The 57671-nt window shown below is 69.5% G+C and carries 45 protein-coding genes, 1 tRNA gene and 3 pseudogenes; 14 read left to right on the top strand and 35 right to left on the bottom strand.

Annotated elements, in window-relative coordinates; all coding sequences use genetic code 11:
• Positions 1-253 precede the first annotated feature (253 nt).
• Positions 254-1045 (bottom strand): XRE family transcriptional regulator, encoded by a 792-nt coding sequence (locus ACH4UM_RS38300; protein ID WP_398190186.1) that lies wholly within the window; start codon positions 1043-1045, stop codon positions 254-256.
• A 31-nt stretch (positions 1046-1076) separates the two neighbouring features.
• On the opposite strand from ACH4UM_RS38300, the gene ACH4UM_RS38295 reads away from it, so the two are divergent.
• The gene (locus tag ACH4UM_RS38295; RefSeq protein WP_398190183.1) at positions 1077-1361 is read left to right on the top strand and encodes a hypothetical protein; all 285 of its coding nucleotides are present in this window, start codon (positions 1077-1079) and stop codon (positions 1359-1361) included.
• Here the strand turns inward: ACH4UM_RS38295 and ACH4UM_RS38290 are convergent.
• Positions 1354-1869, bottom strand: a complete 516-nt coding sequence (locus tag ACH4UM_RS38290; RefSeq protein WP_398190181.1) for a hypothetical protein — start codon at positions 1867-1869, stop codon at positions 1354-1356. The genes ACH4UM_RS38295 and ACH4UM_RS38290 overlap by 8 nt on opposite strands.
• Before the next feature lie 368 nt (positions 1870-2237).
• Between ACH4UM_RS38290 and ACH4UM_RS38285 the strand changes: the two genes are divergently transcribed.
• Entirely contained in the window at positions 2238-2567 is a 330-nt protein-coding gene (locus ACH4UM_RS38285; RefSeq protein ID WP_398190224.1) for a hypothetical protein, read from the top strand.
• 195 nt (positions 2568-2762) lie between these two features.
• Here the strand turns inward: ACH4UM_RS38285 and ACH4UM_RS38280 are convergent.
• The 4 genes and pseudogenes from ACH4UM_RS38280 to ACH4UM_RS38265 all read right to left on the bottom strand — a co-directional run.
• Positions 2763-2882, bottom strand: a pseudogene (locus ACH4UM_RS38280) (XRE family transcriptional regulator); the annotation flags it as partial.
• A 276-nt stretch (positions 2883-3158) separates the two neighbouring features.
• Positions 3159-4097: an Ig-like domain-containing protein gene (locus tag ACH4UM_RS38275; RefSeq protein WP_398190218.1), complete on the bottom strand. Its 939-nt coding sequence runs from the start codon at positions 4095-4097 to the stop codon at positions 3159-3161.
• A 1034-nt stretch (positions 4098-5131) separates the two neighbouring features.
• A complete protein-coding gene (locus tag ACH4UM_RS38270) occupies positions 5132-5359 on the bottom strand; it encodes a hypothetical protein (protein ID WP_398190178.1) in 228 nt (75 codons plus the stop codon).
• Entirely contained in the window at positions 5356-5991 is a 636-nt protein-coding gene (locus ACH4UM_RS38265; RefSeq protein ID WP_398190175.1) for an AAA family ATPase, read from the bottom strand. The genes ACH4UM_RS38270 and ACH4UM_RS38265 overlap by 4 nt, the downstream gene beginning before the upstream one ends.
• A gap of 320 nt (positions 5992-6311) precedes the next feature.
• Between ACH4UM_RS38265 and ACH4UM_RS38260 the strand changes: the two genes are divergently transcribed.
• Positions 6312-6644, top strand: a complete 333-nt coding sequence (locus ACH4UM_RS38260) for a TetR/AcrR family transcriptional regulator C-terminal ligand-binding domain-containing protein (protein ID WP_398190172.1) — start codon at positions 6312-6314, stop codon at positions 6642-6644.
• A 250-nt stretch (positions 6645-6894) separates the two neighbouring features.
• Here ACH4UM_RS38260 and ACH4UM_RS38255 read toward each other — a convergent pair whose 3' ends face one another.
• Positions 6895-7953 (bottom strand): nitrous oxide reductase family maturation protein NosD, encoded by a 1059-nt coding sequence (locus tag ACH4UM_RS38255; protein ID WP_398190169.1) that lies wholly within the window; start codon positions 7951-7953, stop codon positions 6895-6897.
• A 1014-nt stretch (positions 7954-8967) separates the two neighbouring features.
• Between ACH4UM_RS38255 and ACH4UM_RS38250 the strand changes: the two genes are divergently transcribed.
• Both ACH4UM_RS38250 and ACH4UM_RS38245 read left to right on the top strand, forming a co-directional pair.
• The gene (locus ACH4UM_RS38250; protein ID WP_398190166.1) at positions 8968-9468 is read left to right on the top strand and encodes a hypothetical protein; all 501 of its coding nucleotides are present in this window, start codon (positions 8968-8970) and stop codon (positions 9466-9468) included.
• A 73-nt stretch (positions 9469-9541) separates the two neighbouring features.
• On the top strand, positions 9542-10411 hold the full coding sequence (locus tag ACH4UM_RS38245) for a nucleotidyltransferase domain-containing protein (protein WP_398190164.1): 870 nt from the start codon (positions 9542-9544) through the stop codon (positions 10409-10411).
• 71 nt (positions 10412-10482) lie between these two features.
• On the opposite strand, the gene ACH4UM_RS38240 is transcribed toward ACH4UM_RS38245, so the two are convergent.
• From ACH4UM_RS38240 to ACH4UM_RS38230, 3 genes are all read right to left on the bottom strand, one after another.
• Positions 10483-10641 carry a hypothetical protein gene (locus ACH4UM_RS38240; protein WP_398190161.1) on the bottom strand — a complete coding sequence of 53 codons (159 nt, stop codon included), beginning with the start codon at positions 10639-10641 and terminating at the stop codon, positions 10483-10485.
• 108 nt (positions 10642-10749) lie between these two features.
• Positions 10750-10911, bottom strand: a complete 162-nt coding sequence (locus tag ACH4UM_RS38235; protein ID WP_398190158.1) for an ATP-binding protein — start codon at positions 10909-10911, stop codon at positions 10750-10752.
• A 9-nt stretch (positions 10912-10920) separates the two neighbouring features.
• The gene (locus tag ACH4UM_RS38230; protein ID WP_398190155.1) at positions 10921-11163 is read right to left on the bottom strand and encodes a hypothetical protein; all 243 of its coding nucleotides are present in this window, start codon (positions 11161-11163) and stop codon (positions 10921-10923) included.
• Between the two features lie 153 nt (positions 11164-11316).
• Between ACH4UM_RS38230 and ACH4UM_RS38225 the strand changes: the two genes are divergently transcribed.
• The gene (locus ACH4UM_RS38225; RefSeq protein WP_398190153.1) at positions 11317-13512 is read left to right on the top strand and encodes a helix-turn-helix domain-containing protein; all 2196 of its coding nucleotides are present in this window, start codon (positions 11317-11319) and stop codon (positions 13510-13512) included.
• 312 nt (positions 13513-13824) lie between these two features.
• Here the strand turns inward: ACH4UM_RS38225 and ACH4UM_RS38220 are convergent, their stop codons facing one another.
• From ACH4UM_RS38220 to ACH4UM_RS38205, 4 genes and pseudogenes are all read right to left on the bottom strand, one after another.
• Positions 13825-14523, bottom strand: a complete 699-nt coding sequence (locus tag ACH4UM_RS38220) for a DUF4097 family beta strand repeat-containing protein (protein ID WP_398190150.1) — start codon at positions 14521-14523, stop codon at positions 13825-13827.
• Between the two features lie 980 nt (positions 14524-15503).
• Positions 15504-16610, bottom strand: a complete 1107-nt coding sequence (locus ACH4UM_RS38215; RefSeq protein WP_398190148.1) for a glycosyltransferase — start codon at positions 16608-16610, stop codon at positions 15504-15506.
• A 972-nt stretch (positions 16611-17582) separates the two neighbouring features.
• Positions 17583-17927, bottom strand: a pseudogene (locus tag ACH4UM_RS38210) (transposase); the annotation flags it as partial.
• Positions 17903-18314, bottom strand: a pseudogene (locus ACH4UM_RS38205) (IS3 family transposase); the annotation flags it as partial. The pseudogenes ACH4UM_RS38205 and ACH4UM_RS38210, both read right to left, overlap by 25 nt.
• 45 nt (positions 18315-18359) lie before the next feature.
• On the opposite strand from ACH4UM_RS38205, the gene ACH4UM_RS38200 reads away from it, so the two are divergent.
• Entirely contained in the window at positions 18360-18617 is a 258-nt protein-coding gene (locus ACH4UM_RS38200; protein WP_398190221.1) for a hypothetical protein, read from the top strand.
• 47 nt (positions 18618-18664) lie between these two features.
• Here ACH4UM_RS38200 and ACH4UM_RS38195 read toward each other — a convergent pair whose 3' ends face one another.
• Positions 18665-19627, bottom strand: a complete 963-nt coding sequence (locus ACH4UM_RS38195; RefSeq protein ID WP_398190145.1) for an SDR family NAD(P)-dependent oxidoreductase — start codon at positions 19625-19627, stop codon at positions 18665-18667.
• Positions 19628-20220: 593 nt separating this feature from the next.
• Between ACH4UM_RS38195 and ACH4UM_RS38190 the strand changes: the two genes are divergently transcribed.
• The 3 genes from ACH4UM_RS38190 to ACH4UM_RS38180 all read left to right on the top strand — a co-directional run bounded on the left by ACH4UM_RS38190 (position 20221) and on the right by ACH4UM_RS38180 (position 23415).
• Positions 20221-21429, top strand: a complete 1209-nt coding sequence (locus tag ACH4UM_RS38190; protein ID WP_398190142.1) for a PP2C family protein-serine/threonine phosphatase — start codon at positions 20221-20223, stop codon at positions 21427-21429.
• Positions 21430-21718: 289 nt separating this feature from the next.
• Positions 21719-22924, top strand: coding sequence for a polysaccharide deacetylase family protein (locus tag ACH4UM_RS38185; protein WP_398190139.1), 1206 nt, complete (start codon positions 21719-21721; stop codon positions 22922-22924).
• Positions 22925-22962: 38 nt separating this feature from the next.
• Complete coding sequence (locus ACH4UM_RS38180; RefSeq protein ID WP_398190215.1) at positions 22963-23415, top strand: DUF6003 family protein; 453 nt, start codon at positions 22963-22965, stop codon at positions 23413-23415.
• Positions 23416-23481: 66 nt separating this feature from the next.
• Here the strand turns inward: ACH4UM_RS38180 and ACH4UM_RS38175 are convergent, their stop codons facing one another.
• The 3 genes from ACH4UM_RS38175 to ACH4UM_RS38165 all read right to left on the bottom strand — a co-directional run bounded on the left by ACH4UM_RS38175 (position 23482) and on the right by ACH4UM_RS38165 (position 26401).
• Complete coding sequence (locus ACH4UM_RS38175) at positions 23482-23874, bottom strand: DUF2267 domain-containing protein (protein ID WP_398190136.1); 393 nt, start codon at positions 23872-23874, stop codon at positions 23482-23484.
• A gap of 80 nt (positions 23875-23954) precedes the next feature.
• On the bottom strand, positions 23955-24119 hold the full coding sequence (locus ACH4UM_RS38170; protein ID WP_398190134.1) for a hypothetical protein: 165 nt from the start codon (positions 24117-24119) through the stop codon (positions 23955-23957).
• 680 nt (positions 24120-24799) lie between these two features.
• Positions 24800-26401, bottom strand: coding sequence for an FAD-binding oxidoreductase (locus tag ACH4UM_RS38165; protein WP_398190131.1), 1602 nt, complete (start codon positions 26399-26401; stop codon positions 24800-24802).
• 63 nt (positions 26402-26464) lie between these two features.
• Between ACH4UM_RS38165 and ACH4UM_RS38160 the strand changes: the two genes are divergently transcribed.
• Positions 26465-27163, top strand: a complete 699-nt coding sequence (locus ACH4UM_RS38160) for a TetR family transcriptional regulator (RefSeq protein ID WP_398190128.1) — start codon at positions 26465-26467, stop codon at positions 27161-27163.
• Positions 27164-27178: 15 nt separating this feature from the next.
• Positions 27179-27319, top strand: coding sequence for a hypothetical protein (locus tag ACH4UM_RS38155; RefSeq protein WP_398190126.1), 141 nt, complete (start codon positions 27179-27181; stop codon positions 27317-27319).
• Between the two features lie 86 nt (positions 27320-27405).
• Here ACH4UM_RS38155 and ACH4UM_RS38150 read toward each other — a convergent pair.
• The 3 genes from ACH4UM_RS38150 to ACH4UM_RS38140 all read right to left on the bottom strand — a co-directional run bounded on the left by ACH4UM_RS38150 (position 27406) and on the right by ACH4UM_RS38140 (position 30748).
• Positions 27406-27482 (bottom strand) — tRNA-Met (locus ACH4UM_RS38150).
• Between the two features lie 442 nt (positions 27483-27924).
• Positions 27925-29577 carry an MFS transporter gene (locus ACH4UM_RS38145; protein ID WP_398190123.1) on the bottom strand — a complete coding sequence of 551 codons (1653 nt, stop codon included), beginning with the start codon at positions 29575-29577 and terminating at the stop codon, positions 27925-27927.
• A gap of 298 nt (positions 29578-29875) precedes the next feature.
• Entirely contained in the window at positions 29876-30748 is an 873-nt protein-coding gene (locus ACH4UM_RS38140; protein WP_398190121.1) for a hypothetical protein, read from the bottom strand.
• Positions 30749-30917: 169 nt separating this feature from the next.
• Between ACH4UM_RS38140 and ACH4UM_RS38135 the strand changes: the two genes are divergently transcribed.
• Positions 30918-31097, top strand: a complete 180-nt coding sequence (locus ACH4UM_RS38135) for a DUF5958 family protein (RefSeq protein WP_398190118.1) — start codon at positions 30918-30920, stop codon at positions 31095-31097.
• Positions 31098-31332: 235 nt separating this feature from the next.
• Here ACH4UM_RS38135 and ACH4UM_RS38130 read toward each other — a convergent pair whose 3' ends face one another.
• The 9 genes from ACH4UM_RS38130 to ACH4UM_RS38090 all read right to left on the bottom strand — a co-directional run bounded on the left by ACH4UM_RS38130 (position 31333) and on the right by ACH4UM_RS38090 (position 41113).
• On the bottom strand, positions 31333-31896 hold the full coding sequence (locus ACH4UM_RS38130; protein ID WP_398190116.1) for a dihydrofolate reductase family protein: 564 nt from the start codon (positions 31894-31896) through the stop codon (positions 31333-31335).
• Positions 31897-32170: 274 nt separating this feature from the next.
• On the bottom strand, positions 32171-32542 hold the full coding sequence (locus tag ACH4UM_RS38125) for an alcohol dehydrogenase catalytic domain-containing protein (protein WP_398190114.1): 372 nt from the start codon (positions 32540-32542) through the stop codon (positions 32171-32173).
• Positions 32543-32832: 290 nt separating this feature from the next.
• Complete coding sequence (locus ACH4UM_RS38120) at positions 32833-33528, bottom strand: chorismate mutase (protein WP_398190111.1); 696 nt, start codon at positions 33526-33528, stop codon at positions 32833-32835.
• A 217-nt stretch (positions 33529-33745) separates the two neighbouring features.
• Positions 33746-34525, bottom strand: a complete 780-nt coding sequence (locus tag ACH4UM_RS38115) for a S1 family peptidase (RefSeq protein WP_398190109.1) — start codon at positions 34523-34525, stop codon at positions 33746-33748.
• 435 nt (positions 34526-34960) lie between these two features.
• On the bottom strand, positions 34961-36685 hold the full coding sequence (locus ACH4UM_RS38110; protein ID WP_398190106.1) for an acyl-CoA dehydrogenase family protein: 1725 nt from the start codon (positions 36683-36685) through the stop codon (positions 34961-34963).
• A 97-nt stretch (positions 36686-36782) separates the two neighbouring features.
• Positions 36783-37352, bottom strand: a complete 570-nt coding sequence (locus tag ACH4UM_RS38105) for a PadR family transcriptional regulator (protein ID WP_398190104.1) — start codon at positions 37350-37352, stop codon at positions 36783-36785.
• A gap of 225 nt (positions 37353-37577) precedes the next feature.
• The gene (locus ACH4UM_RS38100) at positions 37578-38345 is read right to left on the bottom strand and encodes a thioesterase II family protein (RefSeq protein ID WP_398190102.1); all 768 of its coding nucleotides are present in this window, start codon (positions 38343-38345) and stop codon (positions 37578-37580) included.
• 101 nt (positions 38346-38446) lie between these two features.
• A complete protein-coding gene (locus tag ACH4UM_RS38095) occupies positions 38447-40057 on the bottom strand; it encodes a GMC oxidoreductase (RefSeq protein ID WP_398190213.1) in 1611 nt (536 codons plus the stop codon).
• A 498-nt stretch (positions 40058-40555) separates the two neighbouring features.
• On the bottom strand, positions 40556-41113 hold the full coding sequence (locus ACH4UM_RS38090) for a LuxR C-terminal-related transcriptional regulator (RefSeq protein WP_398190099.1): 558 nt from the start codon (positions 41111-41113) through the stop codon (positions 40556-40558).
• 506 nt (positions 41114-41619) lie between these two features.
• Between ACH4UM_RS38090 and ACH4UM_RS38085 the strand changes: the two genes are divergently transcribed.
• The gene (locus ACH4UM_RS38085) at positions 41620-45126 is read left to right on the top strand and encodes a BTAD domain-containing putative transcriptional regulator (RefSeq protein ID WP_398190096.1); all 3507 of its coding nucleotides are present in this window, start codon (positions 41620-41622) and stop codon (positions 45124-45126) included.
• 161 nt (positions 45127-45287) lie between these two features.
• On the opposite strand, the gene ACH4UM_RS38080 is transcribed toward ACH4UM_RS38085, so the two are convergent.
• The 5 genes from ACH4UM_RS38080 to ACH4UM_RS38060 form a co-directional block, all read right to left on the bottom strand.
• Positions 45288-45482, bottom strand: coding sequence for a ferredoxin (locus tag ACH4UM_RS38080; RefSeq protein ID WP_398190093.1), 195 nt, complete (start codon positions 45480-45482; stop codon positions 45288-45290).
• A gap of 53 nt (positions 45483-45535) precedes the next feature.
• A complete protein-coding gene (locus tag ACH4UM_RS38075) occupies positions 45536-46750 on the bottom strand; it encodes a cytochrome P450 (RefSeq protein ID WP_398190090.1) in 1215 nt (404 codons plus the stop codon).
• 592 nt (positions 46751-47342) lie between these two features.
• A complete protein-coding gene (locus ACH4UM_RS38070) occupies positions 47343-48542 on the bottom strand; it encodes a cytochrome P450 (protein ID WP_398190088.1) in 1200 nt (399 codons plus the stop codon).
• Between the two features lie 49 nt (positions 48543-48591).
• On the bottom strand, positions 48592-49848 hold the full coding sequence (gene ccrA, locus ACH4UM_RS38065; RefSeq protein WP_398190085.1) for a crotonyl-CoA carboxylase/reductase: 1257 nt from the start codon (positions 49846-49848) through the stop codon (positions 48592-48594).
• 78 nt (positions 49849-49926) lie between these two features.
• A partial coding sequence (locus tag ACH4UM_RS38060; RefSeq protein ID WP_398190082.1) for a type I polyketide synthase occupies positions 49927-57671 on the bottom strand: 7745 nt, incomplete at its 5' end.

Raw genomic sequence — 57671 nt, 5'->3', positions numbered from 1 at the left:
GGGTAGTCCCGTAACTGCTGGTCGTCACCGAGGAGTGTCGCGTAGGTCCCGGATGTACCAGTCGAACCGTGTACCGTCCTTGCTGTGGGTCTGCTTGCTGGGGGGAAATCCTGCCCGCCGCGCGACTCAGACGGATGCGGGATTCTCTGGCACCACTTGGATCACCGCCTCCAGACGGAAAGTAGTCCGGGCGAACTGCGCTGAGTCCGTGGATGAGCAAGGTCGTGGCTTCCAGACGGGACCTCGCTGTGGCTCAGGCAGTCAGCGCGCCGGTGCGTGCCGCGAACTCACTGACGCCCTCGACCCGGGTCGGCCCGTACAGCAGACCGGCTGTCAGTATGCGAAGCGCGGGCCGGCAAACCTCCTGTGGGGCCTTCTGTTCGACCCGCTGCAGCGCCGCGCGTGTCTGTGGCGCGTCGCCGAGCGCGTTCCACATGCGGGCGATGTCGGTCCACGCCCGCGCGCGCAGCTCTGGTGTCGGCATGTGGTCGATGTCCAGCCGGGCCGCGACGTCGACGCCCTCGTCGGGGGTGCCGAGGGCGTTGAGGAGACTGATCTTGTAGGCGTCGACTGGGCTCGGGTGGCTTCGATGGTGAACAGGCCTGGCACGGCGGACCTGCGGTCCGTTTCCTGCCCGGCCTCCCCGATCAGGGACAGGACCGTCGTCCTGTCCCTGCCGGTGGCCGCCGAGTACGCGCCGGTCAGCAGCAGCGTGGTACGGACGGCCGTGGTTTGGTCGGGTGTCGAGTCCAGGTCGGCGGCTTCCTTCGTCAGCAGGCTCACCACGGCGGTGGATCGCCCCGAGCGGTGCATGGTACGAGCTGGCCAGTGCCAGGTGCGCCTCGTCGCGAGTCCGGCCCTTCGACGCGTCCCGCGTGGCCTGCGCTGCCGCGATCAGCGCGGGCAGCACCTGCCCGAGACGGATGCACTGGGTGGCCCAGCAGTCCCAGCGCGCGGCAGCGCCCTGCCCGACCAGCCGGAGCAGCCGGAGCAGCCGCACCGGCGACACCTGCGGCAGCCGGAACAACGCCACTTCCAGATCCACGGACGCGGCAGCAGCCGGGCCAGTTCCCGCAATGGCCGTCGCCCCGCTGCCATCGCGCCTGTCAGCAGCTCCCGACGACGCACCGCTTCCTCCTCGTCCGACCGGCAATGCCAAGGCCGCCCAGCAGGCGGCCGACGCCGCCACCGCCACCGCGGCCGTGGCCGTGGCCGTGGCCGTGGCCGTGGCCGTGGCCAAGAAGATGCGTGCTCACGGGCTTCGGCTTGTCGGTGCTGCAGGCGGTGAGCGCGGCGGTGAGGATGGCGGCGCCGACCAGGGCGGTGAGAGTGCAGTCCATGCGGGCGTCCTTGTCAGCTGAGTCCGCCCGCAGCCGTCTTGTACTGCCTGGCTTGGTTTGGGGTCAGGTAGTGCGACACCCGTACGAGGACAGTGCCGTGGACGTAGTCGTACTCGGCGAACATCGGCATCGACTTGGTCACGGCCTGGATGTACTTCGCACGAGCCGCGGCGTCCGTGGGATTCGCAAAGACCTCGACTGCGCCACCGCGGTCGACGTCCCCCTTCTTGGTGCCTTCGACATCGCTCGCCTTGACCCGGCTGTCGGTGAAGGTGACCTTCGACGTGTACTCGTTTGGTCGGCCGAGGAGATGGTTCGGGTCGTTGTCCGCGGTGATGGTGCCGGACAGCTTCGCCGCAGGGACCTTCCCCGAGATCTGTGTGAACGCGCTGGCCGCGGTCGGCGGCTGGCTCTTGGCGGCGTCGTCTTTTCCGGCCGCGTCTGATCCGGGCGACGTGCTGTTGCCGCAGGCGGTCAGGGCTACAACGAGGGTGGCGGCGCCCAGGGTGGCGCTGAGAGGCTTGTGCATGCCGGGGATCGTCGCCGTCCAGCGGGGCGCGTGTGGGCAATGTGGTCGAGTCGTGACGCTGTGTTCGGCTGTTCGCACACGTGGTAGCGCCGCACAGGCCGCCAGGACACTCCCATCCCCATCGCGAGATGGATGGCCCGCTTCACCAGCGCTGCGGTAGCCGCTTCGACATCGCCGGAGTGCGCCGCGAAGGCCGCCGTGACTGCGGAGCCGAGCAGGTCTGGGGTGTCGGCGGTGGTCAGGCGGCGGCCGACCGGCACGACCTTGACCCCACGCGTCACCTGGCCGGACCCAGCGGCGGGCGCCGGCCGACGGGGCTCCCCCTATGGAGCAGCCCTCGCCGGCCGGGCGGGCTCGACCGTTCGCACGTGTTCGGCCGTGCCGCGGTCGGTGGGGTCCAGGTGCTGCGGGAATCCCGCGACCTGATGGTGGGCGGGCAGCCCGCACGGCACACAGGGCTGAGGCGCGGACAGGGCCGCAACGTCGTCAACGTCGTGACCGGTCTCCGGCTCAGCTTCCGCCGCGCCGACGTCCGCCGGTTCCTCAACGGGGCCTCCTCAGCCGCAGCGGCAGCCGACTTGGTCCGCGCTCCCTCGAGGAAGTACGCGCACTTCTCCCGTACTCCCCCACTGGGGTCGCGTCCGGACTTCCATCCCCCGACCGTGGACGGACTGAGGTTCAAGGCCTGCGCGAGCTGAGCACGCGAAACACCTCAGTCCTTCACGGAGCGAGCGCCGCTCCTCGGCGGGCGGAAGCAGCGCCTCCTTCTCGGACCCGGCGAGCGGGGCGGCGATCGCGTCGAAGTCCGTCATCGGGCTCCCCCGCTCCTGGACGACCGCGGCGCGTGCCATGGTGGCGTTGCAGCCGGGACCACGGCGGCGCTCCACGGGCGACGACTCCACCGCCCTTGTCGGTCCCGCCAGGAGTTCGAGAACGTCGATGCCGTAGTGCGCGGCGACAGCGTCGCAGTCGGACAGGCTCCATGCAGCGGTCCCGGACCGACGGCGGCTCACCTGGGCTTGACTCACGCCCAAGACAGCGGCGAGATCGGTCTGGTGCCATGTCGATCACGGGATGGCGAGTGCACTTCACTCGCCGGGAGCAGGCGTGGCCACGCGGGGCGACGGCGCTCATGCGGGAGTTCAGTGCCCTGCTCGCTCACCTCGACCAGCGGTCGGACGAGTGGGTGTGCCGGAGGGCCGGCCGTTTCTGCAGCGCGAAGGGTGAGTACGACGGTGGCCTCGCGGTCAACATCATCGAGTGCTGGCCGGCGCCGCCACCGCATCGCATCACAGTGTCGCGGTCGTCTCCTCCCCGGACGCGCTGCCCGCGAGCCACTGGTCCCATCCCAGGTTGAAGTCGGCGTAGCCGTTGTCGGCCGAGGCCTTGGCACGGGGCGAGCCGGTGACGGTGACGGGGTCGCCCTGCTTGACCTGGCCGTAGAACCACTTGGCATCCGGCATGGACAGGTGGACGCAGCCGTGCGAGCCACGGGCGCTGCCGCTGCCCGGATTGGGGTCGCCGGTCGAGTAGTGCACGTACGTGCCGGACTGGGTCAGGTGGACGTCCCAGGGCAGCGTCAGGTCGTAGTAGTTGGGGCTGCCCTTGTCGCAGCTGATACCAACACTGCAGGAGGTCATGTGGACCTTCTCCTGCTTGTCGATGACGGCCATCGTGCCGTTCCACGTCGGATACTGAGCGCTGCCCGCATTGATCGACAGGGTGCGCACCACCTTCTGGTCCCGGGTCACCTTCATGGTGTGGCCGGCCACCGAGACATCCGCGCGCACGTCATCGCCGATCTTGAAGGTGTGCGTGTAGCTGTGCACGCCGTAGCGTCCGTTGCCGTTGCTGACGCCCTTCATGTCAGCGTCGATCTTCACCTTCGTACCGGAGGGCCAGTACGTCTTCGGTCGCCAGTCGGCGCGCTTGTCGCCGAACCAGTGCCAGGCGCCGACCACCGGTTGCGAGGCGCTCACCTTCATATGCTTCTCCACCGTGGCCCGTGCGTTTGCCGCCACCGGGTTCGTGAAGACCACCGAGATCGGCATGGCCACGCCAACCGTGGCTCCCGTCTCGGGGGTGAGCGTCTCCAGCAGCATCGGCGGGCCCGCGGGCTTCGTCGGTGACGGAGAGCGGCTCGCACTCGGCTCTCCCGACGCCTTTGCGTCGTCCCCGCTCGCCTTGTCACTGCCGCCCCCGCCGCAGGCACTCGCGCCCACCAGCATCACGCCCGTGACAAGTGCGATCCCTATGCCGCCCTTGCGCCGTCCCACGAACTGCCCCGCTCTCTCGCTCTTCGGCCCTGACAGGCCCGACTCCCTGTCAGACACGACAGCGTGGGTGGCAGTTCCGTGCGTCGCGTAAAACGTGTCTCAAGACTCGGTGCGCGCCGCCGATACGGGACGATTTGGGGCGCGACGTCGTCGCCTCCCACCTTCGAGGTGGTCACGGCGGCAGTCCGCTGCGTGTTGGTCAGGCGGGCTGGTCGGGACGCTTGCCGCACTTGGTGAGGAGCGTGCGGGCCTCCCGCTCCAGCGCGGCTATCTGCTTCCGGCAGGTTCAGACGAAGCCCTCGCCCCTGGCCGCGGCACCCACGCCACCGCGGTCGTCGAGTCGATCGACGAAGTCCTGCACATCACCCGGCAACACGGCGGAGAAATCCTCGACGGTCCCAACGAGGCGCCCTCTGGCCGAAACTTGTGAAGCACCCCGGAGGCGCGACTCGAGTACGTGCAGTTCCACGCAGCCGCACGATCAACCCTGACATGAGCCAACCCGGGCGTCCCCAAACAGGCACGCGCGGTGGCGCCGTCGGAACTGGTGGGCTTCCGCGGGCTCGCTGATCGCCAACTGCCTTCCAGCAAACTCATCGACCAATGCTGTCCTGAGAAGTGAACGGAGCCACGTCGAGGCCGCGACGCGACCGGCCGACCGTCCCGACACGGTGACGACGGGGCCTGGGATGCGACCGCCACCTGCTTCGAAGAGAAGCGACTGGCCGCAATCGCCCTGATGACCGGCGTCACCAACCTGTTCAACCGGCTCAACGCCACCACCCGCCAGAACGCCGGCGCGTCGGGCTGACGGTCGGCGCCGGTCCCGGGCAGCGTCCACCCGCCGCCCGGGACCGAGGCCTCATGCCTCGTCGCCGCTCCCCCCACTCCGCCACCCCGGCAGCCGTCGAAGAGCAGGGGCCGCCTCCACGAGCGAGACACGCCATCGGGGCCCCGCACGGCGTCCCTGGCCTGCGGCACCCGGCTTAGGGGGTGCTTCTGAGGGGGCGCAGTACGGCGGCCCCGGCACGCGCGAGCACGGATACAGGTAGCCCCACCCAACGAGTCAGCTCGCCCGGCAAGGCGGGGTCGACCTCGATGGTCACTCGGAGGTATCGGGTGTGCAGCCGGGTGACCTTCGCAGGACGGGACGGAGCGGCGACGTCCACCCCGCGCTGCAGTGCGGCCCGGTAGGTGTCCCTGCGCTGAGTCACGCTTGTTCCCGGCGCTTGATGAGCTCCTCTGCAAGGTCCATGTACGCCGTACCTTTCACCTGGACCGGGCTGCCGAACGACTGGGCGTACAGGTCGAGCCGCGGAATATGAGTGGACAACACGTCGAAGCCCCGCTCGCCGAGCGCGTCGCGGGCATCGGCATCGGGGCCCGTACGCGTGGCCTCGGGACGATTCGTGCGGTTCAGCAGGACGGCGGCGCGGGCAGGCACGGCGCGCAGGGACTGCACGTCGCCCATCTCCCGATCGATGGTTGCCATACGGTCAAGCTCGATGGGTGCCGGTGTCACCGGCACGATCCACTGGCTCGCGTACCGCATGACGCTCCGGGCGATGTGGGAGTGGTCCTCGAGCTGCGGGGCGTCGAACACCACTGCCTGCCGGTTGCCGAGGAAGTCGTCGACGCGCCGGTGCACGTCGCCCACCGGAAGGGCGAACACAGGAAACGGGAAGCCGCCTGCCAGTTCGCTCCAACGCAGCGCGGAGGAGGCGGGATCACTGTCGACCAGCAGCGGCGAAATGCCCGACTCGTGGAGCGCGTGAGCCAACCACACTGCGCTGGTCGTCTTCCCCACTCCGGGTTTCAGGTTCACAAGGGCATAACTCAGCGACACAGGAGCCGACGTTAGCCGTCGCGAGCGCCTTGTGCCGCCGACACGGGGCAGGCCGTGTCATCGTTCACCCGGTGGCATCCGGAGAGTCATGCACATGGACCAACAACAGGTGACGCACTGAAGCACCGAGACGGCGCCGCCGCCGTGTATCCCGACTCGCCTGTCGGCGACGAACCGCGTCAGGGCTTGCTCCAGCAACTCCAGAAACCGCCGCAGGCGGATCACAATTCCTCGATGGTGAGCCTGCAGGCCATCCGTGCCGCGTCACCGACGTGACCCAGCGGGCCCGTCGGGGGTGTTCGGCTTTCCAGGCGTCGGCGATGTCCGCCCCGGTCTTGATGGAGGCGTCCAGGGCCCGTATGGCGTCAGCCAGGGCCGAGAGGAGTTTGCCGATGGGGGCGACCATGAGTGCGGCCCAGGCGCAGGCGGAACGTGCGCAGCACTTCGAACGCCGGATGCACGCCGTCGAGCGGATCCGGGAGCGGGCCGCGGCTCGTGGTGAGAATCCCCCGTCTGTGGAGCAGATCCTCGATCAGCTCAGCGCACCGCTGTATCCACGGGCGATCTTCGGCATTGGTCCGCCGGCCTCTTGCCAACCGGAACTCCTCGTGGAACGGCTGCTCAGCAATGTGGGCGAGCCGGGTACGGCTTGAGCATTCGTACGATGTCGACCTCGCAGCCTGCATCGACCCCGGCTTCACGACCTGGTGCAGCGAGCCTGATCCGGTGCCGAGTCGGCAGCAGCGCCAAGGGCGAAGATGCCGGAGCAGCATGTGCTCGACGGGTCAGAATCGGAATCCGAAGAGGCCGGAGTTGGGCGATCTCTCCGGCGTCCGCCGCTCGCAGCACCTTCAGCCGCCGGATCCGGCGTGCTGGCGGTGCGGTGACTGCGGATCCCCGGCCTCAGCACAGTCCGGCAGGCTTGGATGCCCGGCACAAGTTGTGGTCGAAGGTGTTGCCGCGCGTGGTGCTCTCCTGGTTGACCACGTCGGCGGGGGAGTTTTCCCGCAGTGAGTTGTCCCTGACCTGGTTGTTGTCAGTGGTGGCTCCGACGAAGCTCTTGAGGAGCACGATGCCGCCCGACAGGGGGGACGCGCCGGAGTTCCCGGTCACCGCGTTGCCGGTGACGGCGGTCTTCTCGACGCCGGTCAGGACGATGCCCGAGCCCTGCAGGAAGGGCAGCCGCTGGGTCTTGGCGCAGTACTTGTTGTTCTGCAGGACCCGGTTGCCACGCACGGTCAGCGCGCCGGCCTTCGGCTTGTTCTCGTCGCCGACGACGAAGACACCCGCGCAGTTGCCGGTGATGTCGTTGTCCGTGACGGTGAGGCCGCGCAGTCGTCGGACGGTGACGCCGATCCGGTTGCCCTGCAGGTGATTGCCGGAGACCAGCGTGTTTTCGGTGTTCGTGGCGCCCTGTTCGGCCGTGATCGTGTTGGCCAGGAAGATGCCTGCGTCCCCGTTGTTCCGTACGGTGTTCTGCCGGTACGTACTGTGCTTGGACCGCTCCTCGGCGAGGCCCCACACACCGTTCTTCTCGGCGGTCACGCGCCGCACCGTCAGCCCGTCGGCCCCCGCGGAGATCACCCCGGCGCGGGAGAAGCCGGTTACCTTCAGGTCGGATACGGTGACACCCTTGAGCGGCTTGCTCGTGGTGCCGGCCACGCAGATGCCGTTGCCGCGCTTGCCGCAGTCGTCTGCGGCCTTTGCCGCCGGCTTGAGGACGGTGGCGTTGCCCGTGCCACGCAGGGTGAGGCCGGGCGTGGTCACCTGGACGCTCTCGTGGTAGGTGCCGGTCAGCAGCAGCACGGTGTCGCCCGCCTTGGCGGAGTCCACCGCCTTCTGGATCGACTCCCCCGGGTGCACGGTGTGCGTCCGCTGTGCCGACTCCGGCGTTGCGGCGGCGGCGCAGGAGGCGACAAGCGGCGCCGAGCTCAGAATCAGGATGATATGGATCTTCTTCACATTGAGCAGGTTATGATCCGATAGTCCACCGGGCTGGTGGATGGGCCGTCCAAGGGCGTGTCACGGGCGTGCCGCGAGTGATCAGGCACGCGGAGCGGGGCCGCTCTCCTACTGCACGACCTCCCCCGGCCGCGGATGTACACGCCACAAGAGGGATCACTTGGGCCGAACTCGCCTCCCGCCGTCGCGTCGTAGGCATTGTCGCCCAAGACGGCCTCAGGCCGCTTACACGGATGGCCCGGGCGGCCGGCTACCAGCGGGATGCCGTCGACCAGGGCGAGGATCTGGATGACGTCGTTGACGTTCGCGGCGATCGTGATGACATGGAGCGGGGGCCCTTGCCGTCACAGATCAGGTGGCGTTTGCTGCCCGTCTTCCGCCGGTCGACCGGCGACGGACCGGTCGCGGTTCCCCTCTTCTCGCGCGGAGGTGGGAGCCGTCCAACACAGGCGCGCGACCAGTCCGGCTCGCCGGCCGCGTTCAGTATCGCCAGCAAGATGCGGGGCAGCTGCTCGAAGACGCCGGTCCTGCTGCCATCGGCCCAGTCGACGCCAGCAGGTCTGTCCGGAGCCGAACCCCGGCTCTAGGGGCAGGAGTGTGGACGACGGCGTAATCGGTTCTGGCCGCGATTCCGTGAATCCCAGGTCATCAGGCGACTGCGGGAACGCTTCTTGCAGGCATTGCCCAGGTATGGGGCCGTGGGGGTCGAGGATGTGCTGTTTCCCGCTATCTATGTGCGTGTCACGCCACAAGGGCTTCCTCGCCCGGCTCGGCACATCTGCCGGTACCTGCCCTCCGGCGTGAACCCTGGTGCTTCAACTGAGGTTGATGTAATGGGGCTTGGTGTCGGCGTGAGCCTTGGCGGGGAATCGCTGATGGCCGGTTAGCGGCCGTTGACGCGGCACGGGACGGGGTGGAGTCTTCCCCTCGGTATCGGCGGAGCGGCCCCCCCTTTTTCCGGGTCTGTCGGCTGTGGGCGGCGGCCTCACCATGCGATGTGATGGAGGAACAGTGATGAAGCGTTCATCGATTGCGGCGCTGGCTCTCGTACTTGCGTCCTCAGCGGGACTCGCCGCGGCTCCCGCCGCGCAGGCCCTGCAGTCCCCGGCGGCCTCGAAGCCGGGACAGGCTGTCGTCCTGGCCTTCAAAGGCAGCCATCCTGAGCTGAACGGTCTGCGTGTGAAGGGGATCAGTTCCCCGGCCATCTACCTGATTCTCGACGGGCGGCGTCATTGGATCCCCAACCCGGCCACGTACAACAATCTCTTCCGCGACTGGAACGGTATCCAGTCGGTCGTCGACATCGGCAGTATCGACTCCGGCAGCGCGCTGTCGGACGGCGCTTTCCTCGGCAAGGCTTCTGACGCTCCCGCGGTGTATTTGTTCAGCAACGGCGTCAAGCGCTGGATCACCAGCCCGGCCGCGATGGACAAGTACTACTTCGACTGGCAGAAGATTCAGACGCTGCCGCCCGGAGCCGTGTCCTCGATCCCCACAGGCGACCCTATCTCCTGAACGCTCCTCCGGCCCGGGCCATGTGGACGACAGCCCAATTGGTTCTGGCCGCGATTCCGTGGATCTCCAGCTCATGCCGAAGCAGAATGCGGGTGCAGGGGAGACGAAACGAGGCCCGGCCGTACATGGCCCGCTTGATCTTGATTCGGCTGACGTGGCCTTCGACGATGCCAGAGCCGAAACAACACATCCTCGACCCCCACGGCCCCTATACCTGGGCAATGCCCGCAAGAAACGTTCCGGCAGTCGCGCGATGACCTGGGATTCACTCAATCGCGGCCAGAACCGCGTAATTCCCCACGGCTGTGATCATGTGATTCCCCAGGTCTTGGGCGCCGTGGATTGCGTGACTTGGACCGCGTCCTCGGGCTTCCGGCGGCGCCATCGTGCCCCTTGTCGTCGCCGGCGGTGGCTGTTGCGGCACCGGCTTGAGAAGCTGTCCGGAGTCAGCACCGACCAATTCGGCAAGGGGGCATTCGAGGTGCATCGCGACGATCGGTCAGTTGGTCCTCCCTCCGTGCTGTCGCCAGAGCGGGTTGCTGAGATCGACGATGTCATCGACCGGATCACCCACTGGGCAGCGGGCCTCGACGACATCGTCGGTGTGCTCCTGGTGGGATCGTGCGCCCGCAACGCTGCGCGACCCGACTCCGACATCGACATCGTCCTGCTCACCACGGATGAGCCCCGATACCTCCTTGAGGATGCATGGGCCGTGGAACTTGGGCTTGGCAACCTGATCCGCGCTCAGTCGTGGGGGCCGATCACAGAACGCCGCCATCCCACGGACTCCGGCCTGGAAGTCGAGCTGGGCATCGGCTCCCCAGCCTGGGCAAAGACAGATCCCGTCGATCCTGGAACGCATCGTGTCGTCACCGACGGCGCCCGCGTGCTGCACGACCCTGCAGGCATCCTTGCCGACTTGCTCGCCGCTGTCAGTTGACCGGCGGCTTGTCGGGCCTGTCGTTGGGGTTCCTGGGGCGCTTCCTCGGGCGGTAATGGGGCCGTTCGTGATCACCTGGTGGCTAGTGCTGTGGCCGGCGTCGCGAGCCGGTGAACCTTTCCGGTCGCAGCACTGGCGTTGATGAGCCGGTCCAGGAGCGACTCGGCGACGACGGGGTTGGGGAAGAGCGGATACCAGTCGCCGGGCGCCCGGTTGCTGGTGATGATCACGGACGGGCCTGCCGCTCGGAGACCAGCTCGTAGAGGTCGTCGGCCTGTGGGGCGGTCATCTGACACATGGCGAAGTCGTCAAGGACGAGCAGGTCGGGGCGGATGGGTTCACGCATGCGCCGGTCCCGGGTGCGGTCCGCGTGGCCGCCTGCGAGCTCGGCCAGTATCCGGCTGGTCTTGGCGGAAGCGGACGTGGGCGCCCTGGCGGATGGCGAGGTGTCCCGTGGCCTGGGTGACGTGTGTCTTCCCGACGCCGACCGGACCGAACAAGAGCAGAGGCTATGCATGGTGGGACGATCCGCCTTTCCCCTCGGCGGGTTCTTCGTGCACTGCCCCGGGGCGGGTGCCACGAGCCCGGCGTACCGCGTCACGGAGTTCGGCGACGGCCTGGACGAGTGAGATGCAACTGCGCATGAGTTCGGCCGCGGCAGCGGGCAGGCGGGCAACGGCGCTGAGGGCGATCACCGAGCCGCCGACGGCTGCAAGGATGGCGTTGACGTCCATTGGGTTCCTTCTGGTCATCGGTGGGACTGTCGGACATCAAGTGGGCCGCTCCTGCTGAGTCTCGTCGCTGCGGTTCTCCCGCTTCAGGACGGTTGTTGCTGGTAGTCGCGATAAATTCGGTTTCGGGTCCGGAAGTGCGGGCGGATACACCACAACCCTCGGGGGCGTTGCATGGTGGAGCAGGTGGTCGATCCACGGGAATTCTTCGCTGCCCGTCTCAAGGAGTTACTGAGAGCCGCGGGCCTGTCTCAGCAGAAGGCGGCCACAGTGGTCAGCGAGCGGGCGAAGATCCGCGGCGAGGCCACGGTCAGGATCACGAACGGACAGATCAGTGCCTGGGTCAACCGGACGAATCGGCCTTCCGAAGCGGCACTGCGGCTGCTGGTGCGGGTGCTCATCGAGCACGCCCGTAAGATCGACGCGGACCTGGTGAGAGATGGCCGCCCGGCGAGGAGTTTCAGCCAGGGTCTCTTGGACGAGCAGAGCTGGCCGGTGTGGCTGAGGGCCGCGTGGATGGGGGTGGCGCGGGCCACCACGGTGACGGTGCGCGATGCCGATCCGATCGGCCTGGGAGTACACCGTGCTGCCGGCCCCGGGACCGCTGCGCGCGGGGCCGGCGACACAGGGGTGTGGTGCGATCGGCTGACCCCCTATCTGGTACGGGACCACGATCGCCTGCTGCGCCAGGCGTTGGCCGTTGCTGTCGGCGGTGGACCAGCGGTGTTCGCCGTGCTGCTCGGGGAGTCCACCACCGGCAAGACCCGCGCCCTGTATGAGGCGGTCCTCGATCAGGCAGGCAACTGCCCGCTGCTGAAGCCCGCCGACGCTGAGGACCTGCGCCGGCTCCTCACCACGCGGGCCATATCACCGGGCACGGTCCTGTGGCTGAACGAGACGCAGCGCTACCTGCAGGCAGACGCGGGCGCAGGCATCGCCAAGCACCTCATCCAGCTCCTCGAGGGGACGCCGGGGGTCGTGGTCGTGGGAGCCATGTGGCGCACCCCCTACTTCGCCGACCTGACCGCACAGGGCTGCACCCCCGAACCCGGGCTCGTACGCGACCTGCTTCTGGGCAGCCGCACGCTCCTGCTGGACGTTCCCGCCGCTTTGGATCCGGCCGAGCGTGAGGAGTTCCGTGCCCTGGCTTGTGGCAGTTGGCCAGGACAGCCGGATACACGGGTGACAGCCGCACTTGACGCAGGCGCACTGGACGACGGCCGGGTGATCCAATACCTGAGCGGCGGGCCGGAACTGCTCGCCGCCTACCGCAACCGGGTCCTGTTCACCGCTGTCGAGCACGCGTTGATAACCGCCGCTCTCGACGCCCGGCGCCTGGGCCATCACCAGCCGATCCCCGCCGCGCTGCTCGCTGCCGCCGCCGACGGTTACCTGACGGCCCGTCAACGTTCCAGCGATCCTGACTGGGCCGATACGGCCCTTGGCGACCTCACCCGCGGACATCGGCGAGGCGATCACGGCAATCGCACCGACATCCGCCGCACCCTGACCGCCCTGGTCACACATGTGACCCGTTCCGGTGGCGCAGCGGCCTATGAACCGGCCGATTACCTCGACCAGCACACCCGCCACGACCGTGAGGCCGATCCCGGCAACCCCGCCCTCTGGGATGCCCTGACCACCTACACCGCCGACTTGGCCGACCTGCGACGCCTCATCAGCACCGCCACAGACAAGGGCCTGTTCAAGACGGCCGTGTTGCTGAGCCGCAGAGCAGTCCTCGCCGGGGCTCACAGCGGTGAGTCTCTCATCGGGCTACTCACCAGCCGCTGCCTGGACCCCGAGGGTCAAGGAGCCCTTTGGACCGCCAGGTTCGCCGACTTGACCAAAGCGTTCGGTGTCGGGCACCTGCTGAAGGCGCTCCAGGAGGCGGATGCGGGCGAGGCGCTGAGCCAGCTGTTGGCCCGGCGTCCCGCCGCCCATGTCGACATCTGCGACGGGCTCCCGGTTTCCTTCCTGCTGAAGACACTCCACGAGGTGGAAGCGTTCGAGGAGGTCAAGGCATTGTCCGACAGGGTCGCCAACATCAACGTAATCAGGGTGTACGACAAGCTCACTCTGCAGAGGACGCTGCAGCAGGTGGGGCAGCCGGAGGCAGCGAGGATCTTGGGGACGCGCCCGGTCATCCCCTTTGACGTAGAGCGATCGAGACAAGGCATCGCGCGCCTACTCAAAGCAGTGGAGGAGTTGGACACTCAGCAGGCCGGGGCACCCCACGAAGGTCAGGCGGCAGGCAAGCGCGAGGAGAAGAAGAACGCGGTGCCTCAATACGGATGGGAAACGGACGGACGCGCGGCATCACCCTGGACATGGAACGATCTCGGCTTCCCTGCGGACATGCAGTCTTGATCAGGCCGACAGGATGGTTGCGTACAAGCACCCCAACGATCGCGCCGCACAATGATCAGCCCCCGCCCTCGAAGACGGCGAGCCGGCTCTGATCGGCTCTCGGCGTGATCGTGCAGGGCAGCGCCTTCCGGCAGAACGTGTTACAGGACTTCAGCCGGATACTCACCACCGCAGTCGCCAACCCCGCCCTGGCCACGAACATGAGCCCGAGTACCTCGCGCACGAGCCGAAGAGGACGGCGCCCGAGAAAGAGGAGGGGCCGAAAGAGCGGCGACGGGAAGGCCGCGATCAGCGGCCACCCTCAAGAACCCACTAGCCTGCCGACTTCACCGTCAAGTCACCGTTCGTCGTCGACAGATCCAAGCGGTACTTGCCTGACGGGTCGTTGGTGAACGCCACCTTCTTGTCGCCGTTGGGGTCGTTCGCCGAGATCTGGTACATGGCGGGCGGCGCCGTGACCGTGAGGCTGCCGCTGGTCGTGTGGGCCGTGATGTTCTGCGGGGTGGCCGTCTGGATCGTCACCTCGCCGTTCGACGTCTGCGCGTCGATGCCGCCGCCCTTGACGTCCTTGACGTCGACTTCGCCGTTGGACGTGCGCAGCTTCACCGGGCCCCTCGCGCTGTTCACCGCGATCTCGCCGTTGCTTGTGTGCACATCGACCGTGCCGACATCGGTCAGTGTGAGGCTGCCGTTGGAGGTGCCTCCCGTCACCGGAAGACCGGCGGGCACTTTGACGACGTAGTCCACGCCGCAGTTCTTGCCACAGCCGGAAAGCATCAGGACGCCGTTCTTGACGTGGAAGGACGTGCCGCTCGGCTTGTCACCGTGGTAATTCACCCTGCGGTGCACGGAGGTCGTGGAGGTGTCCGTCGAGGCGTCCACCTTCACTTCGCCGTTCCTGCTGTCAAGACGGATCGAGGTGACTCTCTGGGGCACCATGGCGTCGTCCTCGAAGGTCTTCTGGTCGAGGGCCGAGCACGCGGAGAGCCCGCCGACGGTGAGTGCAGCCAAAGCCACTGCTGTAAGGACGCGCGTGTGTGGGCGGCGCATGAAGTTCCCCCGTGTGAAGCGAGTTGATTGGGTGATCAGTCACTCCGATCCTACGCAGCCACCCTCCCGCCTCCGATGGGGAAAACCCCCCAATGCCATAACCGGACCGACCCTCATGGCGACCACGGCCGCCGGCGCGCCGGCCTCGTCAGCAGGTTCTCGGAACGGACAATGCTGCAGGCCGACGAGTCGCCGGAGCCGATGAGAGCGGCGGGCCGCCAGAAGGCGGCCAGCGCGGCGTAGGCAGGCCCCAGCGCAGCCGTTCGCCGCGCACGCCGGCCGTGCGGGAACCTCATCGGGGAAGACCACGCGGCCGCAGCGGCGCCCCACGGGCAGCCCCAGGCGTCCCCGGCCGCCTCGCCCGGCTCCGCCTCGTCCGGCACCAACCGGAACCCGGCAGCCAGCCGGGCATCCTTGTGGTCGCGCAGCTCAAGCCCGGCCAGCCCATGACGCGCGCACGCCTCCTCGATGGCGTCCAGCAGCTCACCCGCCCGGGCTGGTCGAAGGCGGTCCCGGAGCCACCGCCGACGAGGCTGAGCAGCTCGCGCCCGGCGCCGGCGTCGTCGATCTCGTCCGCCATCGACGTGTGCCCGATGAGCTGGTCGCACAGCAGGCCGAGCCGATTCCGCATGCCGTTCACCGACCCCAGCACCTTGACCACGCCTTCGACAGTTCGTCAACTTGGCTCTATTGCAGAGTAAGTTGCCACATGCTGGGAGACTGGATGGCCGATCGCGACGTACTGCTCGCGAGTCGAAGGGCCCGAAGCGAGGGCCACGCACAGCATGGCAGGGGCAGGTTGCCCCGGCCCGAAGCGCTGCTGACGGAGAGCGAGGCAGGGCGCCACAACAGGGTGGGCGCCCTTCGCTGTCGCGCTGCCGTCAGCGGCTGTGTCTACCATCCTGGTGTGGCTACCGCCATGGGGATACGCAGGGTACTGGTCACCTTCTCGCGCGTCTCGCCGAGCGGGCGGTCCTCGCTTGAGGGCGACGTCCAGTATTGAGGTCGGCAGTGAGCCGGAGCGTCGCGAATTCTTTGTTGCGCAGGAGATGTCGGCGATACTCTTCGGGTAGTTCAGGCATGGCGAGCAGGCGGTTACATGCCTGTAGCGACCCGGCCGTGTCGCCAACCCCATAGGCTGTGATCGAGAACTCGTAGAGCAGTCCCCAGCGGTACACCCAGGGCTGCGTGAAGAGGATGTCGTCCGGCATGCTGTTCCCGAGGCCCGCGCTGGCGAATGCGTGGGCAGAACGATAGTGGCCACGCGCGCGAAGACGTGAGGCCAGTTCATAGCAGGCTTCCAGGCGTTGGGGACGGAAGTCCCAGGCTTGGATGAGCATATTCATGCCACCGGGCCAGTCACCCATTTCCGCCTTCAAGATCCCGACCTGCAGCAGCGAGTAGTAGACCTCTTCAGCCCATCCACCCATTCGGGCCCGGAGTTCGTACAGCTCAATCGCTTCCCGCGGCTTGCCCATGTCGCGCATGGTCTGCGCCAAATAGAAGACCGTCCGAGTGTTGTCGGGGTCGCGTTTCATCTCCGCCCTGAGCAGGCGGGCGTCCCGTTCGAACTTCTCGTGGCGCGACCCACCGTCGGCGTGGTCCTCGATGACCAGAGCGTCCAGATCCTCCTGTCCGGTGTGCCGGTCAGACGTGAGGTACTCGTGAGTGACGCCCTCATAGCGCCAGGCGATGTCGCTCCGGACCAGACGTTTGATTCGGTAGGAGGTGGCACAATCGTGCCGCAACATGTAGGAGTCGGCAGTAAGTCGGGGCAACGGCCTCTCCTGCCGCACCACGAGGTCGGCGTCGAGCAGGAGAAGGTAGTCGGCTTTGCCTCGGGCGTGCTGGAGGTTAAGCGTTCGGTTGTGACCGAAATTGACCCATGGTTCCTCGTAGAGTTCACCTGGGATGTCGGCGAGTGACGATCGGACAAGTTCCTGGGTCCCGTCAGTGGACCCTGTGTCAGAAATCACCCATGCGTCAATCAGGCCGCGTACGGATGCCAGGCACCGCTCGATGACACGGGCCTCGTTCTTGACGATCATGCTTAGGCAGAGAGAAGGCTTCACGGTGTATCACCGATTCCCACGAGCATGTCAAAGAAGAGAGGATTGAAAATGGACCGGAGTCCGCGTCAGTAAACTGACGCGGACTCCGGACGAGGCGAGGGGTTCCTCTGGTGTGTCGTAGCGCCACGCGGGCGATCTGTCAGCGTGGGACGACTCCTCGATGGAACAGATCAGGCTGGCTCCACACCGGCGCGCAGTGCATGCGGCCTTCGGGTGAGATTCTCACCGGAAAGCTGATACGTCAGCTGGCGTTGGCGCAGATGGCCCAGACAGTGACAGGGAAGGTGGAGGAGCCGAGAGTGTTGCGGATTGTGGCTCTCCATGTCGTGGTGCTGATCGGTCCCGACTCGTAGAGGTAGACACCGCTACTGAAGAAGCTGCTGGTGGTGATGCCTCCGCCGGTGACGACCTTCCCAGTGGGGCAGGTCGCCGTGAACGTGCAGAAGGTATCGGCGCCGCAGGTCTGAGTGTTGGAGACTTGTTGGTACCCGGATACCCCGGCAGGACCCGTCGGTCCCGCGGGCCCTGTGGGACCTGCAGGGCCTGTAGGACCTGTCGGTCCCACAGGCCCTCTGCATTTGTCCCAGCCGTCCGGCGAGTGTGAAGGAGGGTCATCGTGCAGATACACCGGGCACGGATTGGGCCCTGAAACCCCTGCCGTGATTGATCGGGGCGCCTTCTGATGAGCGGGTGTGGCCGCCCCAGCCGGGGTGACCAGGCCAAACGCCATGAGAGTCGGCAAGGCCAGGAGGCTGCCGACCATCACGCTTGTACGGCGGGGGAACGGACCGAACCGGGATCCAGCGCGCATGACTGACCTGCCTTCCACGTCGAACTGCTTCCTACTCGGAAGGAGCCATGGTGACTCCCAAGACATTTGCCACCTTCATGGTGTGGTGGCCGCAGCTTGGGCCGGAGACAGACACGCGGGGTCCTCGCCTCAATGGCTCAAACCATGGATTGCCGAACTGGACGTCGCTGGGCGCGTTCCTTGCGTTCGGCGGCCAGGACGTCGCGGTGGCGGGCGTTGGCGTTGCGCCAGCGCAGGTAGGCGTGCAGGGCGTGGGTCTGCACCGTGTGGTTGTCGTGGTGGGAGTTGGCGATGGTGAACTGCCTCAGCGGTCCGAAGTGCGCCACGATCGGGTTCCCCCACGAGGCATAGGTCGGGGTGAGGCACAACTCGACCTTGTGCTTCTTCGCCCAGCGGCGGATGTCGGCGCCTTTGTGGGCGGACAGGTTGTCCACGATCACGTAGATCGGGGCGCCGTCGGGCCGGGCGGCGCGGATCGACTGTCCTGAATGGTCGTGCGCTTCCTGCGCCGCAGGTGCCGTCCGACGATGCGGTTGATCCTCATCAGTCTGCTCACGCGCTTGCGGTTGATCTTTCTCCCGCGGGAGCGGAGTTCGACATGGACGCACGGGGCGCCAGAGGCGCCCTGGTGGTCGGCATGGATCTGCCGGATCTCCGACACCGTTCGCTCTTCCTCGACGGCTCGTGCGGCGCGGGTGTCTGCAGTGGCCCGGTGCTGGTAGCAGCCGGAGCGGGAGACGCCTCCAGGACCCGGCAGATGCGCTTCACGCCGAAGGCGGCGCGATTCTCGGAGAGGAAGTCCCAGTGCGTCCTTCCTGAACTTCTCCGGATACGCGGACTCGCGTCCCACCGGGACATCCCGCCCTGGACCCTCGAGATCCATTGTCGGGGTGTCCACTCCGAAGGATCAGCCCATGCACGAGCGTGCCCCGGACCGTTGGTCCGGGGCACGGGGGTTGTTCGGGTGGCCAGTGCTTGTCACCGTCGCCCGGCCGGCGTGCCTGCTTCGCCTGGATCGCCGCCCGCCCCCGGTGACCGCGGCGATGTTGCTGCTGCCCTTTACCGCCGTCCTCGGTGTGGCCGCTCAACTGGCCGGTGCCGCCGTCATTCTGGTCGGCGGCACGGTCACAGGTCTGCTGTCCGCCACCTCTTCCAGCGTGCCAGCCGCGTAGCCGCGCGGGAACTCTACGCCTGAAACGCCGGCGGATTCCCCGCAATTCTAGGCGGCGAACGCGTTGACGCCTGTCAGTTCTGCCGACAGCTCCCACAGCCGAGCCGCCTGCTCCGGGTCGATCGCCCAGTCCTTGACGCCAACACGCTCTTCGCCCTCCGGCGCGGGCTCGGCGATGTCGCAGTCCTCCAGATAGACACCACCGAGCCCGTCCAGCTGCGGCGAGGTCGCCGCCCACACTTGGGTGGCCGCACCCTGCGGCTGGGTCTTGAAGCCCTCGGGGTTGAGCACGTTGCCGTCCTCATCGATCCAGCCGCGCTCGATCATCTCCTTCTTGGGCAGATGCCGTTGGAGCGGGGTGATGATGCCGCCGGGGTGCAGGGCGAAGGCACGGACGTCGGCGTCTCGGCCGAGCTTGTCGAGCTGCACGGCGAACAGGACGTTGGCGGTCTTGGCCTGGCCGTAGGCCTCCCACTTGTCGTAGCTTTGCCGCCAGTGGATGTCGTCCCAGCGGATGCCGGAGAAGTGGTGGCCGCGGGAGGAGACGGAGACGACTCGGGCACCGCCCGGTGCGATCGCGGGCCACAGACGGTTGACGAGGGCGAAGTGACCGAGGTGGTTGGTGGCGAACTGGGCCTCCCAGCCAGGCCCCACCCGGGTCTCCGGGCAGGCCATGATCCCGGCGCTGTCGATCACCATGTCGATGTTCCGTCCGGAGGCGAGGAACCGCTCGGAGAAGCTGCGCACGCTCTCCAGGTCGCCGAGGTCCAGCTCGTCCAACTCGACGCCAGGGATATCGGCCATCGCCTGCTCAGCGGTGCTTGGGCGGCGGGCGGGGACGACCACGTGGGCGCCGGCCTTGACGAGCGAGCGGGTGGTCTCCAGGCCGATACCCGAGTAACCGCCGGTGACGAGGGCGAGCCTTCCGGTCAGGTCGATGCCCTGCAGGACGTCGTCGGCGGTGCTGGTGGCGCCGAAACCAGATCCGATCTTGTGCTGTGCAGTGCTCATGGCCGGCACGCTACGACTTCGAGTGCTCTCAAGGTCAAGCGGAGCCCTGAGCCGTATGGGCAAGAGAAGGCCCCGACCGGACGGGAATCTCGGTTGGGGCGGCCGGCGTCTGCTGATACAGCGCTCGACGTGGCCGCACGGCGACATGAAACGGGCAGGACATGAACCGGGCAGCCGCCGCGTCAGAGGCAGTTAGTGCGTGTGGAGGGATGGCGGTGACTGTCGTTTCGGATTGAGTTCAGCTCACCGATCACATGGGGCCCTGGTGTGGGTGCCGGGGCGTACTTGGATAGGGGGCTGTTATGGACAGCAGGAGAAGGCGTGGCACGCGGTGGTGGGTGCTGCCGCTGACGGCCACGCTGTGTACGGGAACGTTCCTGTTCCTGGCTGGCGCCCATGGCGCGGTCAGCGACGGTGGTGTCGGCGGCATCAGGGAGGCAAGCCGGCCGGCTGGTCGGGTGGCGGGCGCATGAGGTGTGCCCGGCCGAGTCCAGTTGACCGCCCTGAGCGTCGCTCTCGCCCTCGCCGCGGTCGTGCCTGACGTGAGAGTGGACGTGACTGGTGTGAGACTGGGCACGGAAGGGGTGATCCCAGTGTCGGACCCATCGCACGCGTCCTCCGGCCCCGACACCGCCGTCGACGAGAATCGGCTGGAAGAGCTGATCATCGAGGCGCAGACGGCCCTGCCGGTCGAGCTGCCCGCCCTGGCGAACCGGTGCGCCTCGGCCCTTGGCCTGGACACCGTGCTGATCTACCTCGCCGACCTGCAACAACGACTGCTTGTCCCACTCGACGAGGCCTTGGAGCCGCTGCCGGTGGACCGCTCCTCGGCCGGCTGGGCGTACCGCACGGTCTCCCCGCGGGTTGCCGAGGCGGACGACGGCTTGATCGTCTGGATGCCCCTGGTCGACGGTGCGGAGCGGCTGGGCGTGCTGGAAGTGCGGACCGCCTCCCTGGATGGGATGCGGATGCGCCGCAGCAGGATGCTGGCCCATCTGTTCGCCATGCTGATCACCTCCAAGCGCACCTACAGCGACTGGCTCGCCGCCCGCACCCGCACCGCGACCATGCAGTTGCCCGCCGAGATGCTGCGGGCCTTTCTGCCACCCCGGACCATCGGCAGCAACAGGTGCGTCTCGACCGCGGTCATGGAACCGGCGTACGACATCGCCGGCGACGCCTTCGACCACTCGGTGGTCAAGAACGTGCTGCACACCGTGATCCTCGACTCCATGGGCCACGATCTGACCGCCGGCCTGACCACGTCGGTCGCCATGGCGGCGGCGCGCAACGCCCGCCGCGGCGGTGGCGACCTGGCCGATGTTGTCGGCTCCGTCGACGAGGCGCTCGCCCAGTGGCTGCCTGACCAGTTCTGCACCGGCGTGCTGTGCCGGCTCAACGCGAGCACCGGGGCTCTGCGCTGGGTCAATTGCGGCCATCCGCCGCCCTTGCTGATCCGTGGTGGGCGGGTGCTCGGCGGGGCGCTGGACAGCCCCCCACAGCCGCCGATCGGCCTGGCCGGCCCACTCGCCCCGCCGGCCCGGCAGGTCCACGAGACGACCCTGGAACCGGGCGACTGCGTCCTGCTCTACACCGACGGTGTCGTGGAGGCTCGCGACGCGGACGGTGCGGAGTTCGGCCTCGACCGGTTCACAGACTTCATCATCCGCTCCTCCGCCGCCGGAGAGCGTCCGGCCGAGGTGCTCCGGCTGCTCATCCACGCCATCCTCGATTACCAGCGCCACCAGCTGAGGGACGACGTGACCATCCTGCTCTTCGAATGGCGACCGCAGCACCGTTGATGCGGCGCAGACTGGAAGCCGAAGGCAATCCTGAGCTCGGTGTTGTCGCGGACTGGCATGATGCCGGCTCCTGCGTCACCGTCGCATCCGTTTCCGTTGCGGCCATAGGTCCCGTGTCTCGGGGCCGTTTGCTGCGAACCGCGGGACCTTTGGGGTGATGCCGCGCCCTGCTGGTGGGCGCAGCCTCGGTACTGACGGAGGCTTGGCTGGGGCAAGGGGTGCCGCTCGCCCGCCGCCGAGGACAGGGGTGGTCGTGATGTGGTGGGGGTCGGTTGTGGCGCTGCGGCCGGTGACCCGCCGCAGCACGTGGGGGAGGGCGACGGCCCTCGGGCTGGCCGCCGCCATGGCGGCGGCGCTGGGCGGGGTGGTTGCCCCGCCGGCGCAGGCGGCGGACGCAGCGCCGTACCGGGCGCAGGTGCTGGAGCGCGGCTACGAGACGGCGAAGGTTGTCACGCTGACCTTTGACGCCGACTGGAGCGACGCGGGGGTGCCGAGTGTGCTCAACGCCCTCAAGGCGAACGGGATCACGGCCGCTTTCTCGCTGACCGGGCGGTTCGTGGAACGCTACCCGGCCGCGACCAAGGCGGTCATGGACGCGGGGAGCAAGCTGGTCAACCACAGCTATGACCACCCGTACTTCAGCAAGCTGACGCAGGCTCAGCGGTGGGCTGAGCTGGACAAGGCCGAGGCGGCCTACCGCAAGCTCGGCCACAGCTCCGGCGGCTGGTTCCGCGCTCCGTACCGGGACGCCTACGCCGACCCGGGCCTCAACCGGGACCTGGCGCTGCGCGGGTACTACATGAACTGGGACTGGACTTTCGACACCACCGGCTACAAGGGCGTCTCCACCGCGACGATCCTGGCCCGGGTGCGCCAGTACACGGTGCCGGGCGCGATCATCCTGATGCACCCGGGCGCGGGCTCCACCGACCCGGCGGCGCTGCCGCAGGTGATCTCCACGCTGCGCAGCATGGGCTACGGCTTCACCACCCCGTTCCGTACGGTGACCCGCGGCGGGATCGGCGCGAAGTACGCCTCGATGGGCGCGCAGCGCTCCGGTCTGGGGTCCGCGCGGACGGTGGAGATGCAGGCCTCCACCACGGGTACGGCGGTGCAGTGGTTCGAGCACGGGCGGATCTACTGGAAGAGCGGGCTTCCCGTGCACTGGGTGGCCGGGGGGATCCTGACCAAGTTCCTGTCCTTCGGCGGGGTGACCTCCTTCCTGGGTTTCCCGCTCAGTGACGAGGTGGCGGTGACCGGGGGCCGGGCCTCGCAGTTCCAGGGCGGCAACGTGTACTGGTCCAGCGGGACGGGGGCGCACGAGGTGCACGGCGCGATCCTGACGAAGTACCTGAGCCTGGGTGGCTCGGGCAGCCGCCTCGGGTTGCCGGTGAGCGACGAGTTCGGCATCTCCGCCGGGCGGCGCAGCAACTTCCAGCACGGCGCGATCGAGTGGCACTCCGCCACCCACACCGTGGTCGTCTACTACTACTGACCGGGTGATCCGCCGTGCGCATCGAGTTCGGAGCGCGGATGCGTGCGCTGGTGGACCGTCTGAGTGCGATGCCGGGGCTGGGGAAAGGCCGGCATCGCCACGACGCTGGTCGCCCTCGCCGGCCTGGTCGTCTTCCTCGCCCTGCCGAGGGGCGGTGTACGGTGCGGTGCTCGGCCGGCTTCACGCTCACGGGATCCCCTGTTCTTCCGAGCGCGTCAGGGTCGTCCCCCGCAGGAGCCGAGGCGCTCGTCCCCGAGGAGGCTGAGCGACTGCCGGTTGCCCTCACTGAGGAGGAGACGCTGCGGGTCGAGCACGCGTGTGCGCCCGGGTCCGTGACGGAGATGGAGTTGGAGCTGCTCAGTTTTCGGGCCGCCACGCAGGACTGGCAGTTGCTGGTCCACCTCGCCCTCACCGCCGCAATCCCCGCACCGCGCATCGCACGGCTCGCCGGCCTGGATCCGCAGGACTTCGTCCAGGCCGTCGGCGACTGATCCACTGATCCCAAGCCGAGCCCACAGTGCCTGGGGTGCTGACTTCGCCGGCCTGGCTGGTCAGGGTCAACCAGGGTCTGTGCAACCGAACAGGCCGGCGTGCCCTGGAGGCAGCTGGGTGAGGAGACGACGCAGCAGTGCGTTGTCCGCGACCTCGGCGAGGGTGGGGAGTACGGCGTCGATCTCGCGCCTGGCCTCGACGAGGTCATCGTTGCTGCGGTCGGCCACGGCTTCGACAAATGACGCGGGTGTCAGTGGCTCGTTGGCCGGCTCGCCTGCGGTCAGCAGTGGTTTGCACCCTTCGGGCAGTAGGGCGGCCAGGTCCGTCCGGTCGTCACCCACCAAGTGGGCACCGAGGACCTCCAGCACGTTCTGTACAGCTCTGGCGCCCTGTTGTGACCTGTCGTAGCCTGCGCGTTCGGTCACCCGGGCAAGGAAGGTGTCCAGGCTCCAGTCCATGACAGCTCCTGTCGTAGATCTCTTCTCTGCGGCGGGCCGGATCGCCCGGCCGTCGGGTCTTCGCGATGCGGATGAGGGCATCACGCGGGTGCAGCGGCGTGAACCATGCGGTGCACGTTGGCCACGCTGCCGCATCGCGCCGTCAACAGGTCGGCTTCTGTCCGGGCGAAGCCGGCGCCGAGTTCCTCCCGGCAATGCCGGTGATCCCTGAGGATCAGCTCGACGACATCCTGGTGCGGTGTCATGGGATGCGCCTCCTTGCTGGAGTGGCTTTCACCTCCCGTTACCCGCGCCCTTTCCAGGAATTCCACTTCTTGCCCCGTCTGCCACGTCTTGCCAGGTCAAAGAGGCCTCAGGCGCGGCCGGCTTGCGGCAGCCCTTCAGCAGCACACGCGTGGCCTCATCCCCAGCCGACTCAGCAGAAGCTGCTTCTACGGCGTGCCTCCGACCGCATTGACGGCACAGGCACAGGGCCGCCCTCCCGAGGAGACGGGACGCTTCTGAAGTCCGGGTCTGATGGACGCTCGATTCCCTGAGGGGATCAAGTCAGGCGCGTCTCTCCCGTTGCCCTGCCACACCCTCCCCTTGACGCCTCCCAGAACCTCTTGGCGCCCCCGAACGACACCGGCCACCACTGGGTCTGGGCCGTCCCGGATCACGACGGAACGCTTTCCGCCCACGGTCAGCCCACCCCTCCCCCTACCGCTGGGCGGCCAGAGCAGTGTTCGTATCACACACTCCTTCGAAGGAACGAGCCTGGTGGACGGTGACCAAGTCCCGGGCTGCGCTGGGGTGGTGACGCGTGTGCGTGCTGCAGTGGTGGCCATCGCCAAGGAGCCGGGACTTCAGGGCGCCGAAGACGCAGTAAGGCGGGGTTGGGGCGTGGGTGGCGGTGAAGAGGAGGCCGGCCGTCGACCCGGTGTGCTCAGTCCAGCAGTACTCCGGGGTTGAGTACTCCACAGGGGTCGAGGACTCGTTTCGCGGCACGCAGGGCCTGGGCGAAGGGTTCGGGGCGCTGGCGGTCGTATTGGGGACGATGGTCGCGGCCCACTGCGTGGTGGTGGGTGATGGTGGCGCGGTGGCGGTGGAGGACGTCGCCCGCGACGGACTTGAGATCGTCCCAGACGGCCAGTTCCTCTCCGGCCCGGCCACCGGCGATCACGGTGAAGTAGGGTGCCGCGCCGTCGGGATAGACGTGAGTGAGGCGGCAGTTGACGAGCGCGGGATGCCCGGTGGCCTTGCGTGCGGCGGCGCCGACGTCGGTGCGGACGGCGTCGATCAGAGCCGGCAGCCGGTCCCAGGTGGTGGCCGTCTCGAAGGTTTCGACGACGGCTCCCATACGGGCCAGGCCGTCGCGGAGGTAGGGCATGCGCAGGAAAGCGGAACGCCATGCGCCGACGGCCGCGTCGTGCGGCGCGCCCAGGCCGGTGGCGTCGGCCTGGGTACTGCCACCGTGCGCACGGGCCAGCTCGAGGCCCTGGGCAAGGCGGTCGTCGACAGCGGCCGTGGCTGACTCGAATCCGAGGACGAGCACGGCGCAGCCGTTCTGGGCCACGCCAGCCAGAGCGGCCTCGCCGGGGTCGAGCAGACGGCAGTTGGCGGGTGCTAGGTCGGACTGAGCAAGGGCGCGCACCGCCCGTAGCCCGGCGTGGAAGTCGAGGAAGGCGATGGAGGCCGACGCCTTGTGACGGGGGCGCTCCTGCAGGCGCATCCAGGCCTGGGTGATGACGCCCAGGGAGCCCTCGGACCCAAGGAAGAGACGGTCGGGCGAGGGGCCGGCACCGGATGCGGGGAGCCGCCAGGAGGTGCTGGTGCCTGCGGCGGTGACCACCTGCAGGGACTGCACGAAGTCGTCGATGTGAGTGCGCACGGTGGCGTAGTGCCCGCCCGCACGGGTGGCGAGCCAGCCGCCGAGGGTGGAGAACTCGAAACTCTGCGGGAAGTGGCGCATCGTCAGTCCCTGGGGGCGCAGCCGGCCTTCCAGGGCGGGGCCGAGGATGCCGGCCTGGATGCGGGCGGCGCGGCTGTCGGGGTCGATCTCCAGGACCTGGTCCATGGCCGTCAGGTCCAGGGACAGCACGGCGCGGTGCATCTCGCCCCGGTACTCCACGCCGCCGACGACCGATGAGCCGCCCCCGTAGGGGATGACGGCCACCCGGTGCTCTCCGGCCCACTCCAGCAGGTCAGCCACGTCCTGGTCGCAGACCGGGTAGGCGACCAGGTCGGGGATCCGGCCCGGTCGGCCCCGCAGGGCGCGCACGACATCGCGGAAGGCCTTGCCCATGGCGTGGGCGGCACGAGGTTCGGGGTCGGCCGTCACGAGGTGCGCGAGACTGCGCGGCGCTTCGGCGGCGGGGCGGCCGATGCGCAGGTCTGCCACCTGGGGCAAGGGCAACGGACGTGCCAGGGTGCCGGGCACCAGAGCGCCCAGTGCCATGCATTCGGCATCGTCCGGGTGAGCGTCGTCCCACCCCCACCCCCACCAGGATCGGGTCCGAAACGTGCGGGGCGCGGTCCCCTCGACCATGGGCAGGCCTCCATCCCATCCGAATTTACCGATTAGTAAATTACTCTATGGTAAATTCGCGGTATGGCAATCCCCTCTGCCCGAGCAGGCACCAAAGGCGTTCCGCGGGCCCAGCGCGAGCAGCAGATCCTCGCGGCAGCCACAGAGGAGTTCGGCCGCCGCGGTTACGAGGGCACCTCCCTCGCGGCCGTCGCGGCCCGCGTCGGTGTCACCAAGACGTTGTTGCACCAGTACTTCGGTGCGAAGCAGGACCTCTACCTGGCCTGCCTCGTCCCGGTCGGCGACCGGCTCCTGGAGGCCATCCGCGCCGCCACGGGGGAACCGGCGCCCCCCTGGACCCCCACGCGTGCGGCCCGGCCGGTGCGGGCCCCCCAGCCGGACAGCGACACGGACGGGGCCGACGAGCCCGCAGCGCCGACTCCCGTGCGCGTGCTGCACGGCCTCTTCACCGCGCTGGAAGGACGGCGAGAGGCATGGTTCGTCCTCTACGACAGCTCTCTGCCCGCCGACAGTGAAGCCGCCCGCTGTGCGAGGCGCTACCGGGCCGCCATCGACGAACTCGCGGCGATGGGCACCACTGACGTGCTGATGGCTGCGGACTCCTTCACCCCTCTGGACGCCGACGCCCTCGCTCACGCCTGGCGGGGCCTGGCAACTGCCCTGATCCGCTGGTGGATCAACCACCCCGACGAGTCCGCGGACGCCATGACCCAGCGCTGTGCCCGCCTGTTCACCGCGGCTCGCGGCGTCCTCGGACCGTGACCCACGTCCCACGCAGTGGCGTTGCGACTCCTCGACTGGACGATCGTGAGCGTCGTCCCCACGACGTCCGAGGGGTACGCACGGCGCCGGGCGGTGCGGTCCCGCACCGTGCGGGCCGACGTGGCCTGGCAGCGTCGCGGCCGGAAGCAGCGATGATCGCCTGCACAGTCCCCTGCCTCACTGAAGCAGTGGGCTTCAGCACGACGTCGAAGGGCCCGGTCAGGTGACCGGGCCCTTCGTTCTGGTAGCGGGGACAGGATTTGAACCTGCGACCTCTGGGTTATGAGCCCAGCGAGCTACCGAGCTGCTCCACCCCGCGTCGGTATGCCCGTAACTCTACACTGGTGCGCCTCGCCGCACCCCCATGGCCGCCCTGCGCGTATCTCACGTCCCAGGGCTACCGGAGCCGAACCGGCCACTGTCCGGCGGACAGCCCCGACATCACTCAATCAAGTGCAGCCACCACGGCCACTGCAAAGTCCAGCGAGGCAGACGCCATGTCCGATGGTTCGTGGAATCGCGCGGTGTCGCGAGGTCCCATGGCCTGGATGGACTTACAGTGCCAGGAGGCCGGCCCCACGAGCAGGGCGGCAGACCTCTGGCCCGTGTGTGACCCGGAAGTTACGAACCAGCGGCGAGCGCGAAACGTGCGGTGTTGCGGCCGGCAACGCGTCCGAGTCACGAGTGCGCCTGCCTCAGGGGCAGCCGGAGCTCGCCCTTGCCTCCGGCGCCGCGCAACAGGCCGAGTGGTGCACGCAGACCTACTGGCGAGCCGAAGGCGGTTCACGACCTGGTCCGGCGGCTCCCCGCCCAGCGGGGACAGGAATGCGTCGTGCCACGAACCAGCCGGCGACGGCAAGCAAGGCCATGCCGGTGACCGACACGGTCAGCGCCTGCTCCCTGGCATGTGCGTTGATCCGTACCAGCTCGTCGGCCGAGGCCCCCGTGATGCCCCGTGACATCACCTTTGCTCTCAGGGCGTCGTCGGACGCGGCGGTGATCTGGATCTGCTGCTCCAGCGTCCGCGTCACCAGGTCCTTCTGAGCGGCGGACAGGACACTGCTGTCGTTCACCCCGGCCTCGAACGCGTACAGCAGCGCCGGCGTCAGCAAGGCACCGGCGAGTGCGACTCCGAACGAGCTTCCCACATAGCCGGCCGTGCGGGAGAGCCCTGTCACATCGCTCACCTCGTCCGGCGGTGGCGCCGACTGGATGAGGTCGGTGATCGTCGTGGCCATGCCCCGGCCGAGTCCGATGAGGAGAATGCCCGGCGCGAGCGCCAGGCCCACGGACGTCACGCCCTGTGCATGAGGGCTGAACAGCACCGCGACAGCGACACAGCCGACGGTCATGAAGACGAACGCCCCCATCGCGGCCGCACGGTGAGTCATCCGCCCGCGCCCGATGCGCCGGGCAGTCGGTGCGGCGGCCATCATCAGCCCGAGTGCGGTCGGGAGCAGCACGACTCCGCAGCGCAGCGCGTCGAACCCAAGCGTTGTCTGCAGGAAGACCGGCACCAGGAAGAGCGCGCCGTTGGGTACCAGGATCTGCATCATCTGGGTGGAAGTCCCGGTCCGGACGGTGCGGTTGCGCAGCACCGACACCCGTACCAGCGGATCCCCGCCGCTCTTGACGAGGTGCCGCTCCCATCCGGCGAAGGCGGCCAGAACCATCAGCCCCATGCCCAACAGAACGGGGACGGGTGACAGACCGCCACGTTCCAGCAGCGTGTGGCCGAAAACCGTGAAGTCCTGCCGGGCCCTGAGCAGGCCGTACCGCCCTGTGAACAGGCTCGCGACGACGAGCAGAGTCAGCCCGGTCGTGGACAGCATCACCCCGAGGACATCGAAGCGCTGTCCGGCGCGTACCGGCCGTCGCTCCGCTTCGACCGTGTGCCGGATGAGCCATGTCACGGCCAGCGTGACCACGGCTTCCCCGAGGAATGACACACGCCAGCTCAGGTAGCTGGTGATCAGGCCGCCCAGGACGGGACCGGCCGCCGCACCGATTCCGGAGGTCATGGCCAACGTGGACAGCACCTTGGTACGGGCGGCCCCGGTGAACGCCGCGGTGAGCATCGCCAGCAGCGCCGGAAGCATCAGCGCGACGCCGAGCCCCTGGAGCAGGGACCAGCCGAGCAGCATGAACGGCAGGCTCGGGGCGAAGGTGGCGATCAGCGCCCCCAGGGCGAAGATCTCGCCACCGAGGACGAAGGCAGGCCGGTGCCCGTGGCGTGCGCCGATCTTGCTCCCGGTGATCAGGAACGCGGCCACCACCAGGGCGTACAGCGAAATCGCCGACTGTACGCCGGTCAGCGTGGTGTGCAGGTCCCCGACGAGCGCCGACAGCGCCACGTTCATCGCGGTCGAGGTGTAGTTGATCAGAAGGTTCTCGGCGGCGAAGAGGACGAACACCGGTCCGGCGGTCGGAGACGCTCCTTCCTCGGTCGGTCCCCCAGTCCAACGCGCTCCCTTTCGCCATCGCACGAATACGTCCTGCCGTTCGATCGCTCCGCCCGGGCAGGCCCCCTGCCGCCAGGACGGACTTTCGTCTCCCATTCCCCTGGTTCAGAGTGCACGCCGAGCACACCGCAAGCCCGCTGGACGCGCCAGCCCCGACCCAAGCGGCAGACACGGCGCACCGCTCACCCCGGCGGGCTGCCGAGATGCGTCCTTCGGCGGGGTGTGGAGGGTCCGCCTCGCGGCGATGGGCTCACAGACCTTCAGCCAGACAGCGATCTCGACGCTCCCAATCGGGTCGGGACTCATAGTGCAGGGTGTGGAAGCGACCGGCCTCCTCGCGCCCGGCAGGATCGCCGCCCAGCGCCCGTACCGCCGCGATCGCATACTGTCGTTCCCGCTCGTCGGTGAAGAGGCGCTGCGGATAGGTACGCGAGACGTCGACGGTGGTGCGCAGACCGTGCGCGGCCAAGGTCCGCACGAACGGGTGGTACGACACCGTCCGCAGCACGAACGCGCTGACCCATACGGGTCTGCTGACACCGTCCAGCAGTTCCGTGAACGTTCGGGCGGTGATATAGCTGCCGCCGCCTGTCAGCGTGATGAGGCCGACCTCGGCGAGCGCGCGGCTCAGCCTGGGGCTGGGTGAGCCCTGTTCCAGGTCGTCGGTGAAGGCTGCGTCCAGGAGCCCCACCTCGATCGCGTAGTGCACGGCGGGTGCTGCGACGTCCAGGCCGAACACCGGCACTGCGTCCGGTCGGCGTCGTTCGGCATAGAACTCCTTGTCCTGTCTCGCCAGTTCCGCCCTCGACACCGCCTGACAAGCAGAAGAGGTGTACCGCTCGCACATCTCCGCGAGCGTGACGTCGTGGTTGAGCAGCGCGGCATTGATCCCGTACGAGCAGCACACGTCCAACACCGCCGGCGTGTGAGGCCGGCCGTCGTCGAGCGCGGCCCGTTCGGTTGCGACCTGCCGGAAGACCGGCTGGGCGTGGTGCGGGATCTCGTACTCCAGCGGGGCCAGCCGCCTGAAGTATGCGCGGGGGTCGGGCCGGTCGTAGATGTCGTCGAACCGCGACTTGCCGCCCGCCACGCCGTCGGAACCGCCGCAGCCCGTCCCGACCATGCGGTACTCCTCCTTGCGGAACGCCTCTGTACCGCCATCATGTCCGGCCTCTTGCGCCCGGAGACGTCTGCCACACAGGGGGAGGCGCAGTTGCACTCGGATGGTGTCCCGTCTCGTGCAACGCGCTTGCGTTATGCCGTCTGGCACTCTGTCAAGTTCATGAACCGGCTTGATCTTTAGTGAAGCGCTCCGCTATCCGGTCCGCTACTGCATCCAGGCTCGTGCCGCTGCGGAAGACGGACCGGAGCGCATTCGCCGAGCTGGCCTTCGCCCAACGGGCACGCCCGCAGCGCTGATCGCACGTGGCCGGGGGCATGGAGGAGAGGGGTTTCGCCCGCCAAGCGCCTGACACCTTCCCGCTCGCACCCGACAGCCGCTGACGGTCAGGCATGCCTCGCGTGCGGCGACGCGGGCGGCGGGCGTAGTCGGTGCGGGTGAGGTAGTGCAGGCGGGGTACGGGCTCGTGCGGGCTCACCAGCGGGCGTGGTGAGGCCTTTCTGTCTCATAGCGCCGCCGCCACGTGCAGTAGCACTGGCGGCTGATGCTGCAGCATCACGCTGCGGCGGCCTCGCCTCGTCTGTGACTTAGCGCGCCACGCGGTAGCGGAGGTAGACGACTCCCGAGCTGAAGGTGCCGGTCTCGACGAGTTCGAGATCCACCCGGCGCTCGCGCTGGGGAAAGAACGGAATGCCGCCGCCGACCAGCACCGGGTAGACCCTGGCCCGGTACTCGTCGATCAGACCCAACGCGGCCGCCTCGGCGGCGAGAGTCGCGCCGCCGATCGCGATGTCGCCCTCCCCCGGCTCGGCTCGCAACCGCTCGATCTCCTCCGCCAGGCCGCCGGAGGCCAGGCGGGCATTGCCCTGCACCGCGGACAGCGTGGTGGAGAACACCACCTTTGGGAGCGGCTTCCAGATCGCGGTCCACTCGAGCATGGTGTCGTCGAGCGATGGATCCTGGTCGGCGGTTTCCCAGTACAGCATCGTCTCGTACAGCCGTCGTCCCAACAGGTGGACGCCGACCTCTCGAATCTCGTCGGTGGCGAAGCGAAGGACATCCTCGTCGGGCGCCGTCCAGTCGAAGCCGCCGTCCGGCCCGACGATGTAGCCGTCAAGTGAGACGCTCATCGAATAGGTCACGCTGCGCATCAGAAGCCTCCTCGGTAACGGGTTCGACAGTACGACCGCCGGACGCCGCAGGACTCATCGCGGCTCGCGGGATCCCCTGGACTGAGGCGGTTCCTTCTGGGCCTGGCAGGACGGTGCGCCGGCTTGGCAGAGCGGTGCTGTGTGGTGCTGTGATCACGGTGGACGGCTTCCGGTGAACCGTTTGGCAGGGCCCGGTGCCAGGCGGACGCCCCGAGCAGGTCGCCGTCGGGGCATCCGCATCGGCGGTGGCAGTGGGCCGGGCGTGGCGCTGCTGTTACGCCTGCCGATCAGCTGTCCAGGCGGCGCTTGCTGAGCCAGGCGACCGTCCCGGGGTCGTGGTGGCCGAAGAACAGCGTCGTGCCGGTGTCGAGACGACCAGGTCGGCCGCCTTGCCGCCCGAGACGTCGGAGCCGGACTCCTGGACGACGGCGAGGAGCTCGTGCCCCACCGGCCTGCCGGTCTCGGCGGCCGGCATCGACTTGTGGGGCCACAGGTCGCTGCGGCACACGCAGCACAGCACGACGCGGACGACAGCATCGGTGCTCCGATCCGGCCACCGTACGGCAAGCCCAAGTGGCGGCCCCTGCCCAGGGCGCTGCGTGCAGGGGCCGCCCACGCCCTGCGCTCCTGTCACAGCGCAAGGCATTACGACGCTAAGGCCCCAACACCCGAACACGCCCGCTCGACGCGTCGGCTGGGTGAACGGTTGGTCGGAGTGTGTGCACCTCGGTTGGGTGGGCCTCCACCACGAGCCCCCTCGTGGCGTCCCCGGCCCGTAGCCCATGTCCGACGCAGCGGCGTTACGGCACCGCGGTCGCCCGACCGCCATGGCGAATGAGCCGGACCGGCTTCGCCCTCGGCGAGGCATCTGGCACTCTCGCCGCCCCGCACCAGTGGTGCGCGGCGGCCGGAGCAGATCCACGCGTTCGTCTGGGTCTACTGTTGGCCGAGGGCCTGAGGGGACCTGCCGGCCGCCTGGCCGGGCGCGCGGCCCGGCATGCACAGTGAGGGCACGGCCCGCGCCAACGCCACGGTGTGCAGGGCGTTCAGGTGCTGCTCCCTCACCACTGCCTGCCAGCTCCACGCCAGGTTCGCCCAGCAGCCGGGCGTCGTGCGGACGGAACCGGCGTCCGCGAGGGCGGCGAGCAGGTCGCCGTTGAGGCGGTCGATCACAGGGCGGATCTCTGCGAGGCTGGGACGGTCGGTCGGAGGCGGCAACACGCCCGTGTCCCAGAGCCGGAACAGCTGCCGCTGGACGAGCTTGTTGGCCTCGATCTGGTCGCGGAACACCCTCCTGACGTCGGCCGGGTCCAGCCCCATCGCCTGACCTCGGCCGGCCATGGAGTCCAAGACCTGCTGCTCGCGTACCGGGTCATCGATGGGCGTACCGGTGCCGTACTTGGCAGCGGCGACCTTGTCGGCCATCAGGGCGCGGGCTGCGGCCAGGCTCACGACCGGCTCGAGCAGCTGCCCGTCCCGCAGGGAAGCGGTCGCGCCCTGCATGGCACGGGGCCCGGCGACGGCGGGTGTGGAAACGCCGGGCGCGGCGACGGCAGGGGCCGCGGCGAGGGCGACGATGGCGGCGACCTGCCCGGCAAGCAGCACGTTCCGTGCGCGGGAGACAAAACGCATGAAGAGTCCTCATCAGATCGGTATCGGTATCGGTATCGGTATCGGTATCGGCAGGTACATGTACAGGCGCCTTGCCCGGAAAGCCGTTTGGCGTTGAGCCCTCGCACATGGAGTTCCTTGCCGAACTCCGCGCGGTATTGCTCCTGCGGGTCGGCCCCTGGCACGTAATCACCGCTCGCGGGCCGGTTCCGACGTCCGGGTCGCTCACCGCCCCGTGCTAATTCAGGCCGAGCTCTGGGGCGACGGTGCTCACCTTGGTGAAAACCGAGACGGGGTGCTGGGTGTCGCAGTACTTGTTGCCTGCGGAGACGATGCCGATCAGGATGCCGCCTGCGACGAGCGGGCCGCCCGAGTCACCCGGGCAGATGCTGTCGGTCTTCCCCTTCGCAGAGGTGCCGCAGACCTTCAGGGAAGTGTCGGTGGTGTTGGCGTACGGGTCACAGGCGGCGAGCGGGGAGAGCGTCAGAACGGCCTTCTTGAATGTTCGGCCAGAGCTGTCGCCATCGGTGTGGCCCCACCCGTAGACGGTGGCGGTGCGCCCGGTGGCGTACAGCGCGGCGTCCTTGCGCGTCGCGACGCGCAGCGGCTTGTACGGAAGCGGCTTGGCCAGGGTGAGGACGGCGGCGTCGTGCGCCAGGTCGCTGCTGTAGCCCGGGTCCATCGTGATGGCGGTGATGTGCCGCACCTCACCTGCTGCCGACAGCCGGTCGGTGCGCCCGCCCACCACGGTCATCGACAGGGGACGGCCGGCGTTCATCACGCAGTGGCCGGCCGTGAGCACCTTGTCGGGGGCGACGAGAGTGCCTCCGCACCACGCGCTGTCCGGTCCCTCTGCCGCGTCCGGGTTCTTGATCATCACGGTGAAGGGCGCGGCATCGATCGTGGTGGTCGAGCCGCCGTGCACGGCGGCGGCCGGAGTGCCGACGACACCGGTGAGGGCCATCAGGCCGACGGCGGTCAGGAGGGCGGCGGTGTGGCGATGGCCAGGCTTGGGCATGTGGAGTTCCCGCTGTCTGTTGTCGGTGCCGGTTGGTCCGGTGCGTCTGACCAAGACCCTGGGCCCGGAGATCGTCCCGGCGCCAGACCACCTCCGTGAAGTGGGAAAGTGGGATGTTCCATGCCTTCTGACCTGTGGGAACGGGTGAATCTGGAACGGTGGAACGGGACGGTCCAGTGCAGTGGCCCACACGCCACGATGCTGCTGGCGGTCCCGGAAAACACCCCGTAGTCCCACCAGCTCAGCGAACGCCCGCCGCCCGCGCGGGGCCTGCGCTGTGCGGTGCGGGCGGCGAGCAGTTCGCCGGCGGCTGCGGGCATGCCTGCCTTTGTCCCGGAGGAGGTCGGTGCGCGCTGATCGCAGTCGACCAGGCGTCCAGCCACGCCTTGAGGGTGCGATCGGTGACCGAGTGGACGGGGTGATGCGCAGGCGCGCCTAGGGAGCCATCTCATACGCTCCGGACAACGCCTCGACCCGCTGCCAGACCCGCTCCGTACGCGCCTCGTCGACGACCGGCCGCCGGATCGAACCCAGCGCCCAGTCCCGCTGCTGTTCGGTCGCCGAGTCCTTGCCGTGCAGTTCGACGGCCTGCGCGGAGAAGTCCCGCACGAGGACGGCGAAGAGTTCGTCGAGCACGTCCTCGTCGAGTCCGGTCAGGGCGGCCTGCTCCAGGACGAGCTGCCCGTGCACGACGAGGGCGAAGAGCTGACCGACCGCGAGAACGAGGTCGAGGTCCCGGCTCTGCTCCGCGTCGGGGGCGGCCGTGGCGACGAACGCGCAGAGCGCGTCGGCCTGTTCGCGGAAGCGGGTCACGTTGGGCAGGTGCGCGTATGCGTCGAAGGCGGGTCGCCAGTCGTGGAAGCGCACCGAACCGAGGCCGCGGGCCGGCCCCTGCCGGAACAGGAAGTCGTCGTCGGCCGCGTCGCGGCGGGTCGGCACGCCGGGGTACTCGACCGGGTCGAGGAGATGGCTGCGCATGAACTTCAGGATCAGCGCCAGGTTGACGTGGACCGTACCCTCCAGCTTCGGCAGGCTGCGGATCTCCACGGCCGCCTGGCCGAAGTAGTTGTCCTTCTCGAAGCCCTTGGCGGCGATGACGTCCCACATCAGGTCGATGACCTTTTCACCCTCCGTGGTCACCTTCATCTTCGTCATCGGGTTGATGAGCAGGTAGCGGCGGTCGTCGGGGCCGGCGGAGCGGAAGTAGTCGACAGCGCGGTCGCTGAACGACTTCATGCCGACGAGCCTGACGTACGCGTCGGTCAGCTCGCGCCGCACGTGCGGGAAGCTGGTGACGGGGCGGCCGTAGAGGATGCGGTTGTGGGCGTGAGTGACGGCCTCGTACATCGCGTGCTCGCAGATGCCGATGGAGGCGGTGCACAGGTTGAACTTGCCGACGTTGACGGTGTTGAGGGCGGCGTCAAAGGCGGCGCGGCCTGTGTGCAGGACGTCCTCGGCCACTACGGGATAGTCCTCCAGGCGGAACTCGCTGACGAACTTCGAGGAGTCGACGACGTTCTTGACCAGGCGGTAGGCCGGGTGACGGCTGTCGGCGGCGAAGAAGACGTAGCCGTCGGGCCCCTCGACGTCGGTACGGCGGCCGAAGACGGAGACGAGTGCAGCGGCGTTGCCGTTGCCGATGTAGTACTTGGAGCCGGTGGCCCGGAAGCCACCGTTGCCGTCGGGCTCGAGCAGCATGTCGGTGGAGTAGATGTCGGCGCCGTGGGCCTTCTCGGACAGGCCGAACGCGAACACCTCTCCCTGGGTGAGGAGTTCAGCAGCGCGGGAGCGGGCGGCGGCGTTGTCACTCTGCCAAACCGGACCGAGGCCGAGGATCGTGACCTGCCAGGCGTACCAGTAGTCCAAGCCGTAGAAGCCCAGGATCTCGTTGAGCGCAGCGATCCGGGCGGTGTCCCACCGCTTGTCCGGTTCCCCCTCCCCCGCAGCGGACGACGGCGTCAGGAAGGTGGCGAACAGGTTCTCCTTCGCTGCGAAGGCGAGGAAGTCGCCGAGCCACGCGCGGGTCCGGTAGTCCTCGATCAGCCGCCCCTTCCCCCGCTCCTCGAACCAGCCGACGGTGGCAAGCAGCAAGCGGCGCGTTTCGGGGTCGAAGTGTGCGGGGTCGTAGGTGCGGGGGTTGAACAGCAGCTGGTCAGCCATGGTGAGGACGCCTTTCGGCTGGTGGACGGGTGGGAATCGGGAGGTCTGACGGCAGGACCGGCCGGATCGGGAGGACCGGCGGAGGGTGCGGCGGCGATCAGCCCGGACCGAACCGGGCCAGCGTGGCAAGCACGTCGTCAAGCCAGCCGATCATCATCCGCTCGTACGCGATGCCGCCGCGCAGTACGACGTGCTGGAGCTCCCGCTCCGCGTCGAGCGGTGCCTGCGGTCCGGCCGCGTTTGCCTCGGGCCCCGTGAAGTCCCGCGCCTCTCCTGCGAGATAGTGCGCCAGCCGGTCCCGGTGCGCCTGCCGGTGCCGCTCCACCTCGCGGATCAGGGCGGTCGGGTCTTCGAAGGCGGCGCCCCGGATCTTGACGGCCAGGTCGTGGCGGACGCTCTCCGGCTCGATCGGATCGTGCAGCCAGGAGGACAGCGCGGCCCGGCCTAGGTCGGCGACGCTGTACTCCTTCTTGTCCGGCCGGCCCTGCTGCGGGATGTCCCGGACGTCGACCCAACCGTCGTTTTCCATGCGCTTGAGCACGCGATAGATCTGCTGGTGGGTCGCGGTCCAGAAGTAGCCGATGGACCGCTCGAAACGCCGGGCCAGCTCATAGCCGGATCCCGGCTTCTCCAGAAGCGACACCAAAATCGCGTGTTCGAGCGCCATGGCACAGATCTTTCTATGCAACTCGTTGCATAGCAACCTTGCCCGCTCCGATGCGACGCGGCTCACCCTCCCCGGACGGCCCCAGCCCCAGCCCCAGCCCCAGCCCCAGCCCCAGCCCCAGCGGCAGAGTGCCCTGGATCGGCCCGTATTCGTCCAAGCGGGCCGCCTTTCGGCCGTCCCGGCGGCTGCGCGGTTGACGACGGCTCCACACGGATCGCCCGGTTCTCAAGCCCGGTCGCGCACCTCCAGCTGGCTGACCATGAGGCGGACGATTTCCGTCTGGTGCTGGGCCAGGAAGAAGTGGCCGCCGGGGAAGACCTTCAGCATGAATGGGCCTTCGGTGTGCCGGGACCAGGCGGTGGCCTCCTCCACGGTGACCTTCGGGTCGTCGTCGCCGACGAGGCAGGTCACGGGGCAGCGCAGGGGCGGCCCGGGTTCCCAGGTGTAGGTTTCGGCTGCGCGGTAGTCCGCCCGGATGGCGGGGAGGATCATGCGCAGGACTTCCTCGTCGCCCAGCAGTTGGGGGTTGGTGCCGCTGAGGCCGCGCATCTCGGCGACGACGCCGTCGTCGTCGCGCAGGTGGACGGTCTCGTCGCGGTGCGTGGACGGGGCACGGCGGCCGGAGGCGATGAGGGCGGCGGGCATGATGCCCCGCTCCTGCTCCAGCCGTCGGGCGATCTCGTAGGCGAGGGAGGCGCCCATGCTGTGGCCGAACAGGGCGATGGGCCGGTCGGTCCAGGGCAGGAGGGCCTCGTAGACCTTGCCGGCGATCGCCGGTACGGAGTCCAGGAGCGGTTCGGTGCGGCGGTCCTGGCGGCCGGGGTACTGCACGCACAGCACGTCGACGCTGTCGGGCATGGACCGGGACACGGGGAAGTAGAAGCTGGCGGAGCCGCCCGCGTGGGGCAGGCAGACCAGCCGGACGCGACTGTCGGGGCGCGGGTGGAACCTGCGGATCCAGAGGCCGTTGTCCTCGGTGAGCGGGGGGTTCACGGAATCGCTCCTTTTCGGTTTCGGTTCGACCGCCCACCGTGGCGGGGCGTTCGCCGGGAGGAGAGGGGGGCCGGGCGCGAGCGGGCCTCACCCACCGCTCGTCAGGAAGCCGTGACGTCCTCCTTGATGATGCGCTCGACGTTCCGCTCCGCCAGCGCCGTGATGGTCACGAACGGGTTGACGCCGATGCTGCCGGGGATGAGCGAGCCGTCGGTCACGTAGAGGTTCTTGTATCCGGCGACGCGGCCGTAGCTGTCGGTGGCCTTGCCGAGGACGCAGCCGCCGAGCGGGTGGTAGCAGAAGTCGTCGGCGAAGGCCTTGATCTGCTTGCCGAAGAGGTCGTACCGGTAGATGGTGGCGTTGGCCTTGTTGATGCGGTCGAACAGCGACTTCGCGGCCGCGATCGCGGGCGCGTTCTGGTCCCGGGTCCAGCGCAGGTCCGCCCGGTCCTTGGCGGCGTCGTAGACGAAGGTGCCGCGCTCCGGGTTCTTGGTGATGGCCAGGTAGAGGCTGACCCAGGTCTCGACACCCGCCGGCAGGGGGGCGATCTCGGCGAAGACGGGGGTGTCCGGGTTGTCCCAGTCGTCGATGCCGAGGGCGGGGATCGACGACTGCTTGGTGCCCGTGGGGTTCCACATGTGGTTGGCGCGGGCGGTCATGATGTTGCCGTTGGGGCCCCAGCCTCCGCCGACCTCGGAGCTGAGGTTCGGGAGAGTGCCGGTCTCCCGGGCACGCAGCAGCAGTTCGGTGGAGCCGAGGCTGCCGGCACCGAGGAAGAGGTGGCGGCAGGAGACCTCCTTGGTCGCGAGCAGCTTGCCGTCGGTGTCCCTCTGCTCGACGGTCAGCAGGTACGTGCCGTCGCTTTGCTGAAGGATCGTCTTGACCTGGTGCAAGGTCTCGATGGTGACCTTGCCGGTGCCCAGGGCGGCTGCCAGGTAGCTCTTGTCGAGTGAGACCTTGCCGTGGTTGTTGCCGTAGATGACCTCCGCGGCCAGCGCGGACTTGGGCACCGCGCCGTCCGCCTCACGGCGCATGTAGTCCCAGTCGTAGACGTTGGGCACGAAGGTGGTGCTCAGGCCCGCACTCGAGGCCTGCCGGCGCGAGACACGCGCGAACGTGTACCACTCGGTCTGCTCGAACCAGCTCTTGTCAATGTTGTTGACCCGGAGGGTGGAGTTCGCGCGCGGGAAGTACCTGGTGTACATCTCGTCGGCGTCGACCTGGGGCAGCACCTCCTCGAAGTACGAGCGCCGGGGCGTGACCGCCATGCCGCCGTTGACGAGCGAACCGCCGCCGACACCGCGTCCCACGTACACGGACATCTGGTCGAAGTTGACCCGGTCCAGTACACCCGCGTAGGGCTCGATGTCCCGGTTGGCGAGGTCGAGCCACAGGAAGGAGCCGAGCGGGGCCTCCGTGCGGGTCCTGAACCAGCTGGAGCGCTTGTCGGGCTTGAGCATCCCGCAGAATACGTTGCCGTCCGGACCTGGCTGGTTCCACAGCTGACCCATCTCCAGCATCAGGGTGGGGACCCCTGCCTCGCCCAGACGCAGGGCGGAGACGGCCGCGCCGTAACCGGTGCCGACCACGACGGCGGGGACGAACGTGCCGCCGGAACCGCTGGTTGCGGTGGCAGCGGCCGCCCGGGGGGCGGCGGAGATCGTCGTCTGCCCCGCGAGTGCGGCGGCGCCCAAGGCCGCCACACCGAGCATGCGGCGGCGCGACAGAGGCTGGTGTGCAATCACGCTGTGTCTCCTGAGCTTCTGGGAGAGGAAAGAGGAATCGGAAGGCCGGCCGGGGCGGCTCGGCCGGGGCGGAACGGACCGTGTGGGGACCGCGCAAAGGCCGTCGACCCAATCCGGATCGGGCGGGCCGACCCTGTGGAGGCCGGGCCCGGCGATTCGGTTCCCCGGGGTGCGGAAGAGCCCGTCACGGTACGGCGCGGGCAGCGCTCACGCTCACCTTCGGGCGTCCGACGGGCCGGGCAACAGAGGGCAGGAAGCGGCCGGTTCGGGCGCTCCGGCGACCCGGAGCCCGCGGCAGGCGCTGGCGAGGTGCTTCTCCACGGCGCGCGAACCCACTCGGGCCCTTGCGCCATGTGCTTGCTGGGCACTCCGTGAGCGGCGAGTCCGGCCACCCTGCGTTCGGACCGGGTGGACGCTGCCGCAGCCACTGGCGCGAGCGGCGCCCGGCGCGTGCCCGGTGCCCGCTCACTTGACGAAGTCGTCCACGACCTCGGGCGGCCAGGTGCCGACCTTGAGCACGCCCATGGAGTAGGCGCGGGAGACCAGCGCGGCGCGGTTGGGCACCTTCAGCTTTCGCAGCAGGCAGGTCACGTGGTACTCCACGCCCTGCCGGCTGAGGTAGAGGCTAGCTGCCAAGGGGACGGTGGAGACGCCGGCGGCGATGCCTTCGAGGATGCGCGCGTCCATCGCGGAGAGGATCTTCTTGCGTTTGGTCACCACACGTGTCCCCTCGGCGTCCCCGGCCGTGGGCATCATGACCAGGATCGCGGTCGTGTCGGGCAGGCCACCGCGCACCGCGACCGCGGTGAGGGGAACGGTGAAGGCGGACTCCTCGCCAGGCCCCACGGCAATGACAGACGTGACGAATCGCTGGTGCTTCCCCTCCAGTAAATTGGAGAATTGGCGCACCAGCGGCTGCTGCACGCTCGGATGCACCACGTCACGGAAATTGCGGCCGCATATGTCCTCGGACGAGCTGTTGAACTGCCGGAAGAACTCCTGGTTCGCCTGCTGGATGGTCAAGGTTTTATCGAGGCTCGCCATGCACAGGCCCGGAGCTGCAGGTGCTGAACTCAGCAAGAGAGGGCTCCCTGTCAGAAGACTTAATGAGGGCGAAACAATTCGGAGGCTGGTGAGCGGCCGTGAAGGCCGTCAGCAGGGGCGTCATCGGCCCTGGGACCAGCAGTATCTCCAGGTGCTGAACATCGTGCGTCACCGCCCTTGCGGGGTCCTGGTCGAGCCACTGGCGACCCCTTGCCGTCGCCCGCCATCGTTTCCCGGACCGCCTGTCGAAATCCTTGCCGAATACCTGCCGCTTTCTTGCCAATCAATGGATCGCCAGCTTGGAAGGGCGCTTTCTCTATGCCAGGATCCGCAGGGGACGGGGTGAGACCAGCCAGCTCGAAACCGTTCGTCAGTCAACAGTATCCGCGAGAAAGATGGGGACCGTCATGCCCGCACCTCCGACCGCAAACGTGTCACCCACGACGACCGGCCGGGCTGAGCTCTTACTGAGCGTTCTGGGGCCCATGTCGGCGCGACGCAACGGGCATGACCTGCCGCTCGGCCCGCCACGCCGGCGAACACTGCTGGCCCTGCTGCTCGTCCGTCTTGGCCGCGTGGTGCCCACAGAACTGCTCGTCGAGGAACTGTGGGGTGACGGAGCACCCCGTCACGCCGTCGCCACACTCCAAAGCCATGTCTCTCATCTGCGCCGGGCCCTGCATACGGGGGCGGGAACGGGCCAACTTTCGGTGCTGCGTCATCGGACGCCCGGTTACGTCCTCGATCTCGATCCCGAACAGGTCGATGCCTGCCGCTTCGAGCGTCTGGTCACCGACGGACGCCGACTGCTGGAGCAGCGCGATCCGCGCACCGCGCATGCCCGACTCACCGAGGCCCTGGGGATGTGGCGCGGCTCGCCATACGCGGAGTTCGACAGCCATCCGCCGCTCAGCGACGAGTGCACCCGACTCCAGCAGATCCGGCTCACCGCCGTGGAGTCCTGCGCGGAGGCGCGGCTGGCTCTCGGCGCGGCCGAAGAGGTCGCCGCCGATCTGGACGGGGAGGCTCGCCGTCATCCCACGCGGGAGCGGCTGGTCGGCCACCTCATGACGGCACTGTCCCGGCTCGGGCGGCAGGCCGAGGCGCTCGAGGTGTACGAGCGGACGCGTAGTCATCTGGTCGAGGAGTTCGGTGTGGACACCGCAGCCGAACTACGCGGTGTCAGAAACGCGATCCTGCGCCAGGAGCCGGGAGCGAGCGCCCCCACGAAGAAGCCGTCTGAGGCACTCGACCTCACCGGAGCGTCACATGTTCCGCTCGTGAGGAACGAGATCGGTGACGACGCAGTACCGGACTCCGAGGTTCTCGAGGGCTCCGGGGACGGTGGGACGGCCGTCACGCCCCGGGGGCACGGCCGGACGGTGGCAACCAACGACGCCAACGGGACAGATGACTCCGGCGCGGCCGTCGAACGCGAGGGGATCACGGGGACCGACGCGCGCCCGGCGGCGCGACCCGATGTGCCGCCGGGCGCGCGGGCGGATGACACCGGCACGCAAGCCCGGACAGCCCAGTGGCGGCCTGCACCCGGGCCGGAACACGAGCCGGCAGCCGCCCCGGGGGCCGGCGAATCCCCGGAGTTCGAGTCGGGGTGGACGGCTGCCCCTTCGCCGTTCACCGGCCGCAGCCAGGAGCTCGACCGCCTGACGACCGCCGCCGCGAGCGCGATCGTGGGCCACGGCCATGTGGCCGGCGTCCTCGGCCCCCCAGGAGTCGGGAAGACACGCCTGCTGCTCGAACTGGCGGCACGTCTGGAGAGAATGGACGCGCATGAGAAGGGCCCCGGGTTGGAGGTGGTCTGGAGCCACTGCTTCCCCGGCGAAGGCGTCCCCGCCTACTGGCTGTGGACCCAGAACCTGCGGCGGCTGTCCGCCACCCGGCCGGATGCCTTTCGCGAGGCGACGGAACCGTTCGGCGCCCTGCTCGCCCCACTGATGCCCGAGCGGTCGGCGGCCCGGACCGGCGGCCCGAGATGGGCCTCCGACTGGTGCCAGGCCCGCTTCCTCGCCCACGACGCGGTCTGCGAGGTGTTACTCACCCTCGCCGGGCAACACCCGCTCGTGCTGCTCCTTGAAGATCTGCAATGGGCGGACACCGCCTCCCTTGACCTGCTCAGGCTGCTGAGCACCCGCTGCCAGGGCCATCCGCTCGGCATCGTGCTCACGGCCCGGGAGTTCGAGGCCGAGTCGGACGCAACGCTGCGCCGGATGGTCTCCGACGTGCTACGCGGCCCCAGGACCCAGACGCTGCGGCTCTGCGGGCTCTCCCTGCAGGCCGTCGGCGCCCTCGTCGAGGCACATGCGGGGTCTGGTGTGGACCCGAAGGTCGTCGAGGTGCTGCACCGGCGCAGCGAAGGCAACCCGTACTTCGTGATGCAGCTCCTCTCCCTCGTGGGCGATGTGCGTAAACTCCATCGCCCGGATGCGGTTGACGCGCTCCTGGCTCAAATTCCCACCGGCGTACGGGAGGCGCTGCACCAGCGGTTCGCCGCGCTGCCCGAGCCGGTCCTGCGGGTGCTTCGGCTGTGCGCCGTCATCGGCGCCGAGGTGGACACCGACCTGTTGCACCGGACCGCCACGCGCGACGAACCGGTCGTCGCGGGTCTTGAGTCGGCCATCCGTGCCGGCCTGCTCGGGGAGGACCCGGGCCATCCGGGGCGGCTGCACTTCGCTCACGCCCTGGTCCAGGAGACGCTCGTTGACGAGCTCCCCCGTGAGGACCGCCACCGCCTGCACGCCAGGGTCGCCGACGCGCTGTGCGCACGCAGGCGCGGGCAAGTGGGGGACGAGGAGATCGAGCGGGTGGCACATCACAGCTGGCACGCCAAGAGTGCGCTGCCCGCCGCCGAGGTGCTGCCTCGACTGCTGCTCGCCGCGGAACACGCCGAGCAGTCCATGGCGTACGAGCAGGTGGAGATCTGGCTGCGCCGCGCAGTGCACCGGGTCGGCTTCCTGCCGCCGGACGATTCCGCCACGGTGAGGCTGGAACAGAAGCTGCACATCCAACTTGGCCAGGTACTCGCCACCACTCGCGGCTACGGCCACCCCGAGGCCGAGTCGGCACTGGCGCGCGGTCGCGCCCTCAGCACAGCCACTCATGCCCCCGAGGACCCGTCGGTGCTCTGGGCGCTGTGCGCGGCACACCTGGTCACCGGCCGCTACGACGCCTCGCGACAGTTGTCCGGCCTGCTGAGGGACATCTCGCGGCAGACGCGGGAGCCCGTGGCGGCGCTCGGTGCGGCGTACGGCGAAGGCATCGTGCTGCATGTGCGCGGAATGCTGCCGCAGGCGCTCGCCGAATTGGAACGCGGCATCGGCATGGCGGATCGTTTCGCCAACGAGGGTCATGAGCTGGCACGTACCTTCCAGCACGACCCACGCGTCTCCTGCCGCTCCTACGACACCTTCACCCACTGGCTCCTTGGACACCGGCAGACCGCCGGCGCGCGCCGACGTGAGCTGTTGAGCCTCACCGAGTACGAAAGCAGGCCTTCCGACCGCTCCTTCGCGCTGTACGTGGACGGGGTCGTGGCGGCTTGGGAGGGTGACACCCGCACCGCCCTCGCCTCGAGCGACGAGGGCGTCCGCGTTGCGGGCGAACATGGACTTCTCTACTGGAAGGCGATGCTGGGCGTCGTCAAGGGGTGGGGCCTGGCGCACGCAGGAGATCACGACGACGGCCTCGCCCTCATGCACACCTCGCTGGCCGAATTAGGCCAGTCCAGAACGTACTTACGCCACCCGCTCCACCTGGGCCTGTTGGGCCAGGCGCAACATCACGGCGGGCGGATCGAGGAGGCGAGGACTACCTTCCGGATGCTGCTGGCCGCCGTCGAACAACGCCGCGAGCGCGTGTACCTCCACCCGGCGCTGCCCGCGACCCCGCTGCTCCACGAACTGCTGGGCCACGGTGCCGACGAGGCACTCGCGGGCCGGGGCCCAGGACGGGACGGGCCCGGCTCCGGCCGATGAGCGTGGTGGACCATGCTCTGCCTCGTCAGTTGACTCGTCCAGTTCCATGTCCCCGTGATGTGCCGCTGCGGGTTTCCAGCAAGCGGTGGCCCCGGCCGCCCGGCTCCTGGAGAACCACCGCTCGCACGGTTGCGGACCCCACGCCTCACGGCCGATGCCGCTCAGTCCTCGAAGATCGCGACCGCCTGTACCGGACAGGCCATGGGGACGTCGTGCACGCGCGGGTCCCCCGCCCCGTCCTCATGTCCCGGGACCAGGGCGACCAGCGCGTCGTCGTCCTGTGTGAAGACGCCGGGTGCGGTCATGACGCACTGGCCGGAGCCGATGCACCGGTCGCGGTCGATGGTGATGCGCATGGCGTGGCCCGCCTCCCTTCCTTCCGTTTCTTCCGTTCCTTCCGCCCGGATCCTCACCAGGTGACGGGGAGCTGGATCGGGCCCTGGGCGTCGTGGCCGGCCTTGATGGGCACCTCGTCCAGGGGTACGGCCAGCCGCAGGCCCGGGATGCGGGCGAAGAGCGTGCCAAGGGCGATCTCGAGCTCGGCGCGGGCGAGATTCTGCCCCAGGCACTGATGGATGCCGTGGCCGAAACCGACGTGGTGACGTGCGTTGCGCCTGGCGTCGAAGACGTCGGGGTTCTCGTACGCCCTGGCGTCGCGGTTCATCAGCGTGATGGAGACCAGCACCGCGTCCCCGGCCCTGATGGTCTCGCCGCCGACCTCGATGTCCTCCTTGGCCATCCGGACGACGTAGTCGGAGACGGAGGTGAACCGCAGCAGTTCCTCGACCACTCCCGGGACCGCACCGGGGTCGCGCAGCAGCACGTCGATCTGCCCGGGGTGCTGGATGAGCGTGAGGGCTCCGAGGGCGATCGCGTTGACGGTGGTCTCGTGGCCGGCCACCAGCAGGACCAGCGCGATCATGACCACCTCGTTGTGGTCCAGGTCGCCCTCCTCCAACTGGCGTGCGATCAGCTCGTCCAGCAGGCCGTCCTCAGGCTCGGCCTGCTTCTTCCCGACCAGGCCGTGCAGATACGTGTACAGCTCGTCGAAGGCCCCGTCGGCCTCCGCCGACGTCGCGGCGCCCACGAAGTTGCGGGAGCACTCCTCGAAGAAGTCGTGGTCGCCGTACGGGACGCCGAGGAGCTCGCAGATCGCCATGGAGGGCACGGGCAGGGCGAAGGCCGACACCAGGTCTGCGACCGGCCCCTTCGCCAGCATGTCGTCCAAGAGCCGGTCGACAAGACTCTGAAGCCTGGGACGGATGGCGTTCATGCGCTTGACGCCGAAGCTGGGGATCAGCATGCGCCGCTGTCGGGCGTGCAGGGGGTCGTCGACGCCGATCAGCGGGAACGCGAGCCCGCCGCGGTCCTCGGTGCGCTGGACGACGACGGGGAAGACCGGGTGGCCCCAGTCGGAAGACAGCCGGGGATCGACGAGCAGCGCCCGTCCCTCGGCATGCCCGCTGATCAGCCACGCCGGTCGGCCGTCGAACAGCGTGACCTGCGTCAGCGGGCTCTCGCCCCGCCATTGCGCGTAGGCCTTCGGCGGCTGGTACGGGCAGGTCCTGTCCTGGGGGAAGGGCGGGGCCGGCGACCCGGTGGGGCGGATTTCGGTCTCGGTCATGTCGTGCCTTTCAAGCAATCGGCAGTGCGGTCGTTCATCGATAGGTGAATGGCCAGGGGAAACAGGTTTCAGTCCGTCAGCGGCGCCCTTGCGCAGTCCGGTCGGCACCCGGTCGTCCGGCCCCGGACCCTTCGTCGGGCAAGTAGGCCGCGGGCCACCGTCACGGTCTCCTCGGCACCGCCGTGGTCGACCGGCCGGCCGTCGGAGCACTCGGTCACCGACCGGACGCCGGGCATGTGCCGGGACACGGAGTACGAACCGTCGCCGTGCTCGGTGACGGCGGCCCCGGTGAACGGGACTGCGCGCAGGGCCGCCCGGGGACGCGACCGCCGTTGCGTCGGGCTGTGGCGGTGCGGCAGGCGCTACGGGGCAGTCGGCGCGAGGGGCGCGGCAGCGGCGGGAAAGTCGCGGCAACACGAAGACCGACATGCGGACTCTCCTTGTCCGGCGGCTGCGCACCCCGGAGTAGGGCAAGCCCTGGTGTTCACGGCGGCCTTGGCCGCCCCCGGCGCGACGCGGCGACGGAAGGCGTGATCCGCGCACGCGGTCCGCGTGCGCGGATCTCCTGTGGGAGTGGGCCGTGGTGCGGAGGTCACCAGGTGACGGGCAGCTCGTGCACGCCGTAGAAGACCATGTCGTGGCGGAAGCGGAGTTCCTCGACGGGCTTGGCCAGGCGCAGGGTCGGGAAGCGGCGGAACAGGGTCTCGAAGACGATCTGCAGCTCGATTCGGGCGAGTTGCTGGCCTATGCACTGGTGTGCGCCGAAGCCGAAGGCCAGATGCGGGGCGGGGCGGCGGGTGATGTCGAAACGCTCCGGCTCCTGCACGAAGGCGGGGTCGAAGTCGGCGGCGAGGACGTGCGCGACGACCTGCTCGCCCTCGGCGATGCGCACGCCACCGAGCTCCACGTCCCGGGTGGCGACGCGCTCGCCGCCGAACTGGCCGATGGTGAGGTAACGCAGCAGCTCCTCGACCGCGTTGCCGACCAGCGACGGGTCCTCGCGAAGCAGGGCCAGCTGGTCGGGGCGGTCGAGGAGCAGCGCCGCGCCGAGGCCGATCATGCAGGCGGTGGTGTCGTGGGCCGCTATCAGCAGGGTGCCGGCCGCGTTCATGAGGAACATGTCGTCGACGACGCCATCGGGGTCCTCGGTGGTGATCAGCGCCGAGATCAGGTCGTCCCCGGGGTTGGCCCGGCGCTCCTGGACGAGCTGGTAGAGCAGGCCGCCCAGGCGCATGCCGGCGGCCTCGGTGGCGGCGGCGTCCTGGTCGACCCGCATCATCGCCTCGGCGATGTCCTGGAACTCCGCCCGGCGCTCGGCCGGGACACCGAACAGGTCGGAAATCACCATGGACGGCACCGGGTTGGCGAAGGTCTTCACCAGGTCGACCGGGCCGCCCCGCGCCTCGAGGGCATCGAGGTGCTCGTCGACGATGCGCTGGATGTTCGGCCGGAGCGCCTGCATGCGCCGGACGGTGAACTCCTTGGCGAGCAGCTTGCGGTCCACGGTGTGCTCCGGCTCGTCCTGCCACAGCAGGCTGCCGCGGCCGGGCTTCTGGGTGACGACGCCGTCCTGGGTGTGCAGCGCGTGGGGCACCTGGACGCTGAACGAGGGGTCGCGCAGCAGGGCGCGTACCTCCTCGTAGCCGGTCACCAGCCACGCCTCGTGGCCGCTGGTGAAGGTGGCCCGGGTCACCGGGGCGGCCGCCCGGATGCCGGCGATGCCGTCCGGCGGCAGGAACGGGCAGCTGCGGGCCTTGGGGACGGCGGGCGCGTCGGCGGTGGGCTCGGGCATGACTCTCCTTGCGCTTGTGGGAGGGGAAGGGTCCGTACGACGGGGACGGTCAGGCGGCGGCGAGTTCGAGTGCGGTCTCGCCGCGCCGAGGCGCGTTCACGAGGACGGCCATGTTCCCGGAAGGGTGCACGTTGTCGTGCATCATCTGGTGCATGCGCCCGATGTCCTGGAAGCCGTCGCAGGCGGACAGGCAGGGGTCGAGCATGCCGGCGCCGACAAGGTTGATGACCTCGCGGCACTGGCGGGTGTCGGCGTAGTGCGAGCCCTGGAGGCGCTTGGAGCGCATCCACAGGTGGCGCAGGTCGATGTCTCCGTTGTAGCCGGAGGTACCACCGCAGATCACCACCATGCCGGCGTTGTCGCACAGGTACATCGAGGTCGGCAGGGTGTCCTGGCCGCTGTGCTCCAGCACGATCCGCGGGGACCTGCGCTCACCGAGGATCTCCCAGATGTTCTTGCCGACCCCGCGAGCGCCGCGCAGGAACCGCGCCGACGCCTCGGCGTCCCCGACATCGGGCAGTCGGCCCCAATGATCGAAGTCGCGGCGGTTGATGGTGCCCTCCGCCCCGAGGCGGCGGCAGTACTCGGAGCGGTCCTCGCTGGAGACCACGGCGATCGGGATGCCGCCGGCCAGCCTGACGAGCTGGATGGCCATCGAGCCGAGACCGCCCGCACCGCCCCAGATCAGCACGGGGTCGCCGGGGCGGACCGTGTTGCCCTGCCAGCCGAACAACTGGCGGTAGGCGGTGGGCCCGGTGAGCAGGAAGGCCGCCGACTCCTCCCACGACAGATGGGCGGGCTTGGGGTGGCACTGGTACTCGTCGACGCGGCAGAACTGCGCGAAGGAGCCGTAGTTGGTCTCGTACCCCCAGGCCTTGATGCTCTCCGAGACCAGAGGGTCCGTGCCCATCCGGATGTCCTCGGCGGTCTCGTCCCACTGACCGCTGGTGAGCAGCACGTGGTCACCCACCTTGACGTTGCGGACGCCTTCGCCGACGGCCCATACCACACCGGAGGCCTCCGAGCCTCCGATGTGGAAGTCCTCGGGCCGGCCCTGGCGCTGCCGCATCCCGATGACGTCGACCGGCTTGCCCAGCGAGGACCACACGTTGTTGTAGTTGATGCCGGCGGCCATCACGTAGACCAGCACCTGGCCCCGGCCCACCGCGGGGGTGTCGACGACCTCGGTGCGGAACGCCTGCTTCGGCTCTCCGAAGCGGTTCTGGCGGATCACCGAGGCGTACATCTTCGGCGGGACCTCACCCAGCGGCGGGGTCTCACCCATCTCGTAGAGAGCCTTCGTCATGATTTCTCTCCCACATCTGCTCTGTCAGGTCTGGGCTGCTCGCGGTGGTCGCGGGCCGGTCATGCGGTCGTTGTGTCCTCAAGGTGCGGCGGGACCGGACGATTCGGTGACGAGGCCCGCCAGCCAGGAGTCCACCGCCGCCGCGGTGGTGCCGGCGTGGTCCTCCAACATCGAGTAGTGGTTTCCGGTCACTTCGACGATCGTGTCCACGTGCTCGGGCGGTGCCGCGCGCCCGTCGCCGTCCGCGGCGCCGGCCGGCATGGGCTCGCTCGCCCGTACGAGCAGGGTCGGCGCGGCGAGCTCCGGCGCGGCCCAGTCCTCGAACAGGCGCATGTAGCGGCCCATCGCGGTGAGCTGTTCGCCGCCGGACCTCATGAAGTCCAGGCGCTGCGACTGCGCCTGGGCCATCGCGTTGAGCACCTGGTGGTCGAAGGGGACCTCTCGGCTGAAGCTGTCGACCATCACCACGGCCGCCGGCTGCTCGCCCGTGGCCTCCAGGTGTGCCGCCACGCCATGGGCGATCCAGCCGCCCGAGGAGTAGCCGAGCAGGACGACCGGCTTTCCGCCGGCGCACTCCCGTACGGTCTGCGCGTGCAGCCGGAGCACGACGTCCGGATCGGACGGGACCGGCTCACCCTTCTCGTAGCCGGGGTGGACCAGCGCCCACACGTCCAGCCGGTCGCGGAAGGGTGCGGCGAACCGCGCGTACTGGTGCGCCCCAGCCGGTACGACGTACGGCGAGATGCACATCAGCGCGAGGGGACGGTCGCCTTGCGACAACCGTACCGGGGCGGGCCGCCGGGCCAGTTCCTCGGGCCGCTCGAACGAAGGCCGGAAGCGGGCCGCCTCCATCAGCATCCCCATGGCCTCGGCGGCCGTCCCGTTCTCGCTCGCGTGCCGGTAGAGCTGCACCAGCATGTCTGCGGGCCGCTCCTCCGCCGCGCCGCGGCCGGCGCCCTGGAGCCGCGTCAACAGGTGCTTGGCGAGCCTGGCGGGCGTGGGATGGTCGAAGGCCAGTCCGGCGGGCAGGTGGAGACCGGTCGCCGCCGACAGGCGCCGGCGCAGGTCGATCGCGGTGAGCGAGTCGAAGCCGAGCTCCAGGAAGTGCGCGGTGGGCAGCACGTCCTCGGCCGACGCGTGACCGAGGACCACGGCGCTCTGGGAGCGGATGTGCTCCAGCAGCCGCTCCTCCTGCTCGGCCGGGGCGAGTCCGGCGAGCTCGGTCGTCAGCGCCGCTCCGGCGCCGGTCTCCTCGCCGGCGGCCTGCTCGGTCTCCAGGAGCCGCCGTACGTCGGGCAGGTCGGCCAGCAGCGGGCTGGGCCGTCCCACGGTGAAGGCGGGCAGGAACTTCTCCCAGTCGATCGGGGCGACGGTGAGGGCCGCCTCGTCGTGCTCGACGGCCTGGCGCAGGGCGGAGATCGCGAGCTCGGGGGCCATGACGCCCAGGCCCCGCCGCTCGCCACGCTCCTGGACCGCGTCGTCGACCATGCCGCCGCCCGCCCAGCCACCCCAGGCAACCGAGGTCGCGGTCAGGCCGCGGGCCCGCCGCCGCAGTGCCAGGGCGTCGAGGAAGGCGTTGGCACAGGCGTAGGAGGCCTGCCCACCGCTGCCCCAGACGCCGGCACCGGAGGCGAAGAGGACGAACGCGTCCAGCTCACGGCCCTCGAGCAACTCGTCGAGGTGGATGGCGCCGGTGACCTTGGAGGCCGCGGCTTCGGCGAACTCGTCGAGACCTGCGTCGGCCAGCATGGACGACCGTGCCGTGCCGGCTGCGTGCAGCACCGCGGTGAGCGGGTGCCGGGACTCGATGCCGGTGAGCAGCCGCGCGACCGCATCACGGTCGGCGATGTCGCAGGCGGCGATGGTCACTTCGGCGCCCAGGGCGGTCAGCTCCGCGTGCAGTTCCTGCGCACCGGGGGCGCCGGGGCCACTCCTGCTGGTGAGCACCAGGTGCTGCGCGCCCGCGCCGGCCAGCCAACGGGCCAGGTGCCGGCCCACGCCGCCGGTTCCGCCGGTGACCAGGACGGTGCCGCGAGGCCGCCAGGGTGTCGCGGGCTCCACGTCGGCGGGCCGCGCCCGGACCATGCGCCGGCCGTAAACGCCGTCGGCACGCACGGCGAGCTGATCCTCGTCGTGCTGGGCCAGCACTCCGGCCAGGCGGCGCAGTGCGTGCTCGTCCAGCTTCTCTGGCAGGTCGACGAGACCGCCCCAGCGCCGGGGCAGTTCCAGTGCGGCGACGACGCCCAGGCCCCAGAGCTGTGCCTGGCCGGCCTCGCGCAGCGGGTCGGTGGCTCCGGTGGACACGGCTCCGCGGGTCGCGCACCACAGCGGTGCCTGGACGTCCACGTCCCCCAGCGCCTGCAACAGGGTGACGGTCGTGGCGAGGCTCGCGGACAACATCGGGTGGGCCGGGTGGCAGCCGGGGGCGAGGCCGAGCATCGAGATCACACCGGCGGGCTGTTCGCCGCCGAGTTCCTGGGCGAGCCGGTTCGCGGCCTGCGCGCGGTCGCAGTCCACGGGGAGTTCGACGACCCGCACCTTGGCGCCGTGGGCGCCGAGCACGCCGACGACGCAGGGCGCCCACTGCTCGTCCGCCAGTCCGGCGGGGAGGACGGCGAGCCACAGGCCCTCCAGGCCGGGGGCCGGGTGGTCGGTCAGCCGCCGGAAGGAGACGCGGTAGCGCCAGCCGTCCACCGTGGACTTCTCGCGGCTGCGCCGACGCCACGCGGACAGCACCGGCAGCGCCGGGCCGACGAGGGCGGCGTCGTCCGCCCCGAGTTCATCGGCGAGCCCGGACAGGTCCGTGTTCTCCACCAGCTCCCAGAACCCGGCCTCGACCGGATCGGTGCCCGCGGGCACCGGGTCGGCGCTCTCCAGCCAGTACCGCTGCCGCTGGAACGCGTACGTCGGCAGGTCCACGCGCCGTACCGGTCGCCCGGCGAAGGGGACCGTCAAGTCCACGGGTACGCCGCTCACATGCAGTTCGGACACGGAGCGCAGGAAGCGGTCCATGCCGCCCTGGCCTCTGCGCAGCGAGGCGCCGGTCACGGCGTCGGCACCGGCCTCCTCCGCGATCTCCTGCACCGCGCCGGCCAGCAGCGGGTGCGGGCTGCACTCGACGAACACCCCGTGGCCGTCGGCCAGCAGCGTCCGCAGGGTCCGCTCGAACTCCACCGTGTGCCGCGCGTTGCGGTACCAGTACTCGGCGTCCAGGCCGGTGGTGTCCAGCACCGTGCCGGTCACCGTGGAGTAGAAGGGGACGTCCGCCGCGCCCGGCGCGACCGGGGCCAGCAGCTCGAGCAGTTCGGGGCGCAGGCTCTCGACCTGGACGGAGTGCCCGGCGCCGGTGGCGCCGCGGACCTTGCGCACGCGCACGCCCTCGGCTTGGAGTTCCGCCAGTAGTTCGTCGACCGCATCGGCCTCTCCGGAGACGGTCAGGGCGGCGGGCCCGTTCACGGCGGCGACCGACAGCCGGTCCCCGTACTTCTCCAGCCTCGCGCGGGCCCGGTCGGCGGGCATGGCGACCGCGAGCATCGCGCCCTTGCCGATGAGCTTGGTCAGTGAGCGGCTGCGCAGCGCCACGATCCGGGCCGCGTCGTCCAGCGTCAGCGCGCCCGCGACGTACGCGGCGGCGACCTCGCCCTGCGAGTGACCGACGACGGCGGCAGGCGTCACACCGTAGGAGCGCCACAGGGCGGCCAGCGACACCATCACCGTGAACAGCGCGGGTTGGGCGACCTCCACCTCGGCCATGCCCGGTGCGCCCGGCTCGGCGCGCAGGACCTCGAGCAGCGGCCGGCCGACGTAGGGGGCGAACGCCTCGGCGCAGGCCTTCGCCTGCTCGGCGAAGACCGGGGAACTGTCCAGCAGTTCGCGGGCCATCTCCGTCCACTGCGAGCCGTGACCGGGGAAGACGAAGGCGACCCGGCCGGAGGCCGCGGCGGTGCCCTGGACCACGGTGTCCGCGGGTTTGCCGTCGGCGAGCGCCGCGAGCCCGGCCCGCAGCTCGTGCCGGTCACGGCCGACGAGCACGGCCCTCTGCTCCAGCTGCGTCCGCGTGGTGACGAGAGCGCGGCCGACGTCGGGCAGGGAGAGCCGCTCTGTGCGGTCGAGGTGGTTCAGCAGCCGGCGCGCCTGCTCGCGCAGGGACCGCGCGGTCTTCGCGGACAGCGCCCACGGGAACACGTCCACGGGCAGGGCGGTGGAGGCGTCCTGCGTTTCGGGGCCCTGCTCGGGGCCCTGCTCGTCCTCGGCGGGCCCGGTCTCCGTTGCCTGCTCGATGATGGTGTGCACGTTGGTGCCGCTCATACCGAACGAGGAGACGGCCGCGCGCCGGGGCCTGGCGTGGTCGGGCCAGGCGGTCTGCTCGGTCAGCAGGCGTACGTTCCCGCCGGCCCAGTCGACGTCCGGGGTCGGCTCGTCGACGTGCAGCGTCTGCGGCAGAACGCCGTTGCGGATGGCCATCACCATCTTGATGACGCCGCCGACGCCCGCGGCCGCCTGCGAGTGGCCGATATTGGACTTCAGCGAGCCGAGCCACAGCGGTCGGTCCGCGGAGCGCTCCCTGCCGTAGGTGGCCAGCAGCGCCTGCGCCTCGATCGGGTCGCCGAGCCGGGTGCCGGTGCCGTGGGCCTCCACGGCGTCGACCCCGTCCGGGTCGAGCCGGGCGTTGGCGAGCGCCTGCCGGATGACCTGCTGCTGGGCCTTGCCGCTGGGCGCGGTCAGCCCGTTGGAGGCGCCGTCCTGGTTGACCGCGCTGCCGCGGACCACGGCCAGGACCTCGTGTCCGTGGCGGCGAGCGTCGGAGAGCCGCTCGACGAGGACCAGGCCCACGCCCTCGGCGAAGCCGGTGCCGTCGGCGCAGGCGGCGAACGCCTTGCAGCGGCCGTCGGGGGACAGCGCCCGCTGTCTGCTCGACATCGTGAACGCGGACGGGCTGGACATCACCATCGCACCGCCGGCCACCGCCATCGAGCATTCGCCGTTGCGCAGTGCCTGAACGGCGAGGTGCAGGGCGGTCAGTGAGGACGAGCACGCGGTGTCGACGGTGACCGAGGGCCCTTGCAGCCCGAAGGTGTAGGAGAGGCGGCCGGCGATGACGCTGGCGGAGTTGCCGCTGGAGAGGTAGCCCTCGACGCCGTCGGGGACCTTGAGCGGACGGGCGGCGTAGTCCTGGTAGCCGGAGCCGATGAACACGCCGGTGCCGGTGGAGCGGACCCTGTCGGGGGCGATCCCGGCCCGTTCGAAGACCTCCCAGGTGGTCTCCAGCAGGAGGCGCTGCTGCGGATCCATCGCGACGGCCTCGCGCGGGCTGATCCCGAAGACGGCGGGGTCGAACTCCGCTGCGTCGTACAGGAATCCGCCCTGGGTGGTGTAGGTGGTGCCGGGGTGGTCGGGGTCCGGGTGGTAGAGCTGCTCGACGTCCCAGCCCCGGTTGCCGGGGAACTGCGAGACGGCGTCGCGTCCGGAGACGACCAGTTCCCACAGGTCCTCGGGGGAACGCACGCCGCCGGGGTAGCGGCAGGCCATGCCGACAATGGCGATGGGCTCGTCCAGTACGGCGGCGGCCGCTGCCGGGACGATGTCCTCGGGGCTCTGGCTGCCGGTGAGTTCGGCCCGCAGGTGGGCGGCGAGGTCGGTGGCCGTGGGGTGGTCGAAGACGAGGGACGTGGGCAGCGCCAGACCGGTCTCCTCGACGAGCCGGTTGCGGAGTTCCACCGCGGTCAGGGAGTCGAAGCCGAGATCCCTGAAGGGCCGGTCGGCCTCGATCGCCCCGGCCCCGCAGTGTCCGAGCACCGCGGCCGCATGGCTGCGGACGAGCTCCATCAGGAGGCGTTCCTGCTCGTCCTGCGAGAGCCCGGCCAGGCTCTCGGCGAGCGCTCCGGAGCCGTGGGGCTCCTCGGGGGTGTCCTCTGCGAGTGCTCCCCGCACTTCGGGGAGGTCACCGAGCAGCGGGCTGGGGCGGCCGAGGGTGAACGGCACGATGAAACGGGCCCAGTCGACGTCGGCGACGGTCAGCAGGGTTTCGTCGCGGCCGAGTGCACGCTGCAGCGCGGTGATCGCCGAGCGAGGTGCCATCGCGCACAGTCCGCGGCGGCGCAGCCGCACCTCGTCGTCGCCGTCCTCGACCATGCCGCCGTCGGCCCAGGGCCCCCAGGAGACGGAGGTCGCGGCGAGTCCGCGGGCGCGGCGCTGCCGGGCGAGCCCGTCGAGGAATGCGTTGCCGGCCGCGTAGGCGGCCTGCCCGCCGCTGCCCCAGACACCGGAGATGGAGGAGAACAGGACGAAGGCGTCCAGCTCCTGCTCGCCGAGCAGTTCGTCGAGGTGTGCTGCTCCGTCGGCCTTCGCGGCGAACGCGGCGGCGAACGCGGCGGGGCTGGTGTCGGTGACCAGGCCGGCGTCGGCGACTCCGGCGGTGTGCACGACGGCGGCGAGGGTGTGCTCGGCGAGCAGGGCCGCCACGGCCTCGCGGTCGGCCACGTCGCACGCGGTGACGGTGACCTGTGCGCCCAGCTCCTCCAGTTCGGCGCGCAGTGCGGCGGCGCCGGGGGCGTCCGCGCCCCGGCGGCTGGTGAGGACGAGATGGCCGGCGCCCTCGCGTGCGAGCCAGCGGGCGACGTGGCCGCCCAGGGCGCCGGTGCCCCCGGTGACGAGGACGGTGCCCCGGGGCTGCCAGCGGCGGGTGGCCGGGCCGGCCGGTGCGTGCGCGAGCCGCCGGGCGAAGACACCGGGGGCGCGGATGGCGAGCTGGTCCTCCGCCCACCGGCCCGCCCGTACCTGGCCCAGGATGCCGGCGAGGCGGGCCGCGGCCTGGTCGTCGAGAGTCGCGGGGAGGTCGATCAATCCGCCCCACAGCCGGGGCAGTTCCAGGGCGACGGTCCGGCCCAGGCCCCAGACCTGAGTGTGCCGTGCGTCGCGTACGGCGTCGGAGCCGTCGACGGCCACCGCGCCCGAGGTGAGGCACCACAGGGGGACCTCGATGCCCGCGTCGGCCAGGGCCTGGACGAGCAGCAGTGTGGGCAGTACGGGGTTGCCGGTGACGAGCAGTGACAGCACGCCGTCGACGGGGCCGAGCCCGCTCATCTCCCGGGCCAGTTCGGTGCGGTCACTGGCCGGGCCGACGACCAGGGTCCTCAGTTCGGCGCCGCTTGCGGTGAGCGCGGCGCGGACCGGGGCGATCTGTGCATTCTCCTCCGGCACGGCCAGCAGCCATGTGCCGGGGCGGTGCGTGCGGTCGGGGTCGACGATGCGCTTCCACGTCTCGTGGTAGCGCCAACCGTCCACGGTGGACTGTTCCTTGCGCTGCCGACGCCACGAGGAGAGCCTGGGCAGGACCTCGCTGAACGTGTCGTCGGCGCGAATGTCCAGCGTTCCGGCGAGGGCCTCCAGGTCCTCGCGATCCACGGTTTCCCAGAACTCCGCCTCGACCGGGTCCAGCGTGGTGGCGGCTGGTTCCGGCGCCTCCACCCAGTACCGCTCGTGCTGGAAGGCGTACGTCGGCAGGTCCACTGTCCGGGCGCCGGGGAAGAACGCGTTCCAGTCGACCGGGAGCCCGTGGGTGTGCAGTTGGGCGACGGCCGTGGTGAGCGCCCCCGGCTCGGGGCGGTCGGCACGCAGCACGGGGACCGTGACCGCCTTGTCCAGGCACCCCTGGGCCATGCCACTGAGGACGCCGCCGGGGCCGATCTCCACGAAGGTGTTCACGCCCTGCTCGTGCAGGGCCTGGATTCCGTCGGAGAAGCGGACCGCCTCGCGGACGTGGCGGACCCAGTAGTCGGCGGTGTACGCCTCGACGAGCCCGCCCGTAAGGTTGGAGACGATCG

Origin of the sequence: Streptomyces sp. NPDC020801 (genome assembly GCF_044334385.1) — a bacterium.
In the GTDB taxonomy this organism is placed as follows: Bacteria; Actinomycetota; Actinomycetes; order Streptomycetales; family Streptomycetaceae; genus Streptomyces.
This window is presented reverse-complemented; position numbering and strand designations above follow the sequence as displayed.

What these genes read in the sequence shown, in the direction of transcription:
- ACH4UM_RS38295 (WP_398190183.1), top strand. Translation starts at nt 1,077, where the DNA reads ATGGCCGTCGCCCCGCTGCCATCGCGCCTGTCAGCAGCTCCCGACGAC.
- ACH4UM_RS38290 (WP_398190181.1), bottom strand. Translation starts at nt 1,869, where the DNA reads ATGCACAAGCCTCTCAGCGCCACCCTGGGCGCCGCCACCCTCGTTGTA.
- ACH4UM_RS38275 (WP_398190218.1), bottom strand. Translation starts at nt 4,097, where the DNA reads ATGCTGGTGGGCGCGAGTGCCTGCGGCGGGGGCGGCAGTGACAAGGCG.
- ACH4UM_RS38260 (WP_398190172.1), top strand. Translation starts at nt 6,312, where the DNA reads ATGTCCGCCCCGGTCTTGATGGAGGCGTCCAGGGCCCGTATGGCGTCA.
- ACH4UM_RS38250 (WP_398190166.1), top strand. Translation starts at nt 8,968, where the DNA reads ATGAAGCGTTCATCGATTGCGGCGCTGGCTCTCGTACTTGCGTCCTCA.
- ACH4UM_RS38245 (WP_398190164.1), top strand. Translation starts at nt 9,542, where the DNA reads ATGCCGAAGCAGAATGCGGGTGCAGGGGAGACGAAACGAGGCCCGGCC.
- ACH4UM_RS38230 (WP_398190155.1), bottom strand. Translation starts at nt 11,163, where the DNA reads ATGACCAGAAGGAACCCAATGGACGTCAACGCCATCCTTGCAGCCGTC.
- ACH4UM_RS38225 (WP_398190153.1), top strand. Translation starts at nt 11,317, where the DNA reads ATGGTGGAGCAGGTGGTCGATCCACGGGAATTCTTCGCTGCCCGTCTC.
- ACH4UM_RS38215 (WP_398190148.1), bottom strand. Translation starts at nt 16,610, where the DNA reads ATGATCGTCAAGAACGAGGCCCGTGTCATCGAGCGGTGCCTGGCATCC.
- ACH4UM_RS38200 (WP_398190221.1), top strand. Translation starts at nt 18,360, where the DNA reads ATGCACGAGCGTGCCCCGGACCGTTGGTCCGGGGCACGGGGGTTGTTC.
- ACH4UM_RS38195 (WP_398190145.1), bottom strand. Translation starts at nt 19,627, where the DNA reads ATGAGCACTGCACAGCACAAGATCGGATCTGGTTTCGGCGCCACCAGC.
- ACH4UM_RS38180 (WP_398190215.1), top strand. Translation starts at nt 22,963, where the DNA reads ATGCGTGCGCTGGTGGACCGTCTGAGTGCGATGCCGGGGCTGGGGAAA.
- ACH4UM_RS38175 (WP_398190136.1), bottom strand. Translation starts at nt 23,874, where the DNA reads ATGGACTGGAGCCTGGACACCTTCCTTGCCCGGGTGACCGAACGCGCA.
- ACH4UM_RS38170 (WP_398190134.1), bottom strand. Translation starts at nt 24,119, where the DNA reads ATGACACCGCACCAGGATGTCGTCGAGCTGATCCTCAGGGATCACCGG.
- ACH4UM_RS38165 (WP_398190131.1), bottom strand. Translation starts at nt 26,401, where the DNA reads ATGGTCGAGGGGACCGCGCCCCGCACGTTTCGGACCCGATCCTGGTGG.
- ACH4UM_RS38160 (WP_398190128.1), top strand. Translation starts at nt 26,465, where the DNA reads ATGGCAATCCCCTCTGCCCGAGCAGGCACCAAAGGCGTTCCGCGGGCC.
- ACH4UM_RS38140 (WP_398190121.1), bottom strand. Translation starts at nt 30,748, where the DNA reads ATGGTCGGGACGGGCTGCGGCGGTTCCGACGGCGTGGCGGGCGGCAAG.
- ACH4UM_RS38130 (WP_398190116.1), bottom strand. Translation starts at nt 31,896, where the DNA reads ATGCGCAGCGTGACCTATTCGATGAGCGTCTCACTTGACGGCTACATC.
- ACH4UM_RS38125 (WP_398190114.1), bottom strand. Translation starts at nt 32,542, where the DNA reads ATGCCTTGCGCTGTGACAGGAGCGCAGGGCGTGGGCGGCCCCTGCACG.
- ACH4UM_RS38120 (WP_398190111.1), bottom strand. Translation starts at nt 33,528, where the DNA reads ATGCGTTTTGTCTCCCGCGCACGGAACGTGCTGCTTGCCGGGCAGGTC.
- ACH4UM_RS38115 (WP_398190109.1), bottom strand. Translation starts at nt 34,525, where the DNA reads ATGCCCAAGCCTGGCCATCGCCACACCGCCGCCCTCCTGACCGCCGTC.
- ACH4UM_RS38110 (WP_398190106.1), bottom strand. Translation starts at nt 36,685, where the DNA reads ATGGCTGACCAGCTGCTGTTCAACCCCCGCACCTACGACCCCGCACAC.
- ACH4UM_RS38105 (WP_398190104.1), bottom strand. Translation starts at nt 37,352, where the DNA reads ATGGCGCTCGAACACGCGATTTTGGTGTCGCTTCTGGAGAAGCCGGGA.
- ACH4UM_RS38095 (WP_398190213.1), bottom strand. Translation starts at nt 40,057, where the DNA reads ATGCTCGGTGTGGCGGCCTTGGGCGCCGCCGCACTCGCGGGGCAGACG.
- ACH4UM_RS38085 (WP_398190096.1), top strand. Translation starts at nt 41,620, where the DNA reads ATGTCGGCGCGACGCAACGGGCATGACCTGCCGCTCGGCCCGCCACGC.
- ACH4UM_RS38080 (WP_398190093.1), bottom strand. Translation starts at nt 45,482, where the DNA reads ATGCGCATCACCATCGACCGCGACCGGTGCATCGGCTCCGGCCAGTGC.
- ACH4UM_RS38075 (WP_398190090.1), bottom strand. Translation starts at nt 46,750, where the DNA reads ATGACCGAGACCGAAATCCGCCCCACCGGGTCGCCGGCCCCGCCCTTC.
- ACH4UM_RS38070 (WP_398190088.1), bottom strand. Translation starts at nt 48,542, where the DNA reads ATGCCCGAGCCCACCGCCGACGCGCCCGCCGTCCCCAAGGCCCGCAGC.
- ccrA (WP_398190085.1), bottom strand. Translation starts at nt 49,848, where the DNA reads ATGACGAAGGCTCTCTACGAGATGGGTGAGACCCCGCCGCTGGGTGAG.